Genomic DNA, 55,383 nt, shown 5'->3' on the forward strand with positions numbered 1-55,383 from the left:
TCCATGCTCGGATCCTGCGCCTGGAGCATCGTCCCCATCGCCCCGTCAGCCACCACCACACGGGTGGCCAGCGCCTCACGCAGGGCATCGGCCCGGTTCTGGGTGTCTGCGGGCGGGTTCGGCAACGAGGCCATGGTTGAGCTCCCTGGGATGCGACGGCTGTCGGCTTTGCACCCTCGCTGTGTCAAGGGCGCACGCGGTCAGGGTAACCGCACGGCGTCAACCCCGGTGGGGTTGTCTTACGTGGCGGACTGCATCCTGTGCGCGGGGGTCTGTCAGGGGTGTCCCGGTCGACGGAGGCCTGAACAGTTGCCCAACGATGCACAAGGTCGACATCGGCCGATACTGTTCAGCATTGTCGAACTACGTCAGCAGGAGGCTGCACGATGGCACGGAACATCCAGTCGCTCGAACGAGCCGCTGCGATGCTGCGGCTCCTGGCGGGCGGCGAGCGCCGGCTGGGCCTCTCGGATGTGGCCAGCTCTCTGGGCCTGGCCAAGGGCACGGCGCACGGCATCCTGCGCACGCTGCAGGCCGAGGGCTTCGTGGAGCAGGACCCCGCCTCGGGCCGCTACCAGCTGGGCGCGGAGCTGCTACGCCTGGGCAACAGCTACCTGGACGTGCACGAGCTGCGCGCCCGCGCGCTGGTCTGGACCGACGATCTGGCCCGGGCCAGCGGCGAGAGCGTGTACGTGGGCGTGCTCCACAAGAGCGGGGTGCTGATCATGCACCACGTGTTCCGGCCCGACGACAGCCGTCAGGTGCTGGAGGTGGGGGCCATGCAGCCGCTGCACTCGACGGCCCTGGGCAAGGTGCTGTCGGCGTACGACCCTGTCGCCCACACCGAGGCCCTGGAGGCGGAGCGCGAGGCGTTCACTCCCCGGACCGTCACCGACAGTGCGGGCTTCGAGGAGATCCTCGATCTGACCCGGGCGCGCGGCTGGGCCGCGGATGTCGAAGAGACCTGGGAGGGCGTCGCGTCGGTGGCGGCGCCGATCCACGACCGGCGTCGGCTGCCGGTGGGCGCGGTGGCGGTCGCGGGCGCCGTGGAGCGGATCTGCGGGGAGGCCGGGGAGCCCCGGGCGAGCCTCGTGGCGTCCGTTCGGGACTGTGCGCGCGCTGTTTCACGCGATCTCGGCGCGGGCCGGTTCTAGGCCCCTCCCAGCCCCTTCTCGGCCACCCCTTGGCCGACTTCTGCCCTCTTTTCGCCATAACCCGGCCACTCGATGGCCGGTTTTGTTCGATCACACCGAGCGGTAACGATCCGACACTTTGGCCTAGCCAACCCTTGACGCGTTCTTCACCTGGGCGGAAAACTGCCGTTCATCGGTCGGCATTGTCGAACACCTACCGGCAATACGCGTTAGGGTGTGGCAAGGCCAAGGGCCGGTGAAGCACTCACCGAGTGCGCGGACCACCGGACGGGACCCGGTGTCCGCCCACCCCTGGACGTAAGACAAAGGAGTCGCGGGTGTCCAGCTCCGACATCTTCATCGGCGAGACCATCGGTACCGCCCTGCTCACTCTCCTCGGTGGTGGCGTCTGCGCCGCCGTGACGCTCAAGAGCTCCAAGGCCAGGAACGCAGGCTGGCTCGCGATCACCTTCGGCTGGGGTTTCGCCGTACTGATCGCCGCCTACGTGTCCGCCCCGCTCTCCGGTGCGCACCTCAACCCGGCGGTCACCGTCGGCCTCGCCATCAAGAACAGCGACTGGAGCGACGTACCGGTCTACTTCGCCGGTCAGCTCCTCGGCGCCATGCTCGGCGCGGTCCTCATGTGGATCACCTACTACGGCCAGTTCCGCGTGCACCTCGCGGACCCGGAGCACATCCGTGACGCCAAGCTCGGCCCCGAGGACCCGCACCCGCACGACCAGGCGGGCCCGGTGCTCGGTGTCTTCTCGACCGGCCCCGAGATCCGCAACGTCGTCCAGAACCTCACGACCGAGATCATCGGTACGGCCGTCCTGGTCCTCGCGATCCTGACCCAGGGCCTGCAGGACGGTGGCAAGGGCCTCGGCGTCATCGGCGTCCTCATCACCTCCTTCGTCGTCGTCGGCATCGGTCTCTCGCTCGGTGGTCCGACCGGCTACGCCATCAACCCGGTCCGCGACCTCGGTCCGCGCATCGTCCACGCCGTGCTGCCGCTTCCCAACAAGGGCGGCTCCGACTGGGGATACTCCTGGATCCCGGTCGTCGGCCCGCTCGTCGGTGCCGCCGTCGCCGGTGGTCTCTACAACATCGCGTTCGCCTGATCAGAACCGGCACGATCGCAAGATCCGCACCGTCACACTGATTCCGCCTACCTCGACACCTGCCAGGAGCAGCCACCATGACCAGCAGCACCGGCCCCTTCATCGCCGCGATCGACCAGGGCACCACCTCTTCCCGCTGCATCGTCTTCGACCGCGACGGCCGCATCGTCGCCGTCGACCAGAAGGAGCACGAGCAGATCTTCCCGAAGCCGGGCTGGGTCGAGCACGACGCCACCGAGATCTGGACCAACGTCCAGGAGGTCGTCGCCGGCGCCATCGCCAAGGCCGAGATCACCGCCGCCGACGTCAAGGCGGTCGGCATCACCAACCAGCGCGAGACCACCGTCCTGTGGGACAAGAACACCGGCGAGCCGGTGCACAACGCCCTGGTCTGGCAGGACACCCGCACCGACGCCCTGTGCAAGGAGCTCGGCCGCAACGTCGGCCAGGACCGCTTCCGCCGCGAGACCGGCCTGCCGCTGGCGAGCTACTTCGCCGGACCCAAGATCCGCTGGATGCTCGACAACGTCGAGGGCCTGCGCGAGCGCGCCGAGGCCGGGGACATCCTCTTCGGCACCATGGACTCCTGGGTCATCTGGAACCTCACGGGCGGCGCCCAGGGCGGCGTGCACGTCACCGACGTCACCAACGCCTCGCGCACCATGCTGATGAACCTGCACACCCTGGCCTGGGACGAGAAGATCGCCGAGTCCATGGGCGTCCCGCTCAACGTCCTCCCGGAGATCAAGTCCTCCGCCGAGGTCTACGGCCACGTCAAGGAGGGCGTCCTCGCCGGCGTTCCGGTCGCCTCGGCGCTCGGTGACCAGCAGGCCGCGCTCTTCGGCCAGACCTGCTTCGCCGAGGGCGAGGCGAAGTCCACGTACGGCACCGGCACGTTCATGCTGATGAACACCGGCGACAAGGTCATCAACTCCTACAGCGGCCTGCTGACCACGGTGGGCTACCAGATCGGCGACCAGAAGCCGGTCTACGCCCTGGAAGGCTCCATCGCCGTCACCGGTTCGCTTGTCCAGTGGATGCGCGACCAGATGGGCATGATCAAGACCGCGGCCGAGATCGAGACCCTCGCGTCCTCGGTCGAGGACAACGGCGGCGCGTACTTCGTGCCGGCCTTCTCCGGCCTGTTCGCCCCGTACTGGCGCTCCGACGCCCGCGGTGTGATCGCCGGCCTCACCCGGTACGTCACCAAGGCGCACATCGCCCGTGCCGTCCTGGAGGCCACCGCCTGGCAGACCCGCGAGATCACCGACGCCATGACCAAGGACTCGGGCGTCGAGCTCACCGCCCTCAAGGTCGACGGCGGCATGACCTCCAACAACCTGCTGATGCAGACCCTCTCCGACTTCGTGGACGCCCCCGTGGTCCGTCCGATGGTCGCGGAGACCACCTGCCTCGGCGCCGCCTACGCCGCCGGCCTGGCCGTCGGCTTCTGGCCCGACACCGACGCCCTGCGCGCCAACTGGCGCCGTGCGGCGGAGTGGACCCCGCGGATGCCCGCCGAGCAGCGGGACCGCGAGTACAAGAACTGGCTCAAGGCCGTCGAGCGGTCCATGGGCTGGATCGACGACGAAGACGCCAGCTGACCGCACCAGCTGAGTCAATCGACGAGGAGCTAAGAGAGATATGAGCAGCCTGCAGAGCGTTCCCGCCCTGGGTACGCACCCGACCGCCGGTTCGAACGCGAGCCGTGCCGAGACCCGCGAGCAGCTGGCCAAGGCCACGTACGACCTCCTGGTCATCGGCGGTGGAATCCTGGGCACCTCGGTGGCCTGGCACGCCGCGCAGTCGGGTCTGCGGGTTGCCATGGTGGACGCCGGCGACTTCGCCGGCGCCACCTCCTCGGCCTCCTCCAAGCTCGTCCACGGCGGCCTGCGCTACCTGCAGACCGGCGCGGTCAAGCTGGTCGCCGAGAACCACCACGAGCGCCGGGTGCTGGCCAAGGACGTGGCCCCGCACCTGGTCAACCCGCTCACCTTCTACCTGCCGGTCTACAAGGGCGGACCGGTCGGTGCGGCCAAGCTGGGCGCGGGCGTCTTCGCCTACTCCGCCCTCTCGGCCTTCGGCGACGGCATCGGAAAGGTCATATCCCCGGCCCGTGCCGTCGCCGACAACCCGGGCCTGAAGACGGACAACCTCAAGGCCGTCGCGGTCTACTACGACCACCAGATGAACGACTCCCGCGTCGCCGTCATGACGGTCCGCGCGGCGGTCGAGTCGGGCGCGGTCGTCCTCAACCACGCCGAGGTCACCGGCCTGCGCACCACGCGCGGCCGGGTCACCGGTGCCGAGCTCAAGGACCGCCTCGACGGCACCGAGTTCGGTGTCGACGCGCGGGTCGTGCTCAACGCCACCGGCCCGTGGGTGGACCACCTGCGGCGCATGGAGGACAAGCACTCGATGCCGTCGATCCGCCTCTCCAAGGGCGCGCACATCGTCATGAAGCGCAAGTCGCCGTGGAAGGCCGCCATGGCCACCCCGATCGACAAGTACCGCATCACCTTCGCCCTTCCGTGGGAGGACCAGCTGCTCCTCGGCACCACCGACGAGGTGTACGAGGGCGACCCGGCGGACGTGCGTGCCACCGAGGCCGACATCCAGCAGATCCTGGACGAGGCGGCCTTCTCGGTGAAGGACGCGGACCTCGACCGCTCCCTGATGACGTACGCCTTCGCGGGACTGCGGGTGCTGCCCGGCGGCCCCGGCGGGGTCGAGAAGGCCAAGCGCGAGACGGTCGTCTCCGAGGGTGCGGGCGGCATGCTGTCGGTGGCCGGCGGCAAGTGGACCACCTACCGCCACATCGGTCGCGTGGTCATGGACAAGCTGGCCAAGCTCCCCGGCAGCCCGCTGACCGAGGACATGGAGCCGGTCAAGTCGCTGGTTCGCCGGGTGCCGCTGCCCGGTGTCGCCAACCCGAACGCCGTTGCGCACCGTCTGCTGGTGGACCACGAGCCGGGGACGCGGATGGACCCGCTGACCGCCCGCCACCTGGCTTCGCACTACGGCTCGCTGGCCTTCGACATCGCGCGGCTCGCCAACGAGGACCCGGCGCTGGCCGAGCGGATCCACCCGGACGGGCCGGAGATCTGGGCGCAGGTCGCCTACGCCCGTGACAACGAGTGGGCCGAAACGGTCGACGACGTGCTGCGCCGCCGTACGACGGTGACGGTCCGCGGCCTGGACGACGAGTCCGTGCGCGCCCGGGTCGAGGAGATGCTGAGCCGCAAGGCATAGCTCTCCCGCAGGTGGGGAAGAGGGGCGGTTCCGGGGGGAACCGCCCCTCTGTCGTGGGCTGTGGTCGGCGTCGCATCAAGGCTTAGGCTGACCCACGTACACAAGGGAACTTCGGAAGGAGACCTGGGTGATCGAGCTTGAGGGCGTGCCCGAGCTGATCGACCCGGTCATGGTGGCCGCGTTCGAGGGCTGGAACGACGCGGGTGACGCGGCCTCCGGTGCGGTCGCGCACCTGGACCGGGAGTGGAAGGGCGAGGTCTTCGCGGCGCTGGACGCCGAGGACTACTACGACTTCCAGGTCAACCGGCCGACGGTGTGGCTGGACAACGGGGTACGGAAGATCACTTGGCCGACGACCAGGCTGTCGGTGGTGCGGATCGGCGGCGCCAAGCCGCGGGACCTCGTGCTGGTGCGGGGCATCGAACCGTCCATGCGCTGGCGGTCGTTCTGCAACGAGATCCTGGGCTTCGCGCACGAGTTGGGCGTGGAGATGGTGGTGATCCTGGGCGCGTTGCTCGGGGACACCCCGCACACGCGGCCGGTGCCGGTCAGCGGGGTCACCTCGGACCCGGACCTGGCGCGGACCATGGACCTGGAAGAGACGAAGTACGAGGGCCCGACCGGGATCGTCGGCATCCTCCAGGAGGCCTGCACCCATGCCGGAGTCCCCGCCGTGTCCCTGTGGGCGGCGGTCCCGCACTACGTCTCCCAGCCGCCGAACCCGAAGGCGACGCTGGCCCTGCTGAACCGGTTGGAGGATCTGATCGACGTCCGGATCCCGCTGGGCGAACTGCCTGAGGACGCACGGGCGTGGCAACTGGGCGTGGACCAACTGGCCGCGGAGGACAGCGAGGTGGCGGAATACGTCCAGACGCTGGAGGAGGCGCGGGACACGGCGGACCTGCCGGAGGCCTCGGGGGACGCCATCGCCCGGGAGTTCGAGCGGTACCTGCGGCGCCGCGACCCGGCTGCTGAGGGCAGCGACGGCTCGTACCTGCGCGACACCTCCAGCGGGCTGACGCGCCCGCCCAAGCGCCGGCCGGACCCGGAGGCCGGTCCCGGGGGCGAGGAACCCCCCGCCGCGGACGGCGACGAGACGCCTCCGGAGGCGTGAGCCGTCGCCCTCGCGCCGCGCCGGCCGGGCAGTGCGATGCCCCCGGTCCCGTTCGGGGCTGGGGGCATCGGCCGTCAGGCGGTGGTCAGAGGGCCACGCCCAGGAGGGCGTCCACCGTGCGGGAGACCAGGCCCGGTGCGGACTCGTCATCGCCGTCCGAGGCGTTCTGGGCGTCGACCCAGCGGTCCACGGCAGCCAGCGCCGCCGGGGCGTCCAGGTCGTTCGCCAGGGCCTCGCGGACCTCCTCGACGAGGGCGTCCGCCGGCAGGCCGTCCGGGCGGGACACGGCCGCGCGCCAGCGCTCCAGGCGGGCCACCGCCTCGGCGAGGACGTCGTCCGTCCACTCCCAGTCCGCACGGTAGTGGTGGGACAGCAGGGCGAGGCGGATCGCCGCCGGGTCCACCCCGGCGCGCCGCAGTGCGGAGACGAAGACCAGGTTGCCCTTCGACTTCGACATCTTCTCGCCGTGCAGCGCGACCATGCCCGCGTGGACGTACGCCTTGGCCATCGGGAACTCGCCCGTCAGCACCTGTGCGTGCGAGGCACCCATCTCGTGGTGCGGGAACGCGAGGTCCGACCCGCCGCCCTGGATGTCGAAGCCCATCCCCAAGTGGTCCAGGGCGATGGCGACGCACTCGATGTGCCAGCCGGGCCGGCCGCGGCCCAGCGAGCCGCCGTCCCAGCTCGGCTCGCCCGGACGCGCCGCCATCCACAGCATCGGGTCCAGCGGGTTCTTCTTCCCCGGGCGTTCCGGGTCGCCGCCGCGCTCGGCGGACAGCAGGCGCATCGCGTCGGCGTCGAGGTTCGAGACCCCGCCGAAGTGGGGGTCGGACTCCACCGAGAAGTAGACGTCCCCGTCGAGCTCGTACGCCGCGCCCGCGTCCCGCAGCCGCTCCACGAGCGGCACGATGCCCGGTATGGCCTCGACGGCTCCGATGTAGTGCTGCGGCGGCAGCATCCGCAGGGCGGTCATGTCTTCGCGGAAGAGCGCCGTCTCGCGCTCCGCGAGCTCGGTCCAGTCGTGGCCGTCGCGCAGCGCCCTCTCCAGCAGGGGGTCGTCGACGTCCGTCACGTTCTGGACGTAGTGAACCTGCCGCTTGGTGTCGAGCCACACGCGCTGTACGAGGTCGAACGCGTTGTAGGTCGCCGCGTGACCGATGTGGGTCGCGTCGTACGGGGTGATGCCGCAGACGTAGATACGGGCGACGGGACCGGGGTCGAGGGTGATCGTCCCCTGGGTCGCGGTGTCGTGGATCTGGAGGTCGCGGCCCTTGCCGGGCAGGGCGGGGACCTCAGAAGCGGGCCAGGCATGCATGTGTCGAGCCTAACCGGACGCGTGTTCCGAAAACGAACCGGACCTGCACTGTTGGCCTGATCGACGCTCTTGCGGTCCGGCCGATTCTGTGCGTGCTCGCCGTGGTCCGCCGGGGCCGGTTCAGACCGGTGGCCATGGGATCGCCGGCCACTGCCCGGACGGCTGCGGATGCACACCGGCGCGCAGCAGCTGGGCCACCCGGGCCCGTACGGCGGCCAGCTCGACCGGAGTGATCAGTTCGGCCAGCCGGGTGGCGAGCGGCGCCCCGTCGGCCAGCTGGACGACCAAGGAGGCCAGCACCCCGCGCGCCTCCTCGGTCAGGGGTTCGCCCGCCCAGCCCCACAGCAGGGTCCGCAACTTGTCCTCGCTGTGGAAGGTCACCCCGTGATCAATGGCGTAGAGGCGGCCGTCGGGCGCGAGCAGCAGGTGACCGCCCTTGCGGTCACCGTTGTTGATCACTGCGTCGAGGACGGCGAGCCGGCGCAGCCACGGGTCGTCGGCGTGCACGAGCAGGGCGGTGCGGCCCTCCCCGACATCGGCGAGGGCGACGGGCTTCCAGCCCTCCCCCGCCTCCTCCCCCTCGACGAGGGCCAGCAGTCCGCTCCCGCTCGTCCCCCCGGAGTCGTCCGTCTCCCCCGGCTCGTCCTCGTCGGGCCCCGACTCGATCCACTGCTGGACCATGCCCTCGCCGTACGGCCCCTCGCGCAGCACGGTCGGTGGCACCAGGCCCCACCCCGTGGCCTCGGAGACCAGGTAGGCGGCCACCTCCCGCTGCGCCAGGTTCCCGTCGGGGAAGTCCCACAACGGGCGCTCACCCTTGACCGGCTTGTACACGCACTCGGCGCTCAGGTCCCCGTACGTCACCGTGCACAGGAGCACGGCGTTGGACGCCTCGCGGATCCGGCCCACGACGGTGAGCTCCCCCTTGGCGAGCAGTTCCTCACGTTCCCCCATGGCGCTCACACCTGGCGCCGGTAGCCGTTCTGGCGCGGACACACGTGTCCCTCGGGGTCCAGCGGCAGGCTGCACAGCGGGCACGGCGGCCGGCCGGCGTTGACCACGTCCAGGGCCCGCTTGGCGAAGGCGCGCGCCTGGGCTCCGGTGAGGCGGACCCGGAGCATCGGCGGGCCGTTCTCCTCGTCCTGGAGCAGCCGCTCCTCGGCCTCGGCGAGGTCTTCCTCGGAGTCGACCTCAAGTTCCACCAGCGCCTGTGCCTCGACGATCATCCGCTGTTCCTCGCCGTCCCAGGCCAGGGCCATGGTGCCGACGCGGAACTCCTCGTCGACCGGCACGTCCAGCGGCGCGGTGTCGGTGGCCTCGGCGGGGGCGACGGCCGGGACCGGCGCATTGCCGCCGGTGCGTCGTACGACCTCGTCCAGCAGCTCGTCCATCCGCTCGGCCAGCGCCGCGACCTGGGTCTTCTCCAGGGAGACACTGGTGACGCGGGGGCCGGAGGAGGCCTGCAGGAAGAACGTACGGCGTCCCGGCAGACCGACCGTGCCGGCCACGAAGCGGTCCGGCGGGTCGTAGAGGAACACCTGACGGGGCACGTCCAGTCTCCAAGTTCGGGGGTCCCCTGGACGGAGTCCGGGGGAGACAGGGGCAGGGCTGCGCGCGTGTGTGGGCCCATCCACCCTACTGCGCCGTTCGATCACGCCGCGCCCGCGCCGCCTCCCACGACCGCGTTCCCGCCGTCCTCGGTCGCGCTCTCGAAGGTCTCCGTCTCCGCGACGGCCGGATCCACCTCCGCGGCACGGGCGGGGCGCGGCGCGAGCGAGCCGAAGTCCCCGGTGTCGCCGAGCCGGAGCAGGAACGGCCGGGTCGGCGTGTAGCGGACGGCGGTGACCGAGCAGGGGTCGACGTGGATGCGCTGGAAGAGGTCCAGGTGCATGCCGAGGGCGTCCGCGACGAGGGACTTGATGACGTCCCCGTGCGAACACATCAGGAAGACGGCGTCGCTCCCGTGCTCCTCCTCGATCCGGGCGTTCCACTCCTGTACGGCGTCCACGGCGCGGGCCTGCATCGCGCGCATGGATTCCCCGCCGGGGAAGACGGCGGCCGAGGGATGCTGCTGGACGATCTTCATGAGCGGCTCGTCGGAGAGCTCGGAGAGCTTGCGGTTCGACCAGTCGCCGTAGTGGCATTCGCCGATCCGCTCGTCCGTGTGCAGTCCCAGCTCCGGCCGGGCGGCGAGCAGCGGCGCGAGGGTCTCCCGGCACCGCTGCAGCGGACTGCTGACCGCGGCGGCGAGCGGCACGGAGGCGAGCCGCTCGGGCAGCGCCGCCGCTTGCTCGGCGCCGCGCTCGTCGAGGGCCACTCCCGGGGTCCATCCGGCGAGCAGCCCTGCGGTGTTGGCGGTGGACCGCCCGTGTCGTACCAGGATCAGCGTGGCCATGGCGCAAGCCTAGGCTCTGCCGTCGGGGAGAACGAGGCCCGCGGTGGCACCGGCGTGCGGACGGGGCGCGCGCAGGGGAGAATGCCCCGCGTGATAGTCGACTGCGCCATGTACCGCGACGGCCGCCGCTCCGCTGCGCCCGAGGACCTTTCGGATGCGCTCGACGAGGCCCGGGAGAGCGGTGACGCCTTCCTCTGGGTCGGCATGTACGAGCCGTCCGAGGAGGAATTCGATCACGTCAGCCAGGAGTTCGGACTGCACAAGCTGGCGGTGGAGGACGCGCTGACCGCGCACCAGCGCCCCAAGCTCGAGGTGTACGACGATTCGCTGTTCGTCGTCCTCAAACCGGTGGTGTACGACGAGGAAGCCGACACGGTGTCCGCCGGCGAGCTGATGGTTTTTATCGGCGACTCCTTCGTGGTCACGGTCCGGCACGGCGAGGGGGCCGCGCTGGCCGCCGTACGACACCGGTTGGAGCAGGATCCGGAGGTCCTGCGGCACGGCCCGACGGCGGTGCTGTACGCGGTCTCCGACGCCGTGGTGGACCACTACATCGAGGTGGCGGCCGAGCTGCAGGCGGACCTGGAGGAACTGGAGGCGGAGGTCTTCGCTCCGAACGCCACCGAGACCAAGAACACCGCCGCCCGGATCTACGCCTTCAAGCGGCAGGTGCTGGAGTTCCGACGGGCCACGAACCCGCTGCTCCAGCCGATGGACCGGCTGGCCTTCGGGAACGTGCCCTTCGTGCACGGACACGCGCAGCCGTTCTTCCGCGACGTCGCCGACCACCTGACGAAGGCGAGCGAGTACATCGAGGGCCTGGACCGGCTGCTGTCGGACGCGCTGGCCGCGCACCTGGCGCAGATGGGCGTCCGGCAGAACGACGACATGCGCAAGATCTCCGCCTGGGCGGCGATGGCGGCGGTCCCGACGATGGTCGCGGGTATCTACGGGATGAACTTCGATCACATGTGGGAGCTGCGGCAGAGCTGGGGCTATCCGGTGGTGCTCGTGGTGATGGCGGCCGTCTGCCTGGGTCTGCACCGCTTGTTCAAGACCCGCGGCTGGCTGTAGGAGGACCGGGCACGGTGACCCCCGGGCCGGTGGTCGCCCCGCTACGCGAACTCGGGGGCGCTCGTCGGCGCGCCGCCCAGCGCGTTCCGTCGTTCCGGCAGGTGCAGGCCGATCATCCGGTGCCAGCCGGCGAGCCGCTCGTACGCGTACATCCCGCGGATCCCGGCGGCGAGTGCGGCCGCCTTGGGCGCGGGCCAGCGCAGCAGCCGGCCCATGTGGTCCATGACGGCGAGGCTCACGTCCCGATAGATGGCGATCTCGGCGAGGGCGCTCTCGCGCAGCACCTGCTGGATGGTCCGGCCGTGCCCCTGCCGGACGAGGCGCAGCAGTTCCTCGTGGCAGTAGGCGAGGTGGTTGTCCTCGTCGTGGCTGATCATGCGGATGGCCTTGCCGACCTCGGGGTGGTCCCCGAAGTGCCGGACGAGCATGTCCATCTGGTCGGCGGCGCGCTGCTCGGTCACCCGGCTGTGCGCGAGGTAGACGACGATGTCCCGCTCGGTCAGCGGCTGCGAGCGGCGCAGCTTCTCGTGGGCGAGGCCGATGCCGCGTCGTTCCAGCAGCATCGTGTAGTCGGTCTCGGGGGGCACCGGGACGGGTGGTAGGCCTCGCTTGTGGAGCAGGGCCAGGAAGAGCCGGCCGTGCTTGTCCTCGTCGGCGCCGTGCCGGGTGATCTTCGGCGCGAGATCGCGCATGCTGTCGGGCACCAGGGCTGCGATCCGACCGTTCTCCCAGCCGCCCTGGGTCTCCCCGCTGGCGGCGATCGAGCAGAACAGCTGGAACGAGTCGTCGTTGTCGACGATCTCCTGGAACAGACTGCGGGCAGAGAGCATGCATCGAGTCAACGGCCGAGTCGGGGGCCGGGCAACCGGGGGGTCGCACGGCTCGGCCGAACGAGCGATGCGAAGGGTGGGTGCGCGGGCGTAACCCCGCGGGGGCCGCACGCGTTGTGACGGTGTCGGCCGTGGCGGGGAAGACCCCCCGAGCCCCCACCACGGCCGCAGGGCTTCTTCAGACCAGGCCGGCCAGCTCCAGGGCCTCCGTGCCGGCCCGCAGGGCGGTGATCCGCTCGTCCAGGGTGAAGCCCGCCGGGGCGAGCGTGAGGGTGGTGACTCCGGCTTCGGCGTAGGCGCGCATGCCGTCCGCGATCCGCTCGACGGAGCCGAGCAGGGTGGTGGAGTCGATCAGCGTGTGCGGGATGGCCGCGGCGGCGCCCGCCTTGTCGCCCGCCAGGTACTTGTCCTGGACCTCGGCGGCTTCCTTCTCGTAGCCCATGCGCTGGGCGAGCTGGTTGTAGAAATTCTGCTTCCGGCTGCCCATGCCGCCGACGTACAGGGCGGTGTACGGGCGGAACGTGTCCGCGAGGGCGTTCACGTCCGCACCGACGGCCAACGGCACGGTCGGGCAGACGTCGAAGCCCTCCATGGTCAGCCCCGCCTTCGCGCGGCCTGCCCGGATGTGGGTGAGCGCGGTCGCCTCCAGGTGCTCGGCGGCCGGGAAGATGAGCAGCGCGCCATCGGCGATCTCGCCGGTCTGCTCCAGGTTCTTCGGCCCGATGGCGGCGATGTAGAGCGGGATGTGCTCGCGCTCCGGGTGCACGGTGAGCTTGATCGGCTTGCCGGGGCCGCCGGGCAGCGGGAGGGTCCAGTGCTCGCCCTCGTAGCTGAGCCGTTCGCGGCTCATCGCCTTGCGGACGATCTCCACGTACTCCCGGGTGCGGGCGAGCGGCTTGTCGAACTTCACGCCGTACCAGCCCTCGGAGACCTGCGGGCCGGAGACGCCGAGGCCGAGCCGGAAGCGGCCCTTGGTGAGGGAGTCCAAGGTGGCGGCCGTCATGGCCGTCATCGCGGGCTGGCGTGCCGGGATCTGCATGATCGCGGAGCCGACGTCGATGCGCTCGGTCTGGGCGGCGACCCATGCGAGGACGGTCGGGGCGTCGGAGCCGTAGGCCTCGGCGGCCCAGCAGACGTCGTAGCCGAGGCGGTCCGCCTCCTGCGCGACGGCGAGGTTGTCGGCGTCCATGCCAGCGCCCCAGTAGCCGAGATTGATGCCGAGCCGCATGTGTCGTCCCCTTACCGGTTTACCGATCAGTAACGTTGGTCTGCGGGGACTGTAGCGCGCCAAGGTCCCCCGCGTCAGTGCCCCAGTAGTCTCAGCGCTCATGGAGCAGAGGCATCTCGGCCGCACCGGACTGCGCGTGTCCCGGATCGGCCTCGGCACCCTGACCTGGGGCCGTTCCGCGGAGGGACCGGACGAGTCGGGCGCTGCCGAGCAGTTGAAGACCTTCTGGGAAGCGGGCGGCACGCTCGTGGACACCGCCGACGTGTACGGGTGCGGCGAAGCGGAGTACCTCCTCGGGCAGCTCATGGGCGGGCTGGTCCCGCGCCGGGACCTGGTCGTCGCAACCAAGGCGGGCAGCGTGCCGGATCCGGACCGGCGCTTCGACGGTTCGCGCGGTCACCTGCTGGCCGCCCTGGACGACTCCCTGGCCCGACTGGGCACCGACTACGTGGACTTGTGGCAGGTTCACGCCTTCGATCCGGGGACCCCGCTGGAGGAGACCCTCCAGGCGTTGGACCTGGCGGTGAGCAGCGGCCGGGCCCGGTACGCGGGGGTGTCCAACTTCAGCGGCTGGCAGTTGGCGAAGGCGGCGACCTGGCAGTTGGCGGCGCCCGGGACGCGGACCCGACTGGCTTCGACCCAGATGGAGTACTCCCTCCTCCAACGGGGCGTGGAGCGCGAGGTCCTCCCGGCCGCGCTGGACCTCGGTGTGGGCCTGCTCCCCTCCTCCCCGCTGGGCCGCGGCGTCCTGACGGGCAAGTACCGCAGCGGCACCCCTGCGGACTCCCGCGGCGCGTCGCCGACGATGGCCGGCTTCGTGGACCCGTACCTGGACGACGCGGCGAGCCGCATCGTGGACGCGGTGGCGACGGCGGCGCAGGGCCTTGCCGTGACCTCGCTCCAGGTGGCCCTGGCCTGGATCCGGGACCGGCCGGGGGTGGTCGCGCCGATCGTCGGCGCGCGGACGTCCGCGCAGCTCGACGCGGCTCTGTCGGTGGAGGCCCTTACCCTTCCGGAGGAGATCTGCCAGGCGCTGGACGACGTTTCGGCGCCCGTGCATCGCTACCCCGATCAGGACTGGAGCACGCTGTGAGTACGGACCGCCAAGCCGCTTCCGCACAGGACCCGGCCACCCCCGGCCACCGGGCCGAGGCGGCCGAACCCGCAAAGGCCCCCGACTCCGGCGCCCCGGGCACCGCCCCCCCGCCGGCCGCGGACGACCGACCCTCGTCGGATACCGGATCCCCCGGGGCGGAGCCTCAGTCCCCGGCCGGCGGTGACGATCCGGGCCGGGGCACCATGGACCCGGACCCCGCCGACGCCCCGGAGGCGGCCGGCGACACCCCTGCGCAGGACGCGCCGGAACCGGCCGGCTCCGGCGAGCCGGGCGGTGCGGACGCGGCGCCGGACGCCGGGCGTGCGGCGCAGACCCGGCCCTCGGACCCGGACCCGGCCGCGGTCGAGGTCGCGGGGGACGCGGGGGATGCGGGCGAACCGGGTGCCGCGGGGGACGCGGGCGTGAAGCCCGTGCTCAGCGAAGCCGAGGCGGAGTTGGCCGCCCAGAAGATCGAGCGCGAGCGCATCGCCCGCCGCAAGGCGGAGCGGCAGGGGCCCGTCGAGGCCGGCGGCAAGCTCAGCGGGAAGGCCGCCGACCTCCTGGCCGCCGTACGGGCCGTGGAGAGCGGGGAGAAACCCTCCCCGGTGTACTTCGACGAGGCGTCCACCGCACCGCGCAGGGCCGTGCCCCCGGCCGCTCCCGCGACCCCCCGCCCCGCCCGCACGGCCCCCACCGCGGAGGGCGTCGCGAGCGTGCGCAGCGTACTCGTCCGTGGCGGCGCCCCCGAGTCGCTGGCCGGACCGGCCGCCACCGCTCTCGGCGAAGGCGCCGCGCAGCAGCTCGCCGAGGACCCCTGGCGACTCCTCTCCGTCGCCGGGGTCCGCCCCACCCAGGCGGACGGCTTCGCCCGCGCCCTGCTCGGCGCCGACGCCGGCCCCGGTGACGAGCGGCGCGCCGCCGCCCTCGTGGGCTGGCTGCTGGAGCAGGCCGCACTCAAGGGGCACACCGCTCTCGAAGCCCCCACTGTGGAGTCCGCCCTCGCCCAGTACGGCGTACCGGATCCCGCCGCGTCCCTGGAACGGGCCATCGGCGAGGGCGCCGTCCTGGTGTTCCACGAACCGCTCGGCCCGCCGGCCGCGGAGGGCACCGAGGAAACCGAGGGCGCGGAGCAGCCCGTACGGGTGCTGGTGGGGCTGGACGGCTACGCGCTGGCCGAGGAGAGCCTGGCCGACGGCCTGGCCCGGCTGGCCAACACCTTCGACGACCCGGCGGACTGGGACCCGGCCGCCGCCGGGCCCGGCGCCGAACTGATCCGCGCCGTCGCCGGCCACGGCCTGGTCACCCACACCGGCGGCGAGGCCGCCCGTGCCGAACCGCTGGCTCTGCTGACGGCCGCCCGGCAGCAGGGCCTGCGCGTCTGCCTGGCCGCGCACGCGCTCCCCCGGACCGCGCCCGGGCGGACTCCCGGCGCTCTCGACACCGTCACCGTGGCCGGGCTGCTGGCCGGTACGGAGGGGCCCGGACGGGACGCGGACGGACAGTTCGCCCTGGACCTGCTCGTGGTCCTCGACGCGCCGCAGCTTGATGTGGAGACCGCCGCCGCGCTCGTCGAGTCCGTCCCCGACGGGGCCCGACTGGTGCTGTCCGGCGACCCCGCGGTGCTCGGATCCGCCGGCCCCGGAAGGGTGTTCGGCGACGTGCTGGCGGCCCGCGCCTTCCCCCAGGTGGTCTCCCGCACCCCCGACCCGGGTCCCCTCGGCGAGCTGGTCTCCGGTGTCGGGATCGGTGAGTTGAACCAGGTCGAGGCCCCCGGCAAGGAGGTCGTCATCGTGCCCGTGCGCGACGCCGGGGAGGCGGTGCACCGCACCGTGCAGCTGGTGGCCGAGTCGGTGCCGCGAGCCTTCGGCATCCCGGCGGACGACGTCCAGGTGATCACCCCGGGCCACGGCGGCTCGGCGGGCACCCGCGCGCTGAACGCGGCCCTCAAGGAGCGGCTGAACCCCGGCCCCGGCCGGTTCGGCGGTTTCGACCCCGGCGACCGCGTCGTCCACGTGCCCTCGCCCGGGCGGGCCGTCCCGGCCCGGGTGGTGTCGGCCGACGCCCAGGGGCTGCACCTGGACGCCGCGGGCGTGCGGATCGTCGTACCGAAGGAGCAGGTGGAGTCGCAGGTGCGCCACGGCTGGGCGGTGACGGCGCACCAGGCCGTCGGCGCACGCTGGCCCGCGGTGGTCGTCGTACTGCCCGGCGACGCGGCGCAGGCCCTGTCCCGGGACTGGGTGTACACGGCGTTCGGGCGGGCGGAGCGGCACCTGTCCGTGGTCCACGGCGTCGACCAGACGCTGCCTCGCGCGGTCGCGGAGGTGCTGCCGAGGCCCCGTACGACGCGGCTGACGGGCCTGTTGCGGGCCCTCGTGGCGGCGGCGCGGGAACGACCGGAGTAACGGCGCGCGCGACCCCGCGACCCCGCCCTTACGGCAGGGCGGGGCCGCGGCGTTCGGTGCGGTCGGGGATCAGGCGGGGGCCAGCCCCGGCTCGGCCACCTGGCCGTCCGGGTCGTCCACGTCCTCCTCGTCGTCCTCGTCGAAGACGGAGCTGACGTCGAAGCGGTACAGCACGTCCTGCGGGTCGGTGTGCCCGAAGGGCGAGCCCAGCCACTCCCCCGGTTCCGCGACCTCGTCGGAGGCCGCGATCCAGACGGTGGAGTCGCCCTCCTCCAGACCGAACTCCTTGTAGCGGGAAGCGATCTCGTCCGGCTCGTACTCACCGAAGAGCACGCCCAACGCACCGGCGGTCCCGCCGTCGTGAACGAGTGCGGCGTCCCGGTCGTGGGCGGCTACGCGCTCCGCCTGGGCGATCAGCCTCGGCGGTTCGACGACGGCGTAGTCGCGGCGGATGAGCACGCTGAAGGCGGCGGGCTCGGCGGGCCCGGTGTACGGGGCACCGTCCTCGGGCGTGGGGATCTCGAACGGGGTGACCTCGTCGTACCGGTCGTAGAGGAGTTCGTCGTACTCCTCGGCAGCGGCGGCGAGTTCATTGAAGGCGGCGTAGACGGCCGGGTCCTCGTCCCCGATCCTGCTCTCGACCGCGGCGAGGTGACGGTCGAGCGCGGCCTTGACCGCCTCGGCGGCGGCGCGTACCTCGGCAACACTGGGCAGAGCGGCATCAGACATAGTGCAGACGCTATCCGTAGCAGGGCTCTGCCCGCACAATAGATGCGATGCCGGAATACGAATTCGTCGACGTGTACGTGCCCCGCGGTGTGCCCCGCAAGGAGGCGACCCGCCTGCTCACCGACCATGCCGAGTACGGGAACTGGGAACTCGACCGGCTCACGCTGCACCGGGACGGCACCCGCCGCGTCCGCCTGCGCCGCCGGATCATCCGTCAGGTCCGCGCCACCTGGTGACGACGCGGGCCCCGGGGGTGGGGCCCGCGTCGTGAGGAACCGTCAAGCCGCGTTGCGGGCACGCCGGTAGAGCACGACACCGGCCAGTAGAGAGCCGACGGCGAGCGGGAGTGCCGCGCCGAGGACGTCTCCTGCGCCGGTGGCGGCGAGCCCTGCGTGCTGAGTGGGCTCGATCCCGGTTCCGGTCCCCTGGCCGGGAGGGACGTCCGGGGTACCGGGGTTGACCGGCTGACCGGGAGTCTCGGGGTTACCCGGGTTACCCGGGTTACTCGGATTACTGGGGGTGCTGGGGGTGCTGGGGGTGCTGGGGTTCCCCGGGGTGTCCGGGCGGCTCGGCTCGTCCTCGTCGCACGGCTCATCCGGCTCCTCGGGCCCGCCCGGGTGGCCGGGAGTGCCAGGGATGCCAGGGATGCCGGGGTGGCCGGGAGTACCCGGGTTCCCCGGAGTGCCGGGGTTCCCCGGGTGGCCGGGAGTGCCGGGGTTCCCCGGGTGGCCGGGAGTGCCGGGGTTCCCCGGGTGGCCGGGAGTGCCGGGGTTCCCCGGAGTGCCTGGGGTATCCGGGTGGTGCGGGGTTGCCGAGTGCTGAGCACAGTGGTTCCCGAAGACCGGGTTCAGAGCCCCCACGACCGTGATCGTATTGCCGCAGACGTTGACCGGAACGTCCACGGGCACCTGGAGCGTGTTCCCGGACAGCACGCCCGGGGAGTTCGTGGCATGACCGGCCGCGCCGGAGTCCGCCTGTGCGTAACCACCACCCAGCGCGAGAGCACCGCCCGCAGCCGCCATGGTGATCAGGGTCATCCTGGTGACCGCTGCCTGTCGTCGCATAAATAATCCCCTGCCGTGTACGAACAGCCGGGCCCTGAAGCCCGGCGGCCCCGGAACGCTGGAATGCGCTCCGGGGCCCAAAGACTTCAGATGCGTCAGGCGTTGACGCAGGTGTTGCCGAAGACCGGGTTCAGCAGGCCGGCGGCGTCGGTCGTGTTACCGCAGAAGTTGACCGGCACGTGGACCGGAACCTGGACGACGTTGCCGGACAGGACACCGGGGGAGCCGATGGCCGCACCCTGGGCGCCCGCGTCGGCGACGGCCAGACCCGCACCCGCGAGAACCAGACCACCGGTGGCAGCCGCAGCGGCGACAACCTTCTTGAGCATTGTTCCTCCTAGTTGGCAATGCGGTCCCAGCCGCGGACCGCACCACCTGTAACGAGGAGGGATCACCAGGGCTACGAGCGTATGAGCGCTTTCACTCTTCTCAGTGGAAAGCGCACACCTTCCCGAATCTCAGCAGTTGTCGATGAATCGGTCGAGGACGCGCACGCCGAACTTCAGCCCGTCCACCGGCACCCGCTCGTCCACGCCGTGGAACATGCCGGCGAAGTCCAGCTCCGGCGGCAGCTGGAGCGGGGCGAAGCCGAAGCAGCGGATGCCGAGGTCGTCGAAGGACTTGGCGTCCGTACCGCCGGACAGCATGTACGGAACCGCCCGCGCGATCGGGTCCTCGGCCTTGAGTGCGCGCTGCATGGCATCGACGAGCTTGCCGTCGAAGTCCGTCTCCAACGCCTTGTCCCCGTGCACGTCCTCCCGCTTGACCCGCGGGCCGAGGATCCGGTCGAGGTCGGCGAAGAACTCGTCCTCGTAGCCGGGCAGGAAGCGCCCGTCCACGTGCGCGGTGGCCTGGCCGGGAATGACGTTGACCTTGTAGCCGGCGCCCAGCATGGTCGGGGCGGCCGAGTTCCGCAGGGTCGCTCCGACCATCTTGGCGATGCCGCCGAGCTTGGCGAGGGTGGCGTCCATGTCGTCCGGGTCGAGGGGGGTGCCCAGCGCGTCCGAGAGCTCGTCCAGGAAGGACCGCACCGTCTTGGTGACGCGTACCGGCCACTGGTGGCGGCCGAGCCGCCCGACGGCCTCGCACAGCTCCGTGATGGCGTTGTCGTTGTTCGTCATCGAGCCGTGGCCCGCGGTCCCCTCCACCGTGAGCCGCATCCAGTGCATGCCCTTCTGGGCGGTCTCCACCAGGTACAGCCGCAGGTTCTCGTTGACGGTGAACGAGAAGCCGCCGACCTCACCGATCGCCTCGGTGACACCTTCGAAGAGCCCGGGGTGCTTGTCCACGAGGTGCCGGGCCCCGTACACGCCGCCCGCCTCCTCGTCGGCGAGGAAGGCCAGCACGATGTCCCGCGGTGGCTTGCGCCCGCTGCGCAGCCGGTCGCGTACGACCGCCAGCGTCATCGCGTCCATGTCCTTCATGTCGACGGCTCCGCGACCCCACAGGCAGCTGTCGGCGATCTCGCCCGCGAAGGGGTCGTACGTCCAGTCGGCGGCGTTCGCCGGCACCACGTCGGTGTGCCCGTGGATCAGTAGCGCCGGTCGCGACGGGTCCTCCCCCTCGATGCGCGCGACGGTCGAGGCGCGCCCCTTGTGGGACTCGAAGATCTGCGGCTCCAGTCCGACCTCCGCGAGCTTCTCCGCGACCCATTCGGCCGCCTTGCGTTCGCCGGGGCCGGAGTGGTCTCCGTAGTTGCTGGTGTCGATCCGGATGAGGTCCCGACAGAGGTCGACGACCTCGTCCTCGCCGGAGACGGTCCTGCCCGCGCTCGACTCGCTCACGCTGCTTCCTCCCACTGATCGGTACCGACTGCCACCCCATCCTCCCGCTTCGCCCCCTTCTCCCCAAGGGCGATCCCGGCCGCCCGGGGGTGTGATCGAGGACCCCGGAATGTTTGGTAATGTTTTCCACGTCGGAACGGCCCGCGAGGGACGCGAGACAGACACCTTGTCCGGGTGGCGGAATGGCAGACGCGCTAGCTTGAGGTGCTAGTGCCCTTTATCGGGCGTGGGGGTTCAAGTCCCCCCTCGGACACAGAGCGAGGACCCCACTTCACGTGGGGTTTTCTGCGTTTGCGGAGGTGGGCGGGATGTGGGAGCGGGCGGGGATATCCTGGAAGGGTGATCGAGAACCTTCCTCCCTGCCCGAAGTGCTCCTGTGAGTACACCTACGAGATGAACGCCCTCGTGGTGTGCCCCGAATGCGGCCACGAGTGGGTCCCAGCCGAGAGCGGTGCGCAGGACACGGAGGCCGCCGGGGAGCGCGTCGTCAAGGACGCCGTCGGCAACGTGCTGAGCGACGGCGACACCGTGACCGTCACCAAGGCGCTCAAGGTCAAGGGGAGCCCCTCGGGGATCAAGGCCGGCACCAAGGTGCGCAACATTCGGCTCATCGACGGTGTGGACGGCCACGACATCGACTGCCGGATCGACGGCTTCGGGGCCATGCAGCTCAAGTCGAGCGTGGTCAAGAAGGCCTGATCGGACGGGCGGAGCACGTCTGCGGCGCAGCCGACCGCAGGTGATGAGCGTATGAAGAAGAGGACCCCGCCATTGGCGGGGTCCTCCTCTTCGTGTGGGGTCGCCCGGGGCCGTCAGCGGCCAGCGGCGATCTCCGCCACCCGGCGGCGGACCAGGAACCAGCCGCCGACCAGGGCCGCGCCGATGAACGGGACGCACAGGACCGTGGTGCGGCCGACGCCGCCGTCGCACCACATGAGGATCAGTACGGCGAGCAGGAACAGCAGCGTGACGATCTGGGTGTACGGAGCCCAGGGCAGGCGGTAGGACGGGCGCTCCAGGGTGCCCTGCTCGGCGCGGCGCCAGAAGTGGAGCGAACAGAGCATGACCATCGCCCAGGTGCCGAGGATGCCCAGCGAGGCGAAGTTCAGGACGATCTCGAAGGCGTCCTTCGGCATGAAGTAGTTCAGGCCGACGCCCGCCAGGCCGAAGGCGGCGGTGAACAGGACGCCGCCGTAGGGGACCCGACCCTTGTTCATGCGGCCGGTGAACTTCGGCGCGGAGCCGGACACGGCCATCGAGCGAAGGATGCGGCCGGTGGAGTAGAGCCCGGAGTTCAGGCTGGAGAGGGCCGCGGTCAGGACGACCAGGTTCATGATTCCGGCGGCGCCGGGGAAGCCGAGCTTGTCGAAGACCGTGACGAAGGGGCTCTGGTCGCCCGAGTACGCGGTGTACGGGAGCAGCATCGCGAGCAGGACGACCGAGCCCACGTAGAAGATGCCGACGCGCCACATGATCGAGTTGATCGCCTTCGGCATGATCTTCTCGGGGCTCTCGGTCTCGCCGGCGGCGACGCCGCACAGCTCGACGGAGGCGTACGCGAAGACCACGCCCTGGATCACCAGGAGCATCGGGAGCATGCCGGTCGGGAAGATGCCGCCGTTGTCGGTGATGGAGGACAGGCCCGGGGTGTGGCCGTCGATCTCGTGGCTGGTGGCGACCAGGTAGATGCCGACGAGCAGGAAGGCCGTCAGGGCGGCGACCTTGACCAGGGAGAACCAGAACTCCATCTCGCCGAAGTACTTCACCGAGATGAGGTTCGCGGTGAGGACCACGGCCAGCGCGATCATGGCCAGGACCCACTGCGGGACGCTGGTGAACAGGGACCAGAAGTGCGCGTAGGTCGCTGCGGCGGTGATGTCGGCCACGGTGGTCGTGGACCAGTTCAGGAAGTACAGCCAGCCGGCGGTGTAGGCGCCCTTCTCCCCCATGAACTCGCGTGCGTAGGAGACGAACGCGCCGGAGGAGGGCCGGTAGAGCACGAGTTCGCCGAGGGCCCGGACGACGAAGAAGGCGAAGATGCCGCACACCGCGTAGGCGATCGCCAGGGAGGGGCCGGCGCCGGCGAGCCGTCCGCCGGCGCCGAGGAAGAGGCCCGTGCCTATGGCCCCGCCGATCGCGATCATGTTGATGTGGCGGGACTTGAGGTCCTTGCTGTAGCCCTCGTCGCCGGCGTCGACGTGGCGGGACGACGCCGGGGCAAGGGCCTCGGTCAAGGTGCGGTCACTCATGTGGGGCTTCGCCTTCGTGGGTGGGACAGGCAGGTCCGAGCCGCCGCGCAGGGGAGCTGGGTGGAGTCACCTGTGCGGTGGTCGGATGGTTTTGTCGACACAGGAGACCATGAGCTCCGGCCCCTGCCAAAACCCGACCTCCGCACACAGAAGCCCCCGGCGACCATGGAATCGGGTGCCGGGGGCTTCGTACGGGCTCGAAAGCGAGGTGATCAAGGTCAGTCGCGGGGGTCGGACTCCGCCGCCTGGTCGAGGCGGAAGGCCTCGTTCCCGAGGCCGATCCGGGCGTGCACCTCGGGGCGGCGGCTGCGCAGCACGCCCCCGTACAGCAGGCCGGCCACGGCTGCGGCGCCGATGACGCCGGGCAGGACCCAGCTGAGCGCTGAGCCCTTCTCGGCGCCGACCAGGACGCCGAAGTCCTTCACCGTGTACACGGCGATGCCGAGCAGTGCGATCCCGGCGGCGCCGGCCGCGACGAGCCGCCAGACCTGGGCGCCGGCGGTACCGCGGCGGACGAAGAAGGCGATGACGGCGAAGGAGGCCGCGGCCATGAGAAGGGTCACCCCCAGGGCGCCGACGCTGCCCATCCAGGTGAACAGGTGCAGGACGGGCGCGGTGGGGTCGCCGGCCGGCTTGTCGTCGGTGAAGGCGAAGACGAGGACGACCAGGACGGAGACGACGGTCTGCAGGAGCGAGCCGGTGGCGGGGGCTCCGGTGCCCGGATTGGTACGGCCGAAGGCAGCCGGGAGCAGGCCCTCGCGGCCCATGGCGAAGGCGTACCGGGCCACCACGTTGTGGAAGCTCAGCATGGCCGCGAACATGCCGGTCACGAAGAGGACGTGCAGGACGTCGGTGATCGCAGTGCCGAGGAGGCCTTCGGTGAGTTGGAAGAGCAGGCCGGGCCCGGCTTCGGCGGAGGTCTTGACGACCGAGGAGGGTCCGGTGGCAACGGTGAGGGCCCAGGCGCTGATCGCGAAGAAGAGGGCGACGAAGCCGACCGCGAGGAACATCACGCGGGAGACGACGATGTGGGGCTTGCTGGTCTCCTCGGCGTAGACCGGGGACTGCTCGAAGCCGACGAAGGCGGCGATGCAGAAGCAGAGGGCCGTGCCGAGGCCGGCGCCACCGAGGGTCTCGGGATTGAAGGCGTGCAGCGAGAGGCCCTCGGGGCCGGGGTCGCCGAGGGCGGCGACGTCGAAGACGACGACGAGGGCGCACTCGATGAGGAGGAGCACGCCGAGGACCCGGGCGTTGAGGTCGATCTTGAGCCAGCCGAGGGCGCCGGTGACGGCAACGGCGACCAGGGCCGGTATCCACCACGCCAGTTGGACGTCCAGGTACGTGGCGAAGAGACCGGAGATCTCGAAACCGAGGATGCCGTAGACGCCGACCTGCATGGCGCTGTACGCGACGAGGGCGACGAGCGAGGCGCCAACGCCGGCGGTGGGGCCGAGACCGCGGGCGATGTACGCGTAGAACGCGCCGGCGTTGTGGACGTGCCGGCTCATCTCGGCGTAGCCGATGCTGAAGAGCGCGAGCACGATGCCGAGGATGACGAACAGCAACGGCTGGCCGACGACGCCCATGACGCCGAAGGTGGTGGGCATCACTCCGGCGACCACCATCAGGGGCGCGCTGGCGGCCAGTACGGAGAGCAGCAGGCCGGCGGTGCCCAGGCGGTCTGCGCGCAGGGCGCGGTCCTGGCCCTTGTAGGTGCGGATCTCGGGCGCGGTGCTGAGCGTGGTGGATCTGCCCGTCGCCATGGCGGGTGTCCTTTCGGGGGGAAGGTCCAGCGGAGCGGTGGAGCCGTACGCGGTGGAGCGGGTCCGGGGGCGTGCGGTCAAGCGGTTCCGAGGGCGGCGCTGCGCGCGGCGAGGAAGGCCTTGTGCGGGTCGAGGTCCGGATAGGACCAGGGGGCCCGGGTGGCGTGGCTGCCGATGCGGTGGAAGAGGGCGGCGGCCTCGGCCGGACGGCCCTCGCAGAGCTTGGCGTGGGCGAGGAAGTTGAGGTCGACCCGGTTGCGGGGGTGGTCCTCGCGCTCCCACTCCAGCCACCAGTCGAAGGCGGAGCGCAGGACCTGGCGGGCCCGACGGCTCGACCAGTGGGCGGTGGCCCCGTCGGGCGTGCGGCCGTGGGTGGCGGCGAGCACTCGGTAGCGCTCGGCGTGCGCGATGACCGGCAGGACGGCGAGCGGGGAGTCTGCCGGGGATTCCTCGGCGGCCCACGCCGCGAAGTCGTAGACCTCGTGGAGCGGGTCGTGTCCGGAGGCGGGGGTGTGCTCGGCCAGCTTGGCGACCATCAGGTGGTGGGCGTGGTGGTGCTCGCGGTGGCGGGCCCGGACCTGGTCGAAGTGGCGGCTGAACTCCTCCTCGGTGCCGAAGGCTCGGGAGAGCATGAGCAGCCCCAGCCAGGGGGTGGGGTCGGCGGGCAGCAGGGCGGCGGCACGGCGGCAGGCCTCCTCGGCCTCCTCGGGCGTCCCCTTGCGGCGCAGGGCGGTGAAGACGGCGGCGCAGGCGAGGAGCGTGGCGGCGTCGGCACTGTCGGGTTCGGCGAGCAGCCACTCACGGGCCCAGGCGATGGCCGCCGGGGTCTCGGCGAGCACGACGACGCGGTGGCCGCGGCGGTCCCAGTCGTCACCGGTGCCGGCGAGGAGGGAGCGGGCCTTGGCCCACCGGCCCTGGGTGAACTGGGCGCGCACGTCGACCAGTTCGATGTCGCAGAGCGCCGGGTCGAAGAGCTGGGCGTCCCGCTTGCGGGCGCGGCCGAGGGGCGGCGGAGGCGGGGACATCCGCGGGATTCCCTCCAGGACACGGGCGCGGGCGGACGGTTTTGGCTGGATGATCACGCACAGCAAAGCGGTAGGCACAGCTCCGCGTCAAGGTCCAGTCCACTGCGTGGCGGGTTTCAACTGGTCGGGAGCGGAAATGAGTTGAGGCGATTCCTGTGGTTCCGGGTGGTTGCGGGGCGGGACTCCGGGCGCGCCCACACCACCTCGTGCAGGCTTCCCGCCGCACCGGCTCGGCAGCCCGTAACAGCGGTGCCGAACGGCACGAAGACCGCTTCGACGAGGCTCTTGGCCGGTACGAAGCCGAGGACGGACCCCTGCCCAGGGGCGGGCCGGTGCAGTGCGCGGGCGACTCCGCGGGGTGTGCGGGGCAGCGGTGGCAGTGCCGGAGGTCCGTGTGCAGCGGTTGGCCGGCGTGGATCCGCACCACGGACGGGAGGGAATCGGGGCACACCCATCAGTGGCTGAATGGCGTGCCCTTCCTGCTACGGCCGCCCGGGCCCCGCCGTGCCCGCGCGAGGAGTCCCGGCCCCGCCGGAGGCTCCCCCGCCAGCCCCTCCGGCCCGCGCCGGGGCCCGGGCCAGCGAACCTCGGGCCGGTGAACCTCGGGCCGGTGAACCTCTCCGGTCACAGCACTAGCTGACTGCCTGGGCCGCGGCGCGGCCCGCCGCGCGGCCCGAGAAGATGCAGCCGCCGAGGAAGGTGCCCTCCAGTGCGCGGTATCCGTGGACCCCGCCGCCTCCGAAGCCGGCTGCCTCGCCCGCCGCGTACAGGCCCGGCAGCGGGTCCCCGGACGCGGTCAGGACCCGGGAGGAGAGGTCGGTTTCGAGCCCGCCCAGGGACTTGCGGGTCAGGATGGAGAGCCTCACCGCGATCAGCGGGCCCGCCTTGGGGTCCAGGATCCGGTGCGGGGCGGCGGTGCGGATCAGCTTGTCGCCGAGGTACTTGCGGGCGCCGTGGATGGCCGTCACCTGGAGGTCCTTGGTGAACGGGTTGGCGATCTCCCGGTCCCGGGCCACGATCTCCCGTCGGACGGTCTCCTCGTCGAGGAGGTCCTCCTTGGTGACCGCGTTCATGCCGCGCACCAGGGCGGACAGGTCGCGCTCGACGACGAAGTCGGCGCCGTTGTCCATGAAGGCCTTCACCGGCCCCGGTACGGCCTGCCGCGCCCGGTCGATGACGTCGCGGATCGACTTGCCCGTCAGGTCCGGGTTCTGCTCGGAGCCGGAGAGGCCGAACTCCTTGCCGATGATCCGCTGGTTGAGCACGAACCAGGTGTGGTCGTGGCCGGTCTTCATGATGTGGTCGAGGGTGCCGAGGGTGTCGAAGCCGGGGAAGAGCGGTACGGGCAGTCGCCTGCCCGTGGCGTCCAGCCAGAGCGAGGACGGCCCGGGCAGGATGCGGATGCCGTGCCGGGCCCAGATCGGGTTCCAGTTCTCGATGCCCTCCGTGTAGTGCCACATGCGGTCCTTGTTGATGTGGCTCGCGCCGGCCGCCTCGGCGATGCCGAGCATCAGGCCGTCCACGTGCGCCGGCACGCCGGAGAGCATCCGCTGCGGCGGGGTGCCGAGCCGGGCCGGCCACTGCTGGCGCACGAGGTCGTGGTTGCCGCCGATGCCGCCGCTGGTCACGATCACCGCCTGGGCCCGGAGGGAGAAGGTGCCGGTGCTCTCGCGGCTGCTCGCGGTGCCCCGTACGGCGTCGGAGGGCGCCAGGACCTCGCCCGTCACCGTGTCCAGGGCGCCGGCCGTCCGGGCGAGCCCGGTGACCCGGTGGCGGAACCGGAGCTGGACCAGCCCGCGGGCCGCTCCGGCGCGCACCCGCTGTTCGAACGGCGCGACCAGACCGGGGCCGGTGCCCCAGGTGATGTGGAAGCGGGGGACGGAGTTCCCGTGCCCGTTGGCGTCGTACCCTCCGCGTTCGGCCCAGCCGACCACCGGGAAGAAGCGCACGCCCCGGGCGTGCAGCCAGGGCCGCTTCTCACCGGCGGCGAAGTCGACGTAGGCCTCGGCCCAGCGGCGCGCCCAGGCGTCCTCCTCGCGGTCGAACCCGGCGGTGCCCTGCCAGTCCTGGAGGGCGAGCGCGCGGCTGTCCTTGATCCGCATTCGGCGCTGCTCGGGCGAGTCGACGAAGAACAGCCCGCCGAAGGACCAGTGCGCCTGGCCGCCGATCGACTGCTCGGGCTCCTGGTCGAGCAGGATCACCTTGCGGCCCGCGTCGACGAGCTCGGCGGTGGCCACGAGTCCCGCGAGCCCGGCCCCGATCACGATCACGTCTGCGTCGTACGTCATGCGAACCCGTCCTCCGGTCGGTGGTGGGGCAGATCTTTGGCTACGGACGGGTAACCAGTCAACAGCGGTGGTTGGATGAACCGTGTGAGTGCTGCTGATGAAGTGCTGGACGTGGTGGACCGGGACGACCGGGTGACGGGGCGGGCGCCACGGGGGGAGGTGTATGCCGGCGGGTTGATCCACCGGTGCGCGTTCGTTCAGGTCAGGGACGCGCGGGGGCGGATCTTCGTCCACCGGCGGACCGCGTCGAAGCTGGTCTTCCCCTCGGCCCACGACATGTTCGTGGGCGGGGTGTTGGGCGCGGGTGAGAGCTACGCGCAGGCTGCGCTGCGGGAGGCCGAGGAGGAACTGGGCGTGGCGGGACTCGCGCAGCCCGTGCCGCTGTTCAAGTTCCTGTACGAGGGGCCGGGCGGGGCCTGGTGGTCGTACGTGCACGAGGTGCGGTGCGACCTCCCGGTGCAGCCGCAGGAGTCGGAGGTGGCGTGGTACGCGTGGCTGACCGAGGAGGAGCTGGCGGGGCGGGTCGCGGCCGGGGAGTGGGAGTGGGTGCCGGACGGGCTGGAGGCCTACCGGCGGCTGCGCGCGCACCGGCGGCCCCACCAGTAGATTGATCGGGTGATCGACTTCGTCAAGGACGTACGCCTCTGGTTCGCCCCGCAGCGTCTGAGGGACGAGGGCGAGACCCCCGACTACCGGTTCTCGCTGGCCAACGAGCGGACCTTCCTGGCCTGGATCCGGACCGCGCTCGCCCTGGTGGGCGGCGGCTTCGCGGTGGACCAGTTCCTGCCCGACCTGCGCTGGGGGGTGCGGGTCGGGATGAGTTTCGCGCTGCTCGCGGTGGGCGCGGCCTGCGCGCTACGGGCGGTGAACCACTGGGTGAAGTGCGAGCGGGCGATGCGGCGGAGCGAGGACCTGCCACTGTCCCGCTTCCCGGTGCTGCTGAGCCTGGGCGTGGGGCTGGTGGCGGTGGCACTGGCCGTGGTCGTGCTGATGGGCTGGACGAGCGGGCAGTGACGTCCTCCGGTACGGCGGGCCGCGACGCGGGGCTCCAGCCCGAGCGGACCCGGCTCGCGTGGCGGCGTACGACGCTGTCCTGCTCGGTGACGGCGGTGCTGGCGCTGCGGCAGGCGCTGCGCGCCTCGGACCCGCCGGTGGAGGCGGTTGGCGTGGCGCTGATCGCACTGATCTGGGTGGCCTTCCTGTGGGTGGCGCACCGGCGGATGCGGCAGTTGGCTGCGGGCCGGCCGTCGGGGCTCGCACCGCGGGCGGCGCTGGCGGTGGTGGCGGGCACGGTGGCACTGGCGGTCTTGGCGGTGACACTCATCACATGAGCGATTGGTCGTACGGTCCGACCTACTCGCGCCATCGGGACAGAACGGGCAAACAGGGATGTTCCGCACTAGCCTCGGCGTCATGACGACCCTGCACCAGGAACACCCCACGCACGAGCACGCCCACGGCCCCGGCTGCGGCCACAGGCAGGTCCCCCACGGCGACCACCTCGACTACGCGCACGACGGCCATCTGCACCGCGAGCACTCCGGACACTGGGACGAATGCGAGCCCCGGGGGCACACCGCCCACGAGGGTCACGACCACACCCACGGCTCGGACTGCGGGCACGAGGCGGTTCCGCATGGCGACCACGTGGACTACCTGCACGACGGGCACCGGCACGCCGCGCACGACGGCCACTACGACGACCACTGACCGCCTTCCGGCCGCCTGCTGACCTCTCCTGACGACCTACAGACGGCCCGCCACCGGCCGCTGACCGACTCACCGCCGGCACGGGGCGACCCGACCCGCCGGCCGCGCCCGGCGACCGTCCCGGCCGGCCCCCACCCTCTCCCAGCTCCCCCACCCTCCCCCAGCTCCGCCGCGACTGGCAGGATGCTGACCGCTTGTCAGAGCGACCCGGGGAGAGTGCAGATGACCGTCGAAGAGCCGTACCTCGTCCAGCCCGCGGCCGGGGTGTACGCCTACGTCCAACCGGACGGCGGCTGGTGCCTCAACAACGCCGGCTTCGTGAGCGACGGCGACCGCACCCTGCTCATCGACACCGCCGCCACCGAGCGGCGGGCGCTGGCCCTGCGCGAGGCCGTCGTGGCGACCGGGCTGCCGCTGCCGCGCACGGTGGTCAACACCCACCACCACGGCGACCACACCTACGGCAACGGCGTCTTCACCCCCGAAGCACTGGTCCTCGGGCACGACAGCGCGCGCACCGAGCAGCTCGCCGCCGGGCACCAGCTGGAGATGATCTGGCCCGCCACCGACTTCGGCAACATAAAGATCACCGCCCCCGACCTCACGTACAACGACCGGATGACCCTCCACCTCGGCGGCACGGAGGTCCAGGTCATCCACCCGGGCGTCGCGCACACCACCGGGGATTCGATCGTCTGGCTGCCCCGGCAGCGGACCGTCTTCACCGGCGACCTGGTCTTCGCCGAGGGCACGCCGTTCCTGGCGATGGGCTCCCTGGCCGGTTCGCTGCGGGCCCTGAAGCTGCTGCGCTCGCTGGGCGCGGAGACCGTCGTACCCGGCCACGGGCCGCTGACGGACCCGTCCGCCTATGAGGCCACCGAGCGCTACCTGCGGTACGTGGCCGAGCTGGCCCGGGAGGGCAGGACAAAGGGGCTGACCCCGCTGGAGGTGGCGCGGCAGGCCGATCTCGGCGAGTTCGGGGCCTGGCGGGAGAGCGAGCGGCTGGTGGCGAACCTGCACCGGGCGTACGCGGAGCTGGCCGGCGAGCCGGAAGGAGCGCCGCTGGACATCCTGGCGGTGCTGCGGGACATGACTGTGATGAACGGCGGGACACCGATCCTCTGCCACGCGTGAGCCGGGTACCCGCGGGGACCCGGGCGTGAGGCGCGCGCGAGGTCGGCCCGACCCGAACCGGGTGTGGGCCCGCCCCTCTGCGACCCGCACGTGGCGGCCCGCGCACTAGACGACATACCGACTGGTCGGCATGATGGCTCTCGTTCGTTTCGTCGTCGTCAAACTCCGTACGGAGGTGTGCACCATGACCTCAGCGCCAGCGTCTGCTTCGGCCGACCCGCGGGGCCTCGATCTGGAGCGGCTGCGCGGTCATCTCGACCGGGTGCGGCCGGGGCTCGTGGCCGGGGCGCTGCACGGCCGGCTGATCGAAGGGGGCCGCTCGAACCTCACGTACGAGGTGGGTGACGGCACCACCCGCTGGGTGGTGCGCCGACCCCCACTGGGGCACGTCCTGGCCACCGCGCACGACATGCGGCGCGAGCACCGGGTCATCGCGGCGCTGCACGACACGGCCGTACCGGTACCCGAACCGGTGCTGCTGTGCGAGGACGATTCCGTCCTCGGGGCGCCGTTCTACGTGATGGAGTACGTGGACGGGGTCCCGTACCGGACGGCCGGCCAGCTGGCCGCGCTCGGGCCCGAGCGCACCCGGCGGGCGGTCCTGGGCCTGGTGGACACCCTGGTCGACCTGCACGCGGTGGATCCGGAAGCAGTGGGTCTGGGCGATTTCGGTCGGCCCGAGGGCTTCCTCGACCGGCAGCTGCGCCGTTGGGGCAAGCAGCTCGCGGCCTCGCGGGGGCGCGAGCTCGCCGGCATCGACGAGCTGCACGGCGCGCTGGGCCGGGCCCTGCCCGACTCCCCCGCCCCGACCGTCGTGCACGGGGACTTCCGTCTGGACAACGTGCTGATCGGCGGTCCGGACGACACGATCCGGGCGGTCCTGGACTGGGAGATGTCCACGCTCGGCGATCCGCTGACCGACCTCGGGCTGCTGGTGATGTACAGCTCGGACCTGGGCCTGACCGACTCGCCGGTCAGCACGACGAGCGGCGCGCCCGGCCACCCGGCGCCGGCGGAGCTGATCGAACGGTACGCCACCCGTTCCGGTCGGGACACCGCGGCGATCTCCTGGTACACGGCCTTCGCGTGGTTCAAGCTCGCGGTGATCCTCGAAGGCATCCACTACCGCTACACCCTCGGACAGACGGTGGGTGCGGGCTTCGACCGGATCGGCGAGCTCGTCCCGGTCTTCATCGAGCACGGTCTGACCACCCTCCAGGAAGGCTGAGGCACACCCATGGACTTCGCATTCGACGCCCGGACCGAGGAACTCCGCGAGCGGCTCCTCGCGTTCATGGAGGAGTACGTCTATCCGGCGGAACCCGTCGCCGCCGAGCAGCGTGCGCGGCTGGCCTCGCCCTGGGACACCCCGGCCGTCTTCCATGACCTCAAGGCCGAGGCGCGCCGCCAGGGCCTGTGGAACCTCTTCTTCGTGGACCAGCACGGCCAGCCGGGCCCCAAGTACGGCGCAGGGCTGACCAACCTCCAGTACGCCCCGCTCGCGGAGATCACCGGCCGCAGCCCGCACCTGGCGCCGACGGCGACCAACTGCGCCGCCCCGGACACCGGGAACATGGAACTGCTCGCGCAGTTCGGCAGCGAGGAACAGAAGAAGCAGTGGCTGGAGCCGTTGCTGGCGGGTGAGATCCGGTCCGCCTTCGCGATGACCGAGCCCGAGGTGGCCTCTTCGGACGCGACGAACATCGAGACGCGGATCGAGCGCTCCGCGGACGGCGACGCGTACGTGGTCACCGGGCGCAAGTGGTACATCTCGGGGGCCATGAACCCGGACTGCAAGATCTTCATCGTCATGGGCAAGACCGATCCGGCCGGCGCCGATCCGCGCCGCCAGCAGTCGATGATCCTGGTGCCGCGCGACACGCCGGGCGTCGAGGTGCGTCGGGCGATGACCGTGTACGGGTACGAGGACCACGAGCACGGCGGTCACGCCGAAGTCGTCTTCCACGGGGCCCGGGTCCCGGCCGCGAACCTGATCGGCGAGGAGGGCACGGGCTTCGCCATCGCCCAGGCCCGGCTCGGCCCGGGCCGGATCCACCACTGCATGCGGTTGATCGGCATGGCGGAGCGGGCCATCGAGCTGATGTGCCAGCGCGCGGTGGAACGTACGGCCTTCGGCAAGGAGCTCGCCGCGCAGGGCGTCGTGCAGAACTGGATCGCGGACGCGAGGGTCACGGTAGAGCAGTTGCGGCTGCTGGTGTTGAAGACGGCCTGGCTGATGGACACGGTCGGGAACCGGGGAGCGCACACCGAGATCCAGGCCATCAAGATCGCGACCCCACGCGCGGTGGTGCGGATCCTGGACGACGCGGTGCAACTGCACGGCGCCGGGGGCGTGAGCCAGGACTTCCCGCTCGCCGAACTGTGGGCGGCGGCCCGGACATTGCAGCTCGCCGACGGTCCGGACGAGGTGCACCAGCGTTCGCTGGCCCTCCGGGAGTTGCGGAAGTACCCGAGGCGCTCGTGAACGTGTGGGAATCGTGCGGGAGTTCGCAGCAACCTATGTACGAGGTGAAGGCGACGGGGAGGGCCTTTTGAGAAACCTTGTTGAATAACCCCGCAACGCCCAGGCGTTCTTGATTTGCGCCTGTCAATCGGAACAGGGTTCTCCAGAAGGTTTGACGCCCCACACGTCAACACGAGGAGAACCCTCCAGATGGCAACTCACAAGCGTTCGCGCGGTTTCCGGTACGCGGCAGTCACCACGGGGGCCGCCACCGCGGCCGCCGTGACCCTGCTCGCCACCCCCTTAGCGGGGGCGGCGGCACCGGCCGAAGGCACGGTGTACGGACTGGGCGCGCCCGGCGCGATCAGCGGCAGTTACGTCGTCATACTCGACGCTTCCGCGAACAAGGAGCAGCTCGCCCGCAAGTACGGAGGCGAGCTGAAGCGCACCTACGGCTCCGGGGTCAACGGTTTCTCGGCCTCGGGCCTGAGCGAGACGGAGGCCAAGCGGCTCGCCGCGGACCCGGCCGTCGGCAAGGTCGTGCAGAACAAGAAGTTCACCATCAACGCCACTCAGGCCGACCCGCCCTCCTGGGGTCTGGACCGGATCGACCAGACCGCCACGGCGGGCGACAAGAAGTACGGCTATCCCGACAGTGCCGGTGAGGGGGTGACGGCGTACGTCATCGACACCGGCATACGCACGACCCACAAGGACTTCGGCGGCCGTGCCACGCACGGCTTCGACGCGGTGGACAACGATGACAGCGCCGACGACGGCAACGGCCACGGCACGCACGTCGCGGGCACCATCGCGGGGACCGCACACGGCGTCGCCAAGAAGGCGAAGCTGGTCGCGGTGCGGGTGCTGGACGACAACGGCTCCGGCACCACCGAACAGGTGGTCGCCGGGATCGACTGGGTCACCCAGCACCACTCGGGCCCCTCGGTGGCCAACATGAGCCTGGGCGGCGGCGCGGACGAGGCGCTTGACGAGGCGGTGCGCCGGGCCATCGCCGCGGGCGTCACCTTCGCCGTGGCGGCGGGCAACGACTCGGCCGACGCCGGGCAGGGCTCGCCCTCCCGGGTGCCGGAGGCGATCACCGTGGCGTCGAGCACCATCGACGACGCGCAGTCGCCGTTCTCCAACTTCGGTTCCGTCGTGGACCTGTACGCGCCGGGCTCGGACATCACCTCCGACTGGAAGGACAGCGACACCGCCACCAAGACCATCTCCGGCACCTCCATGGCGACCCCGCACGTGGCGGGCGCCGCGGCCCTGTACCTGGCCGGGCACCCGTCCGCGACCCCGGCGCAGACGGCCGCGGCGCTGACGGCGGCGGCGACCACGGGGGCGGTGACCAACCCGTCGGCGGGCACGCCGAACAAGCTGCTGAAGGTGGCCCCGTAGCGGGTGACCGCCCGTCCCCGACCGGCCCGCTCTCCGTCCGCGCCCGTCACGGGCGCGCCGGGGGCGGGCCGGTCGGCGCGTACCTGCGGAAGCGCCTGCGAGACGGGCGGACGGGCGGGACGGGCGGGACGGGCCTACGGACGCAGGGCGCGCAGCAGCAGGTCGGCGAGGTGGTCGGCGACCTCCTGCGGCGCGAGCGGGCCGTCCGCCCGGTACCAGGTGGACAGGTGGTGGACGGAGCCGAAGTGGTAGTCCACCACCAGATCGGCGGGGGTGGCGGTGGAGAAGACCCCCGCGCGCTGCCCCTCCTCGATCAGCGCCCGGAAGCGCTCGTGGTAGCGGCGTCGCTCCGCCCGAACCTGCTTGAACTTCTCCGGGCTGAGCTGGTGCATCGACCGGAAGAAGATCGCCGCGTCGTCGAGGTTCTCGATGGTGGTGACCACCACGTCGGCGGCGGCAGCGCGTAGCCGCTCCTCGACCGGGGCGTCGGAATCGGCCACCGCGTCCAGGCGCTGCTGCTGGAGGCGCAGCATCCGCGCGTACACCTCGTGCAGCAGATCGTCCTTCGAGCCGAAGTAGTGGTAGAGCGCGCCCTTGGTGACCCCGGCCGCCTCGACGATCTCCTGGACGGAGGTGCGGTCGTAGCCGCGCTCGGCGAACAGCCGGGTGGCGACGGCCAGCAGCCGCTGCGGCACCGGGGCTTCGTGCGTGCCATCGGGCTCCGTGGTCCTGGCGGCCATGGCGCTGACCTTCCCTTCGCTGTTCCCTGATCCCTGGTCCGCACGACCGACCGTATGACCGTCCGACGGTTTTCAGCCACGGTCGCGCAGTTCCCGTCGCAGGATCTTGCCACTCGTCGTTTTCGGTAGAACAGGCAGGACCTCCACTTGGCGGGGGTATTTGTACGCGGCGATGCGTGCCGCGCAGTACGCGGACAGCTCCTGCGGCTGGGCCGAGGCGCCGGGGCGGAGGCTGACGTACGCCTTCACGCTCTCCCCGCGGTACGGGTCGGGAACGCCGACGACGGCCGCCTCGCGCACGGCGGGATGGGTGTAGAGCACGTCCTCGACCTCGCGCGGCCAGACCTTGAACCCGGACGCGTTGATCATGTCCTTCTTGCGGTCGACGACGTAGAGCCAGCCGTCCGCGTCCATGAACCCGACGTCCCCGGTGCGCAGTTCGCCGTCCGGGAAGGCCTTGGCGGTGTCCGCCGGCAGCCCCCAGTAGCCGGGCACGACCTGGGGCCCGCGGACGGCGATCTCGCCGGTCTCCCCGAAGGGCACCTCGACGCCGTGCTCGTCGAGGATGCGCACGACGGTGTCGGCGCCGGGCGCTCCCACGGAGAGCGTGCCGGAGGCAGGATCAACGGGGGCTTCGAGGTGCGCGGGCACGGAGGCGCAGGGGGCCGTGCACTCGGTGAGCCCGTAGCCGTTGCGCAGGTAGAAGCCGAAGGCGGCGCGGAGCCGTTCGACGAGCGCGGGCGGGAGCGGGGCGCCGCCCGAGGAGATCACCCGGAACGAGGCGAAGTGGTCCGGGGTGACGTCGGGGTGGGCGGCGAGGGCCATGAAGGCGGTGGCCGGACCGACGGTGTAGGCGGGGCGGTGTTCGAGGAAGGCGTCGAGGACGACGCCCGCGTCGAAGCGGTGGGCGAGGGCGAGCGTGCCGGCGTTGGCGAAACAGGCGCCGAGCTCGCAGACCATGCCGGTGATGTGGAAGAGGGGCGCGAGGGCGAAGTACGTGGCGCCTTCGGGCAGTGGATGGCCGGTGACCTGGCGTACGGCGTTGTAGGTGAGCGCGCCGTGCGGGTTCATGGCGCCCTTGGGGGTTCCGCTGGTGCCGGAGGTGTAGCTGATGAGCGCGGTGTCGGCTGCGGCGGGCCCCGGGACGGGCGGGGCGGGGTGACCCCGGCGGGCGACGGCGGCGAGGTCATCGACGGCGAGGCTGGCGGCGGGGGCGGGGGTGGGGGTGGGGGTGAGGCTGGGGGTGGAGCCGGGAGCGTGCGGCGCGGGGACCTGCGGCTGCGGCCGTCGCTCCCGCTGCGGCCCGTGGACGCGCACGTCGTTGCGGGTCTGGAAGTCCAGGTCGCAGGCGGTCAGCGCGATCCGTACGTCCGTACCGGCCGCGGCCCCGCGCAGGTACGCCGTCCACGCACGGTCGTCGCAGACCAGCGCGGTGGCCCCGGAGTCGCGCAGGATGTGTCCGACCTCGCCCGCTTTGTACATGGGGTTGAGCGGGACGACGACCGCGCCGGTCTTCCAGGCGGCCAGGACGGCGAGCACGAAGTGCGGGGTGTTCTGCAGCATGACGGCGACCCGGTCCCCGCGGCCGATGCCCTGAGCGGCGAGGTGGCCCGCGACGGAGTCCGAGAGCGCGTCGGTCTCCACGTAGTCGATGCGGCCGTCGAAATAGGCCAGCGCGGTGCGCTGCGGGGCCCGGGCGACGGCTTCGCGGAAGGCGTGCAGCAGGCTGGGCGGCGGGGAGACGGGAGCGCGCTGGGCGGGGCTGAGCAGCCCGAGCCAGGGCTTGGCGGCATACCGGGAGGCTCGCGTCACCGGCGCTCCCACGTCTGCTGGATGTGGTTCATGCCGCTGAGCCAGCGGTCCGGTTCGGTGGCCCGGGCCGCGTAGTAGTCCGCGACCTCGGGGTGCGGGAGGATCAAGAAACGGCCCTTCTCCATGCCGTCGAACAGTGCGTCCGCAACCGCTTCCGGCTCTATCGCGGTCGGCGCGAGGACCAGTTCGCCCGCCGAGCCCGCGGCCGTCAGCATGTCGGTGCGGACGCCCTGCGGGCAGATGGCGTGGACCTGCACACCGCGGTGGCGGTAGGTCAGCGAGAGCCACTCGGCGAAGGCGAGCGCGCCGTGCTTGGTGACACTGTACGGGGCCGCCCCGATCATGGTCAGCAGTCCGGCGGCCGAGACCGTGGACACGAAGCGCCCGCTCTCGCGCGCCAGCCAGTCGGGCAGCAACCGCCGGGCCGCCCGGACGTGCGCCATGACGTTGGTGTCCCAGGCCGCCTCCCACACGGCCTCGTCGGCGAACGCGTCGCCGCCCGAGGCGAGTCCCGCGTTGGCGCAGTAGACGTCCACCGTGCCGCCGAGGGCCTCGCGGGCCTCCTCCACGATCGCGGAGGCGTCGCCGGGGACCGCGACGGCACGGGCGCCGATCTCGCCCGCGACGGCGGCGGCCCGTGCGGGGTCGAGGTCGTTGACCACCACCGTCGCCCCCTCGGCGGCGAAGCGGTGGGCGAGGGCGGCGCCGATGCCGCCGCCCGCGCCGGTGACGACGACTCGCTGGTCCTGGTACGCGCTCACGGGGATCACCTTTCATGGCCGGATGTCCGGCAGACTAACCAGTCGGTATGTCGGGGCGGAAGGGGGCGGACCCCTAGCGTGGCCGGATGACGCTGTCGCGACGGGGGTTGCTGGGACTGGCGGGTACGACAGGGGCGCTGGGGGCGATCGGGGCGGCGGCCCCGCCGCCCGGCCGGGAGCCGACCCCACCTGCGGGCAGCACGGACCGGGTGTGCACCGGCTTCGAGCAGCTCGCCGCGGACGGGTACGAGGTGCTCGCCGGCCAGCGGATCGGGGTGGTCACCAACCCCACCGGGATCACCGCCGACGCCCGCCACCTGGTCGACGTACTGCACGCGGACCCGCGGGTGGACCTGGTGGCGGTGTTCGGTCCGGAGCACGGGTTCCGCGGGACGGCGCAGGCGGGCGACTCCGAGGCGGCCGGACACGATCCGGCGACCGGGCTGCCGGTGTACGACACGTACGCCACGAGCGGGCAGAAGCTCGCGGACGCGTTCACGGCGGCCCGGATCGACACCCTCGTCTTCGACATCCAGGACGTCGGGGCGCGCTTCTACACCTACGTCTGGACCCTGTACGACTGCATGCGCGCAGCGGCACTGGCCGGCAAGGCCGTGGTCGTACTGGACCGGCCCAACCCGGTGGGCGGCCGGCGGGCCGTCGGGCCCGTACTGGAACGGTCGTACGCGAGCGGAGTGGGCCGGGAGCCGATCGCGCTCGTGCACGGGATGACGGTGGCCGAGCTGGCCCTGCTGTTCAACGCGGAGTTCCTGTCGGCCCAACCCGTCCAGCTGCGCACGGTACGGATGACCGGGTGGCGGCGGGACTCCTTCTTCGGGACGACCGGACTGCCCTGGGTGCCGCCGAGCCCCAACGTGCCGACCCCGGACACGGCACTGGCGTACGCCGGCACCTGCCTGTTCGAGGGCACCAACCTGTCCGAGGGGCGGGGAACGACCACGCCCTTCGAGGTGGTCGGCGCGGAGGGCGTCGACCGGCGGTGGGCGGAGGCGGCCGAGGCACTGGGGCTACCCGGGGTCTGGTTCCGGGAGGCGTACTTCACTCCGACCTTCTCCAAGTACGCCGGGAAGGTGTGCGGCGGGGTCCGGCTGATCGTGCACGACCGGGCGGCCTTCGATCCGGTCCGTGCCGGAATCGGGCTGCTGGTGACCGCGAAGCGGACGTGGAACGGCTTCGCGTGGCGCACGGACCACTGGATCGACCGGCTGACCGGCTCGGACCGGGTCCGGCGACTGGTGGACGCGGGGGCCGGGGTCGAGGAGATCGCGGGCGACTGGGCGACCGGGCTGGCGCGGTTCGCGACGGTGCGGGAGCGCTACCTGCTCTATCCGTAGTGGCACGGGTCTGGTCGGGCGGGGGCTGCAGCAGGATGCTGGACGGCACCACGCAGGCGCGGCTCGGAGGGGGACCCATGTCGGACGGAACGCGCACAGGGATCGGTGCGGAGGCTGCTGCGGGGATCGGTGTCGGTCCGTACGCAGAGCTGACCTTCGACGCCGACGGGGACGTGGACCGGAGCACGCAGCAAGCGGTGGCCGCCATGGAGGCCACCGACCTGCTGGTCTTCGCACACGGCTGGAACAGCGACCGGTCGACGTCGACCCGGCTCTACGACCGCTTCTACGCACCCTTCCCGGCGCTGGTGGGGCACGAGGTACGGCTGGGATACGTGGGTGTCGTCTGGCCCTCGATCCGGTTCTCGGACGAGCCGATCCCGGACTTCGAAGACCACGGCGCGCTCGCCGAACCCGGTCACGGGACGGCGCTCGACGCGGCCACCCTGCGGGCGCTCGGGGAGTTCTGGCCGGGGCGGGAGGCGGAGCTGGAGCGGATCGCCGAGCTGCTGGAGGACCGACCCGAGTCGGCGGTGGCCTTCATCGAGTTCGGCGCGCTGGTGCGGGAACTGGTGGGCGTGGACGCGGTGGACGCGGTGGACGCAGTGGGGTCGGCGTACGCGGGTTCGGCACCGCCCCCGGCCGTGCGGGAGGTGCCGGCCCTCTTCACGCGTGACGTGCTGGAAGTGTGCCGGGCCCTCACCGAAGGACTGGCCGAGGCGGGCGCGCTGCCCGCAGACGCCGCCGAACCCGGGCTCGCCGTGGGCGGCGGCCTGCGCGCCCTGTGGAGCGGGGCCAAGGAGCTGTTGCGCCAGGCCACGTACTACCAGATGAAGAAGCGGGCCGGAGCCATCGGCGAGCGCGGTCTCGGCCCGGTGCTCGCGGAACTCTGCGCCCGCCGACCGGCCCTGCGGATCCATCTGATCGGACACAGCTTCGGGGCCCGGGTGGTGTCCTTCTCGCTCCGCTCGGTGCCGGACGGCTCCCGGTACGTGAAGTCCGTGACCCTGCTCCAGGGCGCCTTCTCCCACTACGCCTTCGCCGACCGGCTCCCCCACGACAAGGGCAGCGGCGGCGCCCTGCGCGGAATGCACCGCAAGGTCGACGGTCCGGTGGTGGCCTGCCACTCCGCGCACGACTCCGCCCTGAAGGTGTTCTATCCGATGGCCTCCCGAATGGCGGGGGATTCGGCCGGTCTCCTCGGTTTCGACGAGCGGTGGGGCGCGATCGGTCACGACGGGGTGCAGGCGGTACCCGGCGCGCCGCGGCTGACCCTCGACGCGGTCCTGCGCGAAGGGGTCCCCGGGGCGGGTTGCGTCAGCGTGGACGCCGCGTCCGTGGTGCGGCGCGGCGGTCCGCCCTCGGGGGCGCACAGCGACATCTGCCACGAGGAACTGGCCCGAGTCGTGGTTGCTGCGGGGCGCATGGGGCGCTGAGTTCCGGCCATGTGCCACCCGCACGCCTCGACCGCCCCCGCATGCGCCCGCACCTGACCGGGCATGTTGGGCACATCTCACGGTGCGTCGTCGTTCGACGGAGTACGACGCCCCGGTGCCGGCGTGGGCGCGACGGAGGTGAAGGTGTGATGGCGGGATTCCGAAGTCTGGCGTACCAGGTGCGGGACGCGCGCAACGACCGTGCGTTGCGGCGCCATTCGCTACGCCGCTGCTTGGAGCGGTTCGCGCCGTACGGGCACCGGGCGACGTGGTGGCACCTGTGCGACCGGCACGGGATCGCCCCCGAGGACCGGGCGGCGGATCCGCAGCGGCTGGTCGCGGCGTTGGAGGAGTTGGAGGAGGCCCGGGCGGTCTGGCTGGAGTACGAGCGTCAGTTCGCGGAGCGTCGCCGGCGGGAGAAGCACCACGGGCTGCGGCGGCCGGAGTGGGCGTGGAGCGGCAGCGGGGACGCCGTGGTGCGGTGCGCCGACCCGGGGGTTCGGCCGGACGGGACGCTGGGTGAAGTACTGCGGCGGCTCGTCACGGCGCTGGAGTCGGAGCCGGGGACGGGATGCCCGGTCTGCGGCGAGCAGGAGCTGCACTGGCCCGCGCGGGTACCGGGACCAAGACGGGGGCCCGGTACCGGGCACGGGAGTTGGGAGGGGGCGTGGGCCTGGGACGGGCCGGTGTGCGCGGGCTGTGGGATCGTCGTGCCTCGGCCGGCGCTGGCGGACGCGGGGTCGGACCCGGCGTCGGCGGGAGCAGCGTGAGTCTGCGGCTCCAGGTGTCGTTGAACGGCGCGCGCAGCGCCACCGACGGCGCTGTCGTGCCCCTGTCCCCGCACGAGGTGGTGGAGTCGGCGCGGGGGGCGGTGGCCGCCGGGGCCGGGGAGGTCCTGGTCCATCCGCGGACCCCGTGCGGCCGGGAGAGCCTGTCGCCCCGGGTCGTCGGGCCGTTGCTGGAGGCGTTGCGGGGCGCGGGGGTCTCCGTACCGCTGTCGGTGTGCGCGAGCATCGGGGCCGAGCCCGATCCCGCGGGGCGCCTGGAGCGGGTCCGGTCGTGGACGGTACTGCCGGACCGGGCGGCGGTGCACTTCGCGGAGCCGGGGGCCGAGGATCTCGCGCAGGCTCTGCTGGCGCGGGGCGTGGCGGTGGACGCGGTGCTTCCGGCGGGCGCCGAGGATGCCGCCGGACCGGGGGCGGAGCCGCTGGCGCGGTTCCTGGCCCGGCCGGCAGGGGAGTCTGCCCGGGTTCGGCTCGTAGTGGCTCCGGCGGTGGCTGATCCGGCGCTGGTGGCGGGGCTGCGGTGGCTAGCGCCGGTGCCGTTGCTGCTGTTCGGGCGGGGGGCCGCCGCCTGGCCGGTGCTCCGGCTGGCGGCGCGGTGCGGGGCGGCCGCGCGGATCGGCGCGGGCGACGTACTGCACCTGCCGGACGGACGGCCCGCGCGGTCGAACGCCGAGCTGGTGGCGGCGGCCGTCGAGACGGCCTCCGAGGCCGCTGCCGAGGGCGAGGGCGAGACCGCTGCCACTGCCGCTGCCGCTGCCGCTACAGCCTGGAGCCGGTGAGCTGGTCGCCGAAGACGTCGTCCGGGTTGGACAGGGCGCAGTTCTTCAGCGAGAGGCAGCCACAGCCGATGCAGTCGGTCAAGTGGTCTCGCAGTCTCATCAGTTGGGTGATCCGCTGGTCGAGTTCGGCGTGCCAGGCCTCCGAGAGCCGGGCCCAGTCCTCGCGGTTGGGGGTGCGTTCCTCAGGAAGCTGGGCGAGCGCGTCCCGGATGGCGGCGAGGGGGATGCCGACGCGCTGGGCAGCGCGTACGAAGGCCACCCGGCGCAGTGCGTCGCGGCTGTAGCGGCGCTGGTTGCCGGAGGTCCGGCGGCTGCTGATCAGGCCCTTGGTCTCGTAGAAGTGCAGCGCGGAGACGGCCGCTCCACTGCGGGCGGACAGCTGGCCGACGGTGAGTTCGTGGATTTTCTCGGGAATCTGCGGCACGACGCCGAGGGTAGTCGGCCGGGCCGGAATCCGTTGACAGATGCGGGCGCCCCCAGCATGCTGAGCAAGCGCTTATTCGTCAGGAGAGGGAGAGGCATGGCCGAGCCGAGGGTCTTCACGTCTGCCGAGGAGCTGCACGCCGGGATCGGGGAGCCCCTCGGCCCGAGCGGCTGGCTAGAAGTGGACCAGAAACGGATCGACCTATTCGCGGACGCCACCGGCGACCACCAGTGGATCCACGTGGACCCGGAGCGGGCCGCGGCCGGACCCTTCGGTTCCACCATCGCGCACGGCTATCTCACCCTGTCGCTCCTGCCGAGCCTGGTGCCGCAGATCATGCGGGTCGAGGGCATGCGGATGGGCATCAACTACGGCGTGGACAAGGTGCGTTTCCCGGCGCCGGTGCCGGTCGGCTCGCGACTGCGCGCCACTGCCGTGATCACGGAGGTCACGGCGGTGGGCGACGGCGTCCAGGTCGCGGCGACGGTCACGGTCGAGCGCGAGGGCGGCAGCAAGCCGGTGTGCGTCGCGGAGTCGGTGTCGCGGTACTACTTCTGAGGCGTGGTGGAGGTGCCGCGACCCTTCGGGGCGGCGCCCACCATGCGCAGGACGAGGTCCGCGTAGAGCGCGCCGACCTCGTCCGGCGTGCGCCGGCCGGCCGTGTTGAACCAACGGGCCACGTCGATGCACAGGGACAGGACGGCGAGGGTGGTGCCGGGGACGTCCGGCACGTCGAACTCTCCGGCCGCAACGCCGTCGGCGAGGATGCGGCGTACGGCGGCATCGCTCTGCCGGCGCAGTGCCACGATCTCGGAGCGGTGCTCCGGGGCGAGAGCCTCGAGCTCGTACTGGACCACCCGCGCGGTGGTGTGGTGCGCCGCGTGCCACAGCACGAACGACCGCACGGCCGCGTCGAGTCGTTCGGCGGCCGAGCCCGGACCGGAGGCAGCGGTCTCCAGGATCTCCAAGGCCTTGTCGTGCCCGATGCGGCTGATCCGGTGGAGCAGCTCTTCCTTGGTCTTGTAGTGGATGTAGAGCGCAGCCGGGCTCATGCCGGCCCGCCCCGCGATGTCACGCGTGGTGGTGGCGTGGTACCCGCGTTCCGCGAACGCGTCGACGGCGGCGACCAGCAGCCGCCGCGCGGCGTCGGGGGTGACCTCCGACCACGGCCGGTAGCCGCCGGTCGTCTCCTCCGCGGTGTCCATCGCTCGCTCACCCTCTTCGTCCTGTAGGAAGAAACACCTTACCGGAGGGTGAGCAAGCGCTTAGCGAACATCGACGACATGCCGCACCCGGCAGGCGCCGCTCACACCTTCGGCTGGAAGGGGTCGTAGTCAGCCATGATCTTCTCCATCCGCGCCTGGTCCACCCGGCTGACGATCTGGGTGAGCTCCTGGCGGTCCCGGATCACCTTGGCGAGGGTGAACGCCGAGGTGGTGAGGTAGAGGACCGCGATACCGAGGAAGGCGCGGACCCAGCCGTCGACCTGAAGGTGGTAGATCCCCAGGGCCACCGCACAGATCGCGATGCCGAAGGACGCGACGGCCTGGCCGTAGTACGCGGCCGAATTGCGCTGCTTGACCGGTGTCTCGTTCATGGGCCCAGCATCGAACGGCGTGAGCGGGGCCACATCCGCACGCGTACTCAGGTGCGTACTCAGACACCCGGAACCCGAGGAGAGCAGCCGGCGGCGACCGGCGGCTCAGAATGCGGCGACTCCGGTGCGGGCGCGGCCGATCAGCAGTTTCTGGATCTGACTGGTGCCCTCGTACAGGGTCATCACGCGGGCGTCGCGCAGCAGCTTTCCGGCCGGGTACTCGTCGATGTACCCGTAACCACCGTGCACCTGGAGCGCATTGCTCGCGGCGCGGACGGCGGCCTCGGAGGCGAAGAGCTTGGCGGTGGAGGACTCGGTGGCGAAGGGCTGCCCGCGGTCGATGAGGTCGGCCACCCGCCAGGTCAGCAGCCGGGCCGCGTCCACGTCGACCGAGATGTCGGCGATCAGTTCCTGGACCAGCTGGTGGTGGGCGATGGGCTTGCCGAACTGTTCGCGCTGGGCGGCGTACGAGACGGCCGCGTCCAGCGCTGCCTGCGCGATGCCCACGCAGCCGGCCGCGACCGACATCCGCCCCTTGGCCAGCGCGGACATGGCGACGGAGAAGCCCTTGCCCTCGGGCCCGAGCATCGCGGAGGCGGGTACGCGAACGCCGTCGAGAGTGAGTTCGGCGGTGGCCTGGCCCCGCAGGCCGAGCTTGCCGTGGATCTCGCGGCGGGCGAGGCCGGGGGTGTCGGCAGGAACGAGGAAGGCGGAGATGCCACGGTGTCCGGGCGCGTCGTTCGTGCGGGCGAAGAGGAGCACGACGTCCGCCCAGGTGCCGTTGGTGATGAACGTCTTGCTGCCGTTGATGACGTACGCGTCCTCCTCGCGCCGGGCACGGGTGGTCAGGTTGCCGGCGTCCGAGCCGGTGCCGGGCTCGGTCAGACCGAAGCAGCCCAGTGCGTCGCCCGCGCAGAGGCGGGGCAGCCAGGCGTGCTTCTGCTCCTCGGTGCCCCAGGCGGCCACCGACTTGGCGACCAGGCCGAGGGAGACGGAAACGATTCCGCGCACGGCCGAGTCGCCACGGCCGAGCTCCTCGGTGACGAGGACGTAGGCGAGGTGGTCGCCGCCGGAGCCGCCGTACTCCTCGGGCACGGTCAGACCCAGGAAGCCGAGCGCGCCGAGCTTCTTCACGATGGCCCGGTCCACGCTCTCGGCGCGGTCCCACTCGGCGGCGTACGGGACGACCTCTCGCTCCGTGAACGCGCGGGCGAGCTCGCGCACCGCGCTCTGCTCCTCGCTGAGCTCCAGGTTCACCGGGCACCTCCGGGTGTGGCGGCGTGGACCGGGCCTTTAACTAGCACCGGTAGTTTAGTGCGGGCTGGCCTTACTATGTGGCGCATGGCCAGACCGCGCAAGCCCCTCCTCAGCAGAGACCGCATCGTCGAGGCGGCGGGTGCCCTGGTGGACGCCGAGGGACTGGAGGCGGTCTCGACGCGGCGGCTGGCGTCCGCGCTGGGGGTGAGCGGCCCGTCCCTCTACAACCACTTCCGCACGAAGGACGAGATCCTCGATGCGGTCGCGGACGCGGTGAGCGCACGGGTCGACCTGTCGATGTTCGAGGCGGAGGCCGGCCGGGACTGGCGGGCTGCCTTGCACGACTGGGCCCACTCGTACCGTGACGCGCTGTCCGACCACCCGAACATCGTGCCGGTGCTGGCGCGCGGCCCGGGCCGGCGCCCTGCCGGCCTGCGGCTGGCGGACGCGGTGTTCGGCGCGATGACGGCGGCCGGGTGGCCCCCGGCGCAGGCGACCCGGATCGGCGCACTGATGCGGTACTTCATCCTGGGCTCGGCGGTGGGCTCCTTCGCCCGGGGCTTCGTGGACGACGAGGCGGCGTACGACCCGTCGGACTATCCCCACCTGGGGCAGGCCCACCTGCTGGCCGAGCGTCAGCACGAGGTGGACGAGGGCGCGTTCGAAACCGGCCTGGCCGCCCTGCTGGACGGGCTGGCGATCCAGTACGAGGCCCTGCGTGAGGCATGACGGCCCGGCGGCGGGTGCCGGACGACGACGTCACTCCGGCACCCGCCGCGGTCCGGCGCGATCCTGCCTGGTCCTGCCTGGTCCTGCCTGGTCCGACCCGATCCGGCACGCGCCCGATGCGACGGGCGCGCGCGGCCCGATCCGGCACGCTGTGGCGAACGGTCCTAGAACACCACCAGCGAGCGGCCGCCCTTGCCCGCCAGCATGGTGTCGAAAGCGGCCGGGATGCCGTCGAGGGGGATGCGGTCGGTGACCATGACGCCAAGGTCGAGACGGCCCGCGCGAACGTGATCGGCGATCACCGGCAGGTCGCGGGCGGGGTCGCTGTTCCCGTAGACGCAGCCCGTGAGGGTGCGGGCGAAGTGGAAGATCTCCAGGGCGTGGAACGAGACCCGCTGCTCCTTGCCGCCGATGCCGACGACCGTAGTACGCCCGCCACGGCGGGTGGAGTCCCAGGCTCCGCGGATGGATTCCGCCCGGCCGACGCATTCGACGGCGACGTCGGCGCCCTGACCGCCGGTGAGGGCGCGGATCTGCTGGGCGGTGCCGTCCGAGGCGAGGACGAAGTCGGTGGCTCCGGCCGCGCGGGCCAGTTCCTCCTTGGCCGGAGAGACATCGACGGCGATGATCGGGCCCGCCTCGGCGATCCGCGCGGCTTGGAGGGCGGCGAGGCCGACGCCGCCGACACCGAAGACGGCGACGGACTCACCGGGGCGCACCTGGGCGCTGTGGTGGACGGCGCCGTAGCCCGTCAGGACCGCGCAGCCGAGCAGGGCGGCCTCGGCGAGCGGGATGCCGGCGGGCGCGGGCAGCACGCAGTTGGCCGCGACGACCGTCTCCTCGGCGAACGCGGCCACGTTCAGCCCCGGGTGCAACGGCGTGCCCCCGGCGTCGTGGGCGTAGACCGCCCCGACCCCGGTGAGCGCCTTGGCGCAGAGCCAGACCTCACCGATCGAGCAGTGGTGGCACTCCCCACAGGACGGGGCCCAGTTGAGCACCACGCCGTCACCGGGGGCGACGTGGGTGACGCCCTCCCCCACGGCCAGGACCGTGCCCGCGCCCTCGTGGCCGAGGACGGCGGGGACGGGCACCCGCATGGTGCCGTCGGTGAGGGAGAGGTCGGAGTGGCAGACACCGGCTGCGGCGAGCCGCACCCGAACCTGGCCGGGGCCAGGATCGGGCAGGACGATCTCCCGTATCTCCAGCGGGGCTCCGACGGCGGGCAGGATGGCGGCACGGACCATGGTCGATTCCGTCTCTCGGGACTCGGGACTCGGTGTGAGGGGCTCGGGGTGAGGGGCTCGGGGCGGCTCAGAACTGCAAGGACTTGGTCTGGAGGTATTCGGCCAGGCCGTGCGGCCCGAGCTCGCGGCCCACCCCCGACTGCTTGTAGCCGCCGAAGGGCGCGAGCGGGTTGAAACGGCCTCCGTTAATGTCCACCTGGCCGGTGTCCATGCGCCGGGCGAAGGCCACGGCGGTCTCCTCGTCCGCCGCCCAGACCGCGCCGCCCAGGCCGTACACGGTGCCGTTGGCGATGCGCAAGGCCTCGTCCTGGTCCTCGTACGGGAGGATCGACAGTACCGGGCCGAAGATCTCCTCTTGCGCGATGGTCATGTCGGGCGTGACGTCGGCGAACACGGTCGGGGCGATGAAGTACCCGCGCTCGTGCGGCGCGTCGGGGCCGCCGGCGACGAGGCGCGCGCCCTCCTCGACGCCCTTGGCGATGTATCCGCGCACGCGGTCGCGCTGCTTGGCGTTGACGACCGGGCCGAGGCGGGTGCCCGGGTCGCGGGGGTCGCCGGAGGGGTATTTGGCGACGGCGGCGGCAGCGAGCGAGACGGCTTCCTCGTACTGGTCGCGGTGGACGAGCATGCGGGTGAGCGCGTTGCAGCTCTGACCGGAGTTGTTCATGACGTGACCCACGCCCGTCGCGACGGCCTTGGCCAGGTCGGCTCCGGGCAGGATGACATTGGCCGATTTGCCGCCGAGTTCGAGGGCGACGCGCTTGGCTGCGGCGCCGGCCGTGGCGCCGATCTGCTTGCCGACCGCGGTGGAGCCGGTGAAGGAGACGAGGTCGACCCCTTCGTGCGCGGCCAGTGCTTGACCGGCGACCGGGCCGGTCCCGGTCACCAGGTTGAACACTCCGGCCGGAATGCCCGCCTCGTGCACGGCCTCGGCGAAGAGCTGTGCGGTCAGCGGGGTGTCCTCGGCCGGCTTGAGGACGAGGGTGCAGCCGGCGGCGAGGGCGGGCGCCACCTTGGCAACGATCTGGTGCAGCGGGTAGTTCCAGGGCGTGATGGCCCCGACCACGCCGACCGGCTCCAGCAGGACGGTGGAGTTCCCTATCCGCTCCTCGAAGGCGTACGAGGCCGCCAGCTCGGCGAACGAGGAGGACACCGCGATCGGCGCCCCCACGTGGACCATCTCCGAGAACCCCGTCGGGGAGCCGAGTTCGGCGGTGATGGTCTCGGCGAACTCGCCCTTACGGGCGACCAGTACGTCGCGCAGCGCCGCGATCCGGGCGGCCCGCTCGGCCGGAGCCGTGGCCGCCCAGCCGGGGAACGCGGCGCGTGCCGCACGTACGGCCGCGTCCACGTCCTCGGCACTGCCGGCCGGAACCCCTGCGATGACCTGTTCGTCGGCCGGGTTGATCACCTCGATCCGGTCGCGTCCGACGGCGGGCCGCCATGCGCCGCCGATGTACATCCCGTCGTGGGCCTTCATGGCATTCCTCCCGAGCACGCACGAGCGCGTAGACCTGATCTCGTTCGACCACCCTACAAACTAGCGTCGGTAGTTTTCGGGCCGCCAGGGGCTTCCGCGATCAGATGATGCCGAAAAGCATCCCTGCCCCGAGGACGACGAGAGAGGTGAGCGCCGCCCATTTCACGGTGAAGCGGGTGTGGTCGCCGAACTCGACACCGGCCATGCCGACGAGGACGTAGACGGCGGGAACCAGTGGGCTGGACATGTGCAGGGCCTGACCGACCAGCGAGGCGCGGGCGATCTCCAGCGGGGAGACCCCGTGCGCCGCACCGGCCTCGGCCAGGACCGGCAGGACGCCGAAGTAGAAGCCGTCGTTGGACATGAAGTAGGTGAGCGGCAGGCTGAGCAGGCCGGTCACCAGGGCCATGTGCGGGCCCATGCCCTCGGGGATGGCAGCGACGAGCCAGTCGGCCATGTGCTTGACCATGCCGGTGCCGCTGAGGACACCGGTGAAGACGGCGGCGGCGAAGACCATGCCGGCGACGTTGAGGACGTTGTCGGCGTGGGCGGCGATCCGGGCCTTCTGGTCCGGCATGTGCGGGAAGTTGACGGTGAGGGCGAGGGCGGCGCCGAGGAGGAAGAGCACCGGGATGGGCAGCAGTTCCATGATCATCGCGGTGAGGAGGGCGATGGTGAGGCCGGCGTTGAACCAGTACAGGCCGGGGCGGAGGGTGGGGCGGTGGGGGTCGAGGCCCTGGAAGCCTTCCCCGGACGGGGCAGGGGCCGCTGCCCCGGCACCAGAGAGGGAGTCGGGTGCGGCCCCGGCAGCGGACCGTGCACCGGGAGCGGACCCGGCATCGGAACCTGCACCGAGGGCGGAGGGGGAGGCCACACCGGAAGCGGAGTCGGCGGCGGAGGCGGAACCTGCACCGGGGGCGGTGCCGGCGGCGACCAGGCGCTCCTCGTCGGGCTCCGGGAGCTGCTCCGCGCCGCCGGGGAGGACCAGCGTCCCGATCCGGCGGCGCTCCTTCAGGCCGAGGACATACGCGAGGCCGAATACGAACAGCAGGCCGACCGCGAGGGCCGGGATCATGGGGACGAAGATGTCGGCGGCATCGACCTTGAGGGCAGTGGCGGCGCGGGCCGTGGGCCCGCCCCAGGGCAGGGTGTTCATGACGCCGTTCGCGGTGGCGGCGACGCCCGTCATGACCACCAGGCTGAGGCCCAACCGCTTGTACAGCGGGTACATCGCCGAGACGGTGATCATGAAGGTGGTCGAGCCGTCCCCGTCGAGCGAGACGATCGCGGCGAGGACAGCGGTGCCGACCACGACCCGCACCGGGTCCGCCTTGCAGAAGCGCAGGATGGCGCGCACGATCGGGTCGAAGAGCCCGACGTCGATCATCACGCCGAAGTAGACGATGGCGAACATCAGCATGGCGGCGGTCGGCGCGAGCTTGCCGACGCCATCGATGACGTAGTCGCCGAGGTGGGCGCCCTTTCCTGCGAACACGCAGTAGAGCGCGGGGATGAGGACGAGCGCCGCGATGGGCGACATTTTCTTCATCATGATCAGGACCAGGAAGGTGGCGATCATGGCGAAGCCGAGGAAGGTCAGCATGCAGGGAACGTAGGTGCCTCCTCCCTGGGCCAACAAGACGTCCACCTGCGAGCAATACGAGCAAAACCCCAGCTCAGGGCAGGGGTGTGAGTTCGACGGGGAAGCCGTTGAGCACCGCCGTGCCGGACAGCGGATCGAGCCGGGAGCCGTCGAGGAGCTGGTTGACGTTGGCGCCGGGAGCGGCGGAGGCCACGGAGAGCCGTACTCCTTCCCGGTCGTGGCCCCAGCCGTGCGGAAGGCTCACCACTCCGGTGCGGACCGCGTCGGTGACCTCGACGGGTACCTCCAGGCTGCCGCCGCCGGCGGTGATCCGGGCGAGGCCGCCCTCGGTGAGGCCGAGCCGGTCGGCGTCCTGCGGATGCACCTGGAGGGTGCAGCGGTTGGAACCTCCGGTGAGGGCCGGGACGTTGTGCAACCAGCTGTTGTTGGACCGCAGGTGGCGGCGGCCCACGAGCACCAGGGCGGCGGGGCGGTCGTCGAGCGCCGCACGCAACCGGGGGAGCTCGGCCGCGATCGGGGCCGGCAGGAGCTCGATCCTGCCGCTACGCGTCTTCAGCACGCCCGGGAGCCGAGGCCGCAGCGGGCCCAGGTCGATGCCGTGCGGGTGCGCGAGCAGCCGCTCCAGGCTCAGCCCCGCGCTCTCGCCCTCGCCCGCCTCAGAGGCGGAACCGGCGCCGAACAGGCCTCCGTACGGCCCGAGTCGGAGCATCAGGTCGAGCCGCCGCTCGGGGCCGCTCTCCCCGGTGAGCAGGCCGGCGAGGCGCGCCGGATCCTGTCCGTGCAGCGGGGAACCCGGATCGGCGGTCTCCTTGGCGAGGGTGCCCCGGATGACCATCTCGTCGACTGCGGCCGGGTCCGTGGAGCCGTACCTGCCGGAGACGGCGAGGACCAGGCGGGCGTGGATCTCGCACTCGTCGATCAGGCCTGCTTCGAGCGGGACGGCGGGGCGCGTGTAGCGGGCCTGGTTGCGGACGGCGAAACCGTTGAAGGCGAAGTCGTGGTGCGCGCTCTGCGAGGGCGGCGGCGGAGGCAGAACGACGTGGGCGTGGCGCGAGGTCTCGTTGAGGTAGGGGTCGACGCTGACCATGAAGTCGAGCCCGGCCAGGGCCGCGTCGAGGCGCCGGCCGTCGGGCGCGGACAGCACCGGGTTGGCGGCGATGGCGATCACCGCACGGATGCGTCCCTCCCCCGGGGTCTCGATCTCCTCGGCCAGTGCCGCGATGGGCAGTTCGGCCTTGGCCTCGGGGTGGCCGCTGACCCGGCTGCGCCAGCGGCCGAGGGCGAAGCCCTTGCCCGGGCCCGCGGGGTGCGGCCGGGGGCCGGCGGCCGGGAGGGGGAAGAGCGCGCCTCCGGGCCGGTCGAGGTTGCCGGTGAGGACGTTCAGTACGTCGACCAGCCAGCTGGCCGGCGTCCCGTACTCGACGGTGCAGCTGCCGATCCGCCCGTACACGGCGGCGGTGGGCGCGGCGGCGAGATCGCGGGCGAGGGCGCGGATCTCGGTGGCCGTGAGGTCGCAGGCGGGGGCCACGGCCTCGGGAGTGAAACTCCCGAGGGCCTCGCCGAGTTCCCCGAGGCCTTCGATCCGTTCCTCCAGCGCGCCGGGGGCGACGAGCTTCTCCGCGAGCAGGGTGTGGGCGAGGGCGGCCAGCAGTAGGGCGTCGCTGCCGGGGCGCGGCGCGAGGTGGCGGTCGGCGAGCCGGGCCGTGCGGGTGCGGCGCGGGTCGACGACGACCAGGGTGCCGCCGCGGGCGCGCAGTGCCTTGAGCCGACCGGGGAAGTCGGGGGCGGTGCACAGGGAGCCGTTGGATTCGACCGGGTTGGCGCCGATGAGCAGCAGGAAGTCGGTGCGGTCCAGGTCGGGGACCGGGACGGCGAAGGGGTCGCCGAAGAGGAGTCCGCTGGAGACGTGTTTGGGCATCTGGTCGAGGGTGCTGGCAGTGAAGAGGTTGCGGGTGCCGAGGGCCTTGAGCAGCAACGGCGGGTAGAGGGCGCCCGCCATGGTGTGCACGTTCGGGTTGCCGAGGACCACGCCGACGGACGGGGCGCCGTGCTCCTGCACGAGGGCCGGGATCGCTGCGGCGACGGCCTCGTACGCCTCCTCCCAGGTGGCCTCCTGGAGCCGACCGTCGCGGCGGACGAGGGGGCTGCGCAGGCGGTCGGGGTCGGCGTCGAGCGCGCCGAAGGCTGCGCCCTTGGGGCAGATGAAGCCGCGGCTGAAGACGTCTTCGCGGTCGCCGCGGGCGCCGGTGACGGTGGCGCCCTCGACGGTGAGGGTGAGGCCGCAGGTGGCTTCGCAGAGGGGGCAGATGCGCAGGGCGGTGCGGGGCATGGGCCCTCCAGGGGCGGCAGGCTGCGGCACGAACACGCGGGCGCACCGAGCATACCGACCGGTAGGGACGCTGGGGAGGGGTGGGATGCGGATGAGCCTCCGCGCGGGAGGGTCGCGGGTCAGTCCAGTACCCGGGCGAGGTAGGCGTGCATCATCGCCCGGATCTCGGCGACGATGTCGGGATCGCCGGCGGGGTCGGTGCGGAAGGCCAACTTCGTCAGCGCGTCGGTGGCTTCGACGGCGACCAGGACCGCCCGTTCGAGGGCGGCGTCCGGGGTCAGCCCGAGGTGCGCGCCGAGCAGTTCGGTGAGGCGCACGGCGACCAGTCGGTTGGGGTCTGCGGCCGGGCCCTCCGCAGGCGGGGCGGGGATCCCGAAGTCGACGAGCGCGAAGCCGGGAACGGTGCGTTTCATGGCGAGGTACTCGTCCAGTACGGCGTCCACGACGGGCCGCCAGTCACCGTCGGCCGGAAGGGCGGCGAGGCGCTCCGCGATCCCTTCGGTGTAGTGGTCGAGGTTGCGGTGGGCGAGGGCGATGACCATGGCCCGCTTGTTGCCGAAGAAGCGGTAGACCGATCCGATGGGCACGCCGGCGCGCAGGGCGACGGCCCGGGTGCTGAGGTTCTCGTAACCGGTCTCGTCCAGGAGTTCGGCGCAGGCTTCGAGGATCCGGGCGAGCCGGTCGGCGCTGCGCTGCTGGATCGGAGTACGGCGCAAGGGGTGGGCAGGGGGCACGGGGTCCATCATGCCGGTCCCGGGATCGCGGTTCGCCAGCGGTCTCAGTTCAGGAGGAGGCCGATCCCCCCGATCGTGTAAGTGATCATCAGCGCGAGCAGCGGCAGTTGGCCGGCGACGGCCCTGGCGGTCGGGAAGAGGCGTACGGAGCGGTCGTGGGCCGCGATCACGCCGAGGACGTGGCCTGCGACGACGGCGAGGACCTGGAGGGCGGCGAGGCCGCCGGGGCCCAGTGGGGGCAAGGGATCGGGGGCGTTGTCAGTGCCCAGTGCCATGATGACTGTGCGTGGTCCTTCGGTGACGAAGAGGGAGAAGTAATGGGCGATGAGATAGCCGAGTGCGATCGGTACGAGTGAGTGCGCGAAGGCGGTCAACGGGCCCGGGTGCGGGCCGCAGACGAGGCGGACGGCCGCGGCGCACAGGCAGTAGAGGGCGGCGACGAGAGCGACGGCGGTGAGCAGTCCGAGCGTGGCCGTGGGGGTGCGGCCGAGGGGGGAGGTCTGAAGGGTGTCGATCCACGACGGGTCGTCGGAGTAGCCGTCGTAGGCGGTGGAGCCGAGCAGGACGCAGACGGTGGCGACGAGTCCGGGCCGCTCGGGCGTCGCGTCGAGTCCGTGGAGGGGGTTACGGAGCACCAGACGGCCGTCGCTGCGGCGACCGAGGGGAGAGAGCCGGGCCAGGAGGGTGGAGTACGCCTCGAAGGCGTCCCCGTCGGCGAACCAGCGCTCGCCGAACCGGGCGGCGAGGGCGAGGTGGGCGGCGGTGTAGAGGGCGACGACGGTCAGGAGGGTGGTGGTGGAGGCGGGATCGGGAGCTGCCAGTTCGAGCCAGGTGAAGCCGAACAGGCCTGCGGCAGCGGGCCATTGCCCCAGCCGGGCGGGGAGGGGAGCGCGGGCTCGGCGCAGGGCGCGGGGCAGCAGGCGGTACAGGGTGCGGAGCGGGTTGAGGAGGCGCCAGACGGGGCCGAGGAGGAGGGAGGCGGGGACGAGTCCGATCCAGAGGAGTACGTAGACGGCGCCGGGGGCGGGGTTGCGCGCGGGGTCGTCGGGGCCGAGGAGGAGGGAGAGGAAGACGGCGAGCGCGACAACGAGGCCGAGTCCGCGCAGGGCGGTGCGCAGGGCCGGGGCGTCGGCGATCCGCTCCAGGGCCGACGGCAGGGCGAGCCCTGATCGGGCGCCGCGGAAGCGGGAGGTGGACCAGAGCAGGCCGAGCGCGAGGAAGGAGACGAACAGCGCGGCGAAGGCACCGGCGAATGCGTAGAAGGGAGATATCGGCAGATCGTGCTGGGACCCGATCCCGTGCGCGAGCAGGGTGGGCGGATCGGCCAGGTGCGGGACCACGCCGGAGAGGTGGCCGCCACCGCCTGCGCCAGGGCCCGGACCGGGGCCCGTGCTCACGCTCGGGGTGGGCGCCGGCCCGGCCGCGGTCAGCATGGGAGGTCCGGACGACCATGCTCCCCGCCGCGGACGGGGAATCGGGCCGTCCGGGCCCCGGCCCGGTCGACTGCGGGCGCCGGCGCGGTCACCGGACGAGGAGTTGGGTCAGGACGAGACGGGACGAGTGGGTCTCCACCTCGAAGAGGCCCGTGCGGTCCGCCGTCAGGACCAGGGTGGCCTCCTGGCCTGCCGGCAGGGCGAGTTCCTCGTCGTAGCCGTGGACGTGCAGGGTGTCCGCGCGGTCGCTGGTGACGTGCAGGGCGATGCGCTCGCCCCGCCGGAGTTCGGTACGGCCGGGGGCG

52 protein-coding genes and 1 tRNA gene (1 of these 53 only partly in view) are annotated in these 55,383 nt (G+C 72.0%); 25 read left to right on the top strand and 28 right to left on the bottom strand.

Translation table 11 applies throughout. The features are described from left to right. Window positions 1–386: 386 nt before the first annotated feature. The 5 genes from ABZZ20_RS29435 to ABZZ20_RS29455 all read left to right on the top strand — a co-directional run bounded on the left by ABZZ20_RS29435 (window position 387) and on the right by ABZZ20_RS29455 (window position 6,620). On the top strand, window positions 387–1,154 hold the full coding sequence (locus ABZZ20_RS29435) for an IclR family transcriptional regulator (protein WP_356874723.1): 768 nt from the start codon (window positions 387–389) through the stop codon (window positions 1,152–1,154). Window positions 1,155–1,471: 317 nt separating this feature from the next. Further along, window positions 1,472–2,254, top strand: a complete 783-nt coding sequence (locus tag ABZZ20_RS29440; RefSeq protein ID WP_356874725.1) for an MIP/aquaporin family protein — start codon at window positions 1,472–1,474, stop codon at window positions 2,252–2,254. 77 nt (window positions 2,255–2,331) lie between these two features. After that, the gene (gene glpK / locus ABZZ20_RS29445) at window positions 2,332–3,858 is read left to right on the top strand and encodes a glycerol kinase GlpK (RefSeq protein WP_356874727.1); all 1,527 of its coding nucleotides are present in this window, start codon (window positions 2,332–2,334) and stop codon (window positions 3,856–3,858) included. Between the two features lie 40 nt (window positions 3,859–3,898). After that, window positions 3,899–5,506 (top strand): glycerol-3-phosphate dehydrogenase/oxidase, encoded by a 1,608-nt coding sequence (locus ABZZ20_RS29450; protein WP_356874729.1) that lies wholly within the window; start codon window positions 3,899–3,901, stop codon window positions 5,504–5,506. Window positions 5,507–5,633: 127 nt separating this feature from the next. Next, window positions 5,634–6,620 carry a PAC2 family protein gene (locus ABZZ20_RS29455; protein ID WP_356874731.1) on the top strand — a complete coding sequence of 329 codons (987 nt, stop codon included), beginning with the start codon at window positions 5,634–5,636 and terminating at the stop codon, window positions 6,618–6,620. A gap of 85 nt (window positions 6,621–6,705) precedes the next feature. On the opposite strand, the gene mshC is transcribed toward ABZZ20_RS29455, so the two are convergent. From mshC to ABZZ20_RS29475, 4 genes are all read right to left on the bottom strand, one after another. Then, on the bottom strand, window positions 6,706–7,935 hold the full coding sequence (gene mshC, locus ABZZ20_RS29460) for a cysteine--1-D-myo-inosityl 2-amino-2-deoxy-alpha-D-glucopyranoside ligase (RefSeq protein WP_356874733.1): 1,230 nt from the start codon (window positions 7,933–7,935) through the stop codon (window positions 6,706–6,708). Between the two features lie 120 nt (window positions 7,936–8,055). Next, window positions 8,056–8,889, bottom strand: coding sequence for an SCO1664 family protein (locus ABZZ20_RS29465; RefSeq protein ID WP_356874735.1), 834 nt, complete (start codon window positions 8,887–8,889; stop codon window positions 8,056–8,058). 5 nt (window positions 8,890–8,894) lie between these two features. Beyond that, on the bottom strand, window positions 8,895–9,485 hold the full coding sequence (locus ABZZ20_RS29470) for a DUF3090 domain-containing protein (RefSeq protein ID WP_356849691.1): 591 nt from the start codon (window positions 9,483–9,485) through the stop codon (window positions 8,895–8,897). Between the two features lie 101 nt (window positions 9,486–9,586). Next, the gene (locus ABZZ20_RS29475; RefSeq protein ID WP_356874737.1) at window positions 9,587–10,330 is read right to left on the bottom strand and encodes a histidine phosphatase family protein; all 744 of its coding nucleotides are present in this window, start codon (window positions 10,328–10,330) and stop codon (window positions 9,587–9,589) included. 81 nt (window positions 10,331–10,411) lie between these two features. Here ABZZ20_RS29475 and ABZZ20_RS29480 point away from each other — a divergent pair, with 81 nt between their 5' ends. Continuing rightward, window positions 10,412–11,404, top strand: a complete 993-nt coding sequence (locus tag ABZZ20_RS29480) for a magnesium and cobalt transport protein CorA (protein WP_356874739.1) — start codon at window positions 10,412–10,414, stop codon at window positions 11,402–11,404. A 41-nt stretch (window positions 11,405–11,445) separates the two neighbouring features. Here ABZZ20_RS29480 and ABZZ20_RS29485 read toward each other — a convergent pair whose 3' ends face one another. Both ABZZ20_RS29485 and ABZZ20_RS29490 read right to left on the bottom strand, forming a co-directional pair. After that, window positions 11,446–12,234 carry a ferritin-like domain-containing protein gene (locus ABZZ20_RS29485; RefSeq protein WP_356874741.1) on the bottom strand — a complete coding sequence of 263 codons (789 nt, stop codon included), beginning with the start codon at window positions 12,232–12,234 and terminating at the stop codon, window positions 11,446–11,448. Window positions 12,235–12,412: 178 nt separating this feature from the next. Then, window positions 12,413–13,462, bottom strand: a complete 1,050-nt coding sequence (locus ABZZ20_RS29490; RefSeq protein WP_356874743.1) for an LLM class F420-dependent oxidoreductase — start codon at window positions 13,460–13,462, stop codon at window positions 12,413–12,415. A 100-nt stretch (window positions 13,463–13,562) separates the two neighbouring features. Between ABZZ20_RS29490 and ABZZ20_RS29495 the strand changes: the two genes are divergently transcribed. After that, window positions 13,563–14,555, top strand: a complete 993-nt coding sequence (locus tag ABZZ20_RS29495; RefSeq protein ID WP_356874745.1) for an aldo/keto reductase — start codon at window positions 13,563–13,565, stop codon at window positions 14,553–14,555. A 206-nt stretch (window positions 14,556–14,761) separates the two neighbouring features. Continuing rightward, window positions 14,762–16,960: a helix-hairpin-helix domain-containing protein gene (locus tag ABZZ20_RS29500; RefSeq protein ID WP_356874846.1), complete on the top strand. Its 2,199-nt coding sequence runs from the start codon at window positions 14,762–14,764 to the stop codon at window positions 16,958–16,960. Between the two features lie 69 nt (window positions 16,961–17,029). Here the strand turns inward: ABZZ20_RS29500 and ABZZ20_RS29505 are convergent, their stop codons facing one another. After that, window positions 17,030–17,689 carry a hypothetical protein gene (locus ABZZ20_RS29505; RefSeq protein ID WP_356874747.1) on the bottom strand — a complete coding sequence of 220 codons (660 nt, stop codon included), beginning with the start codon at window positions 17,687–17,689 and terminating at the stop codon, window positions 17,030–17,032. 47 nt (window positions 17,690–17,736) lie between these two features. Here ABZZ20_RS29505 and ABZZ20_RS29510 point away from each other — a divergent pair, with 47 nt between their 5' ends. Beyond that, window positions 17,737–17,925 (top strand): DUF5703 family protein, encoded by a 189-nt coding sequence (locus ABZZ20_RS29510; RefSeq protein ID WP_356874749.1) that lies wholly within the window; start codon window positions 17,737–17,739, stop codon window positions 17,923–17,925. A 42-nt stretch (window positions 17,926–17,967) separates the two neighbouring features. Here ABZZ20_RS29510 and ABZZ20_RS29515 read toward each other — a convergent pair whose 3' ends face one another. The 3 genes from ABZZ20_RS29515 to ABZZ20_RS29525 form a co-directional block, all read right to left on the bottom strand. Next, on the bottom strand, window positions 17,968–18,753 hold the full coding sequence (locus ABZZ20_RS29515; protein WP_356874751.1) for a chaplin family protein: 786 nt from the start codon (window positions 18,751–18,753) through the stop codon (window positions 17,968–17,970). A 95-nt stretch (window positions 18,754–18,848) separates the two neighbouring features. Further along, a complete protein-coding gene (locus ABZZ20_RS29520; RefSeq protein WP_356874753.1) occupies window positions 18,849–19,082 on the bottom strand; it encodes a chaplin in 234 nt (77 codons plus the stop codon). Window positions 19,083–19,211: 129 nt separating this feature from the next. Next, window positions 19,212–20,537 (bottom strand): M20/M25/M40 family metallo-hydrolase, encoded by a 1,326-nt coding sequence (locus ABZZ20_RS29525; RefSeq protein ID WP_356874755.1) that lies wholly within the window; start codon window positions 20,535–20,537, stop codon window positions 19,212–19,214. 168 nt (window positions 20,538–20,705) lie between these two features. Between ABZZ20_RS29525 and ABZZ20_RS29530 the strand changes: the two genes are divergently transcribed. Both ABZZ20_RS29530 and ABZZ20_RS29535 read left to right on the top strand, forming a co-directional pair. After that, a tRNA-Leu gene (locus ABZZ20_RS29530) sits at window positions 20,706–20,790 on the top strand. A gap of 86 nt (window positions 20,791–20,876) precedes the next feature. After that, complete coding sequence (locus ABZZ20_RS29535) at window positions 20,877–21,236, top strand: zinc ribbon domain-containing protein YjdM (RefSeq protein WP_356874757.1); 360 nt, start codon at window positions 20,877–20,879, stop codon at window positions 21,234–21,236. 113 nt (window positions 21,237–21,349) lie between these two features. On the opposite strand, the gene ABZZ20_RS29540 is transcribed toward ABZZ20_RS29535, so the two are convergent. The 4 genes from ABZZ20_RS29540 to ABZZ20_RS29555 all read right to left on the bottom strand — a co-directional run bounded on the left by ABZZ20_RS29540 (window position 21,350) and on the right by ABZZ20_RS29555 (window position 27,862). Continuing rightward, window positions 21,350–22,786, bottom strand: coding sequence for an amino acid permease (locus ABZZ20_RS29540; RefSeq protein ID WP_356874759.1), 1,437 nt, complete (start codon window positions 22,784–22,786; stop codon window positions 21,350–21,352). Between the two features lie 218 nt (window positions 22,787–23,004). Next, on the bottom strand, window positions 23,005–24,549 hold the full coding sequence (locus tag ABZZ20_RS29545) for an APC family permease (RefSeq protein WP_356874761.1): 1,545 nt from the start codon (window positions 24,547–24,549) through the stop codon (window positions 23,005–23,007). Window positions 24,550–24,626: 77 nt separating this feature from the next. After that, window positions 24,627–25,574, bottom strand: a complete 948-nt coding sequence (locus tag ABZZ20_RS29550) for a hypothetical protein (protein WP_356874763.1) — start codon at window positions 25,572–25,574, stop codon at window positions 24,627–24,629. A 632-nt stretch (window positions 25,575–26,206) separates the two neighbouring features. Continuing rightward, on the bottom strand, window positions 26,207–27,862 hold the full coding sequence (locus ABZZ20_RS29555; protein WP_356874765.1) for an FAD-binding dehydrogenase: 1,656 nt from the start codon (window positions 27,860–27,862) through the stop codon (window positions 26,207–26,209). A 75-nt stretch (window positions 27,863–27,937) separates the two neighbouring features. On the opposite strand from ABZZ20_RS29555, the gene ABZZ20_RS29560 reads away from it, so the two are divergent. From ABZZ20_RS29560 to ABZZ20_RS29595, 8 genes are all read left to right on the top strand, one after another. Next, window positions 27,938–28,468, top strand: coding sequence for an NUDIX domain-containing protein (locus ABZZ20_RS29560; protein ID WP_356874767.1), 531 nt, complete (start codon window positions 27,938–27,940; stop codon window positions 28,466–28,468). Window positions 28,469–28,477: 9 nt separating this feature from the next. Continuing rightward, entirely contained in the window at window positions 28,478–28,876 is a 399-nt protein-coding gene (locus ABZZ20_RS29565; RefSeq protein WP_356874769.1) for a DUF202 domain-containing protein, read from the top strand. After that, window positions 28,873–29,193 carry a DUF202 domain-containing protein gene (locus ABZZ20_RS29570; protein WP_356874771.1) on the top strand — a complete coding sequence of 107 codons (321 nt, stop codon included), beginning with the start codon at window positions 28,873–28,875 and terminating at the stop codon, window positions 29,191–29,193. Before ABZZ20_RS29565 ends, ABZZ20_RS29570 begins: the two co-directional genes overlap by 4 nt. A gap of 82 nt (window positions 29,194–29,275) precedes the next feature. Beyond that, complete coding sequence (locus ABZZ20_RS29575; RefSeq protein ID WP_356874772.1) at window positions 29,276–29,572, top strand: hypothetical protein; 297 nt, start codon at window positions 29,276–29,278, stop codon at window positions 29,570–29,572. 222 nt (window positions 29,573–29,794) lie between these two features. After that, a complete protein-coding gene (locus ABZZ20_RS29580; RefSeq protein ID WP_356874774.1) occupies window positions 29,795–30,706 on the top strand; it encodes an MBL fold metallo-hydrolase in 912 nt (303 codons plus the stop codon). A 184-nt stretch (window positions 30,707–30,890) separates the two neighbouring features. After that, window positions 30,891–31,934 carry a phosphotransferase family protein gene (locus ABZZ20_RS29585; RefSeq protein ID WP_356874776.1) on the top strand — a complete coding sequence of 348 codons (1,044 nt, stop codon included), beginning with the start codon at window positions 30,891–30,893 and terminating at the stop codon, window positions 31,932–31,934. A 9-nt stretch (window positions 31,935–31,943) separates the two neighbouring features. Further along, window positions 31,944–33,191 (top strand): acyl-CoA dehydrogenase family protein, encoded by a 1,248-nt coding sequence (locus tag ABZZ20_RS29590; RefSeq protein ID WP_356874778.1) that lies wholly within the window; start codon window positions 31,944–31,946, stop codon window positions 33,189–33,191. A 189-nt stretch (window positions 33,192–33,380) separates the two neighbouring features. Continuing rightward, entirely contained in the window at window positions 33,381–34,580 is a 1,200-nt protein-coding gene (locus ABZZ20_RS29595; protein ID WP_356874780.1) for a S8 family serine peptidase, read from the top strand. A 134-nt stretch (window positions 34,581–34,714) separates the two neighbouring features. Here the strand turns inward: ABZZ20_RS29595 and ABZZ20_RS29600 are convergent, their stop codons facing one another. The 3 genes from ABZZ20_RS29600 to ABZZ20_RS29610 form a co-directional block, all read right to left on the bottom strand. Continuing rightward, window positions 34,715–35,320 (bottom strand): TetR/AcrR family transcriptional regulator, encoded by a 606-nt coding sequence (locus ABZZ20_RS29600; RefSeq protein WP_356874782.1) that lies wholly within the window; start codon window positions 35,318–35,320, stop codon window positions 34,715–34,717. Window positions 35,321–35,392: 72 nt separating this feature from the next. Continuing rightward, window positions 35,393–37,132 (bottom strand): AMP-binding protein, encoded by a 1,740-nt coding sequence (locus ABZZ20_RS29605; protein ID WP_356874784.1) that lies wholly within the window; start codon window positions 37,130–37,132, stop codon window positions 35,393–35,395. Further along, the gene (locus tag ABZZ20_RS29610) at window positions 37,129–37,902 is read right to left on the bottom strand and encodes an SDR family NAD(P)-dependent oxidoreductase (RefSeq protein ID WP_356874786.1); all 774 of its coding nucleotides are present in this window, start codon (window positions 37,900–37,902) and stop codon (window positions 37,129–37,131) included. Before ABZZ20_RS29610 ends, ABZZ20_RS29605 begins: the two co-directional genes overlap by 4 nt. 77 nt (window positions 37,903–37,979) lie before the next feature. On the opposite strand from ABZZ20_RS29610, the gene ABZZ20_RS29615 reads away from it, so the two are divergent. The 4 genes from ABZZ20_RS29615 to ABZZ20_RS29630 all read left to right on the top strand — a co-directional run bounded on the left by ABZZ20_RS29615 (window position 37,980) and on the right by ABZZ20_RS29630 (window position 42,248). Next, window positions 37,980–39,248, top strand: a complete 1,269-nt coding sequence (locus ABZZ20_RS29615; RefSeq protein ID WP_356874788.1) for a DUF1343 domain-containing protein — start codon at window positions 37,980–37,982, stop codon at window positions 39,246–39,248. 77 nt (window positions 39,249–39,325) lie between these two features. Continuing rightward, window positions 39,326–40,684 carry a serine-threonine protein kinase gene (locus ABZZ20_RS29620; protein WP_356874790.1) on the top strand — a complete coding sequence of 453 codons (1,359 nt, stop codon included), beginning with the start codon at window positions 39,326–39,328 and terminating at the stop codon, window positions 40,682–40,684. 149 nt (window positions 40,685–40,833) lie between these two features. Continuing rightward, window positions 40,834–41,454: a hypothetical protein gene (locus ABZZ20_RS29625; protein WP_356874792.1), complete on the top strand. Its 621-nt coding sequence runs from the start codon at window positions 40,834–40,836 to the stop codon at window positions 41,452–41,454. Continuing rightward, a complete protein-coding gene (locus ABZZ20_RS29630) occupies window positions 41,451–42,248 on the top strand; it encodes a 3-keto-5-aminohexanoate cleavage protein (protein WP_356874794.1) in 798 nt (265 codons plus the stop codon). The genes ABZZ20_RS29625 and ABZZ20_RS29630 overlap by 4 nt, the downstream gene beginning before the upstream one ends. Here the strand turns inward: ABZZ20_RS29630 and soxR are convergent. Continuing rightward, a complete protein-coding gene (gene soxR / locus ABZZ20_RS29635; RefSeq protein ID WP_356874796.1) occupies window positions 42,229–42,672 on the bottom strand; it encodes a redox-sensitive transcriptional activator SoxR in 444 nt (147 codons plus the stop codon). The genes ABZZ20_RS29630 and soxR overlap by 20 nt on opposite strands. A gap of 96 nt (window positions 42,673–42,768) precedes the next feature. Here soxR and ABZZ20_RS29640 point away from each other — a divergent pair, with 96 nt between their 5' ends. Continuing rightward, window positions 42,769–43,230 (top strand): MaoC family dehydratase, encoded by a 462-nt coding sequence (locus ABZZ20_RS29640; RefSeq protein WP_356874798.1) that lies wholly within the window; start codon window positions 42,769–42,771, stop codon window positions 43,228–43,230. Here the strand turns inward: ABZZ20_RS29640 and ABZZ20_RS29645 are convergent. The 3 genes from ABZZ20_RS29645 to ABZZ20_RS29655 form a co-directional block, all read right to left on the bottom strand. Further along, on the bottom strand, window positions 43,221–43,877 hold the full coding sequence (locus ABZZ20_RS29645; RefSeq protein WP_356874800.1) for a TetR/AcrR family transcriptional regulator: 657 nt from the start codon (window positions 43,875–43,877) through the stop codon (window positions 43,221–43,223). The two genes, ABZZ20_RS29640 and ABZZ20_RS29645, sit on opposite strands and share 10 nt — an antisense overlap. 101 nt (window positions 43,878–43,978) lie before the next feature. Next, window positions 43,979–44,269, bottom strand: coding sequence for a YiaA/YiaB family inner membrane protein (locus ABZZ20_RS29650; RefSeq protein ID WP_352214464.1), 291 nt, complete (start codon window positions 44,267–44,269; stop codon window positions 43,979–43,981). 105 nt (window positions 44,270–44,374) lie between these two features. Next, on the bottom strand, window positions 44,375–45,526 hold the full coding sequence (locus tag ABZZ20_RS29655; protein WP_356874802.1) for an acyl-CoA dehydrogenase family protein: 1,152 nt from the start codon (window positions 45,524–45,526) through the stop codon (window positions 44,375–44,377). An 84-nt stretch (window positions 45,527–45,610) separates the two neighbouring features. Between ABZZ20_RS29655 and ABZZ20_RS29660 the strand changes: the two genes are divergently transcribed. Then, a complete protein-coding gene (locus ABZZ20_RS29660; RefSeq protein ID WP_356874804.1) occupies window positions 45,611–46,255 on the top strand; it encodes a TetR/AcrR family transcriptional regulator C-terminal domain-containing protein in 645 nt (214 codons plus the stop codon). A gap of 164 nt (window positions 46,256–46,419) precedes the next feature. Here the strand turns inward: ABZZ20_RS29660 and ABZZ20_RS29665 are convergent, their stop codons facing one another. The 7 genes from ABZZ20_RS29665 to ABZZ20_RS29695 all read right to left on the bottom strand — a co-directional run. Beyond that, window positions 46,420–47,499, bottom strand: coding sequence for a Zn-dependent alcohol dehydrogenase (locus ABZZ20_RS29665; protein WP_356874806.1), 1,080 nt, complete (start codon window positions 47,497–47,499; stop codon window positions 46,420–46,422). A gap of 67 nt (window positions 47,500–47,566) precedes the next feature. After that, entirely contained in the window at window positions 47,567–48,979 is a 1,413-nt protein-coding gene (locus tag ABZZ20_RS29670) for an aldehyde dehydrogenase family protein (RefSeq protein ID WP_356874808.1), read from the bottom strand. 100 nt (window positions 48,980–49,079) lie between these two features. Next, window positions 49,080–50,582, bottom strand: a complete 1,503-nt coding sequence (locus tag ABZZ20_RS29675; RefSeq protein ID WP_356874810.1) for a citrate:proton symporter — start codon at window positions 50,580–50,582, stop codon at window positions 49,080–49,082. 73 nt (window positions 50,583–50,655) lie between these two features. Further along, a complete protein-coding gene (locus tag ABZZ20_RS29680) occupies window positions 50,656–52,911 on the bottom strand; it encodes a molybdopterin oxidoreductase family protein (RefSeq protein WP_356874812.1) in 2,256 nt (751 codons plus the stop codon). 119 nt (window positions 52,912–53,030) lie between these two features. Beyond that, on the bottom strand, window positions 53,031–53,654 hold the full coding sequence (locus ABZZ20_RS29685; protein ID WP_356874848.1) for a TetR/AcrR family transcriptional regulator: 624 nt from the start codon (window positions 53,652–53,654) through the stop codon (window positions 53,031–53,033). Between the two features lie 35 nt (window positions 53,655–53,689). Further along, window positions 53,690–54,973 (bottom strand): hypothetical protein, encoded by a 1,284-nt coding sequence (locus tag ABZZ20_RS29690; RefSeq protein ID WP_356874850.1) that lies wholly within the window; start codon window positions 54,971–54,973, stop codon window positions 53,690–53,692. Window positions 54,974–55,166: 193 nt separating this feature from the next. Further along, a protein-coding gene (locus ABZZ20_RS29695) for a hypothetical protein (protein WP_356874814.1) crosses the window boundary here: on the bottom strand, window positions 55,167–55,383 show its 3' portion. The gene runs 833 nt beyond the window's last position; only the last 217 of its 1,050 coding nucleotides appear in the window; its start codon lies off the right edge, out of view — the gene reads right to left on this strand; the stop codon is at window positions 55,167–55,169.

Source organism: Streptomyces sp. NPDC006430 (assembly GCF_040612395.1).
Classification (GTDB): domain Bacteria; phylum Actinomycetota; class Actinomycetes; order Streptomycetales; family Streptomycetaceae; genus Streptomyces.

What these genes read in the sequence shown, in the direction of transcription:
- ABZZ20_RS29435 (WP_356874723.1), top strand. Translation starts at nt 387, where the DNA reads ATGGCACGGAACATCCAGTCGCTCGAACGAGCCGCTGCGATGCTGCGG.
- glpK (WP_356874727.1), top strand. Translation starts at nt 2,332, where the DNA reads ATGACCAGCAGCACCGGCCCCTTCATCGCCGCGATCGACCAGGGCACC.
- ABZZ20_RS29450 (WP_356874729.1), top strand. Translation starts at nt 3,899, where the DNA reads ATGAGCAGCCTGCAGAGCGTTCCCGCCCTGGGTACGCACCCGACCGCC.
- mshC (WP_356874733.1), bottom strand. Translation starts at nt 7,935, where the DNA reads ATGCATGCCTGGCCCGCTTCTGAGGTCCCCGCCCTGCCCGGCAAGGGC.
- ABZZ20_RS29465 (WP_356874735.1), bottom strand. Translation starts at nt 8,889, where the DNA reads ATGGGGGAACGTGAGGAACTGCTCGCCAAGGGGGAGCTCACCGTCGTG.
- ABZZ20_RS29475 (WP_356874737.1), bottom strand. Translation starts at nt 10,330, where the DNA reads ATGGCCACGCTGATCCTGGTACGACACGGGCGGTCCACCGCCAACACC.
- ABZZ20_RS29480 (WP_356874739.1), top strand. Translation starts at nt 10,412, where the DNA reads ATGCCCCGCGTGATAGTCGACTGCGCCATGTACCGCGACGGCCGCCGC.
- ABZZ20_RS29485 (WP_356874741.1), bottom strand. Translation starts at nt 12,234, where the DNA reads ATGCTCTCTGCCCGCAGTCTGTTCCAGGAGATCGTCGACAACGACGAC.
- ABZZ20_RS29490 (WP_356874743.1), bottom strand. Translation starts at nt 13,462, where the DNA reads ATGCGGCTCGGCATCAATCTCGGCTACTGGGGCGCTGGCATGGACGCC.
- ABZZ20_RS29495 (WP_356874745.1), top strand. Translation starts at nt 13,563, where the DNA reads ATGGAGCAGAGGCATCTCGGCCGCACCGGACTGCGCGTGTCCCGGATC.
- ABZZ20_RS29500 (WP_356874846.1), top strand. Translation starts at nt 14,762, where the DNA reads ATGGACCCGGACCCCGCCGACGCCCCGGAGGCGGCCGGCGACACCCCT.
- ABZZ20_RS29505 (WP_356874747.1), bottom strand. Translation starts at nt 17,689, where the DNA reads ATGTCTGATGCCGCTCTGCCCAGTGTTGCCGAGGTACGCGCCGCCGCC.
- ABZZ20_RS29510 (WP_356874749.1), top strand. Translation starts at nt 17,737, where the DNA reads ATGCCGGAATACGAATTCGTCGACGTGTACGTGCCCCGCGGTGTGCCC.
- ABZZ20_RS29515 (WP_356874751.1), bottom strand. Translation starts at nt 18,753, where the DNA reads ATGCGACGACAGGCAGCGGTCACCAGGATGACCCTGATCACCATGGCG.
- ABZZ20_RS29520 (WP_356874753.1), bottom strand. Translation starts at nt 19,082, where the DNA reads ATGCTCAAGAAGGTTGTCGCCGCTGCGGCTGCCACCGGTGGTCTGGTT.
- ABZZ20_RS29540 (WP_356874759.1), bottom strand. Translation starts at nt 22,786, where the DNA reads ATGAGTGACCGCACCTTGACCGAGGCCCTTGCCCCGGCGTCGTCCCGC.
- ABZZ20_RS29545 (WP_356874761.1), bottom strand. Translation starts at nt 24,549, where the DNA reads ATGGCGACGGGCAGATCCACCACGCTCAGCACCGCGCCCGAGATCCGC.
- ABZZ20_RS29550 (WP_356874763.1), bottom strand. Translation starts at nt 25,574, where the DNA reads ATGTCCCCGCCTCCGCCGCCCCTCGGCCGCGCCCGCAAGCGGGACGCC.
- ABZZ20_RS29555 (WP_356874765.1), bottom strand. Translation starts at nt 27,862, where the DNA reads ATGACGTACGACGCAGACGTGATCGTGATCGGGGCCGGGCTCGCGGGA.
- ABZZ20_RS29560 (WP_356874767.1), top strand. Translation starts at nt 27,938, where the DNA reads ATGAACCGTGTGAGTGCTGCTGATGAAGTGCTGGACGTGGTGGACCGG.
- ABZZ20_RS29575 (WP_356874772.1), top strand. Translation starts at nt 29,276, where the DNA reads ATGACGACCCTGCACCAGGAACACCCCACGCACGAGCACGCCCACGGC.
- ABZZ20_RS29580 (WP_356874774.1), top strand. Translation starts at nt 29,795, where the DNA reads ATGACCGTCGAAGAGCCGTACCTCGTCCAGCCCGCGGCCGGGGTGTAC.
- ABZZ20_RS29585 (WP_356874776.1), top strand. Translation starts at nt 30,891, where the DNA reads ATGACCTCAGCGCCAGCGTCTGCTTCGGCCGACCCGCGGGGCCTCGAT.
- ABZZ20_RS29590 (WP_356874778.1), top strand. Translation starts at nt 31,944, where the DNA reads ATGGACTTCGCATTCGACGCCCGGACCGAGGAACTCCGCGAGCGGCTC.
- ABZZ20_RS29595 (WP_356874780.1), top strand. Translation starts at nt 33,381, where the DNA reads ATGGCAACTCACAAGCGTTCGCGCGGTTTCCGGTACGCGGCAGTCACC.
- ABZZ20_RS29600 (WP_356874782.1), bottom strand. Translation starts at nt 35,320, where the DNA reads ATGGCCGCCAGGACCACGGAGCCCGATGGCACGCACGAAGCCCCGGTG.
- ABZZ20_RS29615 (WP_356874788.1), top strand. Translation starts at nt 37,980, where the DNA reads ATGACGCTGTCGCGACGGGGGTTGCTGGGACTGGCGGGTACGACAGGG.
- ABZZ20_RS29620 (WP_356874790.1), top strand. Translation starts at nt 39,326, where the DNA reads ATGTCGGACGGAACGCGCACAGGGATCGGTGCGGAGGCTGCTGCGGGG.
- ABZZ20_RS29625 (WP_356874792.1), top strand. Translation starts at nt 40,834, where the DNA reads ATGGCGGGATTCCGAAGTCTGGCGTACCAGGTGCGGGACGCGCGCAAC.
- ABZZ20_RS29640 (WP_356874798.1), top strand. Translation starts at nt 42,769, where the DNA reads ATGGCCGAGCCGAGGGTCTTCACGTCTGCCGAGGAGCTGCACGCCGGG.
- ABZZ20_RS29645 (WP_356874800.1), bottom strand. Translation starts at nt 43,877, where the DNA reads ATGGACACCGCGGAGGAGACGACCGGCGGCTACCGGCCGTGGTCGGAG.
- ABZZ20_RS29650 (WP_352214464.1), bottom strand. Translation starts at nt 44,269, where the DNA reads ATGAACGAGACACCGGTCAAGCAGCGCAATTCGGCCGCGTACTACGGC.
- ABZZ20_RS29660 (WP_356874804.1), top strand. Translation starts at nt 45,611, where the DNA reads ATGGCCAGACCGCGCAAGCCCCTCCTCAGCAGAGACCGCATCGTCGAG.
- ABZZ20_RS29665 (WP_356874806.1), bottom strand. Translation starts at nt 47,499, where the DNA reads ATGGTCCGTGCCGCCATCCTGCCCGCCGTCGGAGCCCCGCTGGAGATA.
- ABZZ20_RS29670 (WP_356874808.1), bottom strand. Translation starts at nt 48,979, where the DNA reads ATGAAGGCCCACGACGGGATGTACATCGGCGGCGCATGGCGGCCCGCC.
- ABZZ20_RS29675 (WP_356874810.1), bottom strand. Translation starts at nt 50,582, where the DNA reads ATGCTGACCTTCCTCGGCTTCGCCATGATCGCCACCTTCCTGGTCCTG.
- ABZZ20_RS29680 (WP_356874812.1), bottom strand. Translation starts at nt 52,911, where the DNA reads ATGCCCCGCACCGCCCTGCGCATCTGCCCCCTCTGCGAAGCCACCTGC.
- ABZZ20_RS29685 (WP_356874848.1), bottom strand. Translation starts at nt 53,654, where the DNA reads ATGGACCCCGTGCCCCCTGCCCACCCCTTGCGCCGTACTCCGATCCAG.